The organism is Paenibacillus vortex V453, from assembly GCF_000193415.1.
GTDB lineage: Bacteria > Bacillota > Bacilli > Paenibacillales > Paenibacillaceae > Paenibacillus_AQ > Paenibacillus_AQ glucanolyticus.
Genome location: NZ_ADHJ01000001.1, coordinates 57,672 through 115,342, shown reverse-complemented (window position 1 = coordinate 115,342; position 57,671 = coordinate 57,672). Strand labels below are relative to the sequence as shown.

Annotated in this window: 44 protein-coding genes, 4 pseudogenes and 1 riboswitch (1 of these 49 only partly in view); of the genes and pseudogenes, 32 read left to right on the top strand and 16 right to left on the bottom strand. The window is 52.5% G+C overall.

Annotation, left to right across the window (positions count from 1 at the left end; genetic code table 11):
* On the top strand, positions 1 to 500 hold the final stretch of the coding sequence (locus tag PVOR_RS00495; protein ID WP_006207084.1) for a glycoside hydrolase family 127 protein. It extends 1,462 nt beyond the left edge of the window; 500 of the gene's 1,962 nt are visible here — the last part of the coding sequence; its start codon lies beyond the left edge, outside the window; the stop codon is at positions 498 to 500.
* An 87-nt stretch (positions 501 to 587) separates the two neighbouring features.
* On the opposite strand, the gene PVOR_RS00490 is transcribed toward PVOR_RS00495, so the two are convergent.
* Complete coding sequence (locus tag PVOR_RS00490) at positions 588 to 1,067, bottom strand: glutathione peroxidase (protein ID WP_006207083.1); 480 nt, start codon at positions 1,065 to 1,067, stop codon at positions 588 to 590.
* Between the two features lie 271 nt (positions 1,068 to 1,338).
* Between PVOR_RS00490 and PVOR_RS00485 the strand changes: the two genes are divergently transcribed.
* Together PVOR_RS00485 and PVOR_RS00480 are read left to right on the top strand one after the other, a co-directional pair.
* Entirely contained in the window at positions 1,339 to 2,247 is a 909-nt protein-coding gene (locus PVOR_RS00485) for an ABC transporter permease subunit (RefSeq protein ID WP_006207082.1), read from the top strand.
* An 18-nt stretch (positions 2,248 to 2,265) separates the two neighbouring features.
* Complete coding sequence (locus PVOR_RS00480) at positions 2,266 to 3,165, top strand: ABC transporter permease subunit (RefSeq protein WP_006207081.1); 900 nt, start codon at positions 2,266 to 2,268, stop codon at positions 3,163 to 3,165.
* A 132-nt stretch (positions 3,166 to 3,297) separates the two neighbouring features.
* Here PVOR_RS00480 and PVOR_RS00475 read toward each other — a convergent pair.
* Positions 3,298 to 4,768: pseudogene (locus PVOR_RS00475) on the bottom strand (alpha-amylase).
* 364 nt (positions 4,769 to 5,132) lie between these two features.
* On the bottom strand, positions 5,133 to 6,176 hold the full coding sequence (locus PVOR_RS00470; RefSeq protein ID WP_006207080.1) for a YeiH family protein: 1,044 nt from the start codon (positions 6,174 to 6,176) through the stop codon (positions 5,133 to 5,135).
* A gap of 159 nt (positions 6,177 to 6,335) precedes the next feature.
* Here PVOR_RS00470 and PVOR_RS00465 point away from each other — a divergent pair.
* Together PVOR_RS00465 and PVOR_RS00460 are read left to right on the top strand one after the other, a co-directional pair.
* Positions 6,336 to 7,233: pseudogene (locus tag PVOR_RS00465) on the top strand (LysR family transcriptional regulator).
* 165 nt (positions 7,234 to 7,398) lie between these two features.
* Positions 7,399 to 7,611: a DUF378 domain-containing protein gene (locus PVOR_RS00460; protein ID WP_006207079.1), complete on the top strand. Its 213-nt coding sequence runs from the start codon at positions 7,399 to 7,401 to the stop codon at positions 7,609 to 7,611.
* 474 nt (positions 7,612 to 8,085) lie between these two features.
* On the opposite strand, the gene PVOR_RS00455 is transcribed toward PVOR_RS00460, so the two are convergent.
* A complete protein-coding gene (locus tag PVOR_RS00455) occupies positions 8,086 to 9,123 on the bottom strand; it encodes a glycoside hydrolase family 18 protein (protein ID WP_006207078.1) in 1,038 nt (345 codons plus the stop codon).
* A 431-nt stretch (positions 9,124 to 9,554) separates the two neighbouring features.
* Here PVOR_RS00455 and PVOR_RS00445 point away from each other — a divergent pair, with 431 nt between their 5' ends.
* The 8 genes from PVOR_RS00445 (at position 9,555) to PVOR_RS00410 (ending at position 20,749) form a co-directional block, all read left to right on the top strand.
* Positions 9,555 to 10,526 carry an ABC transporter permease gene (locus PVOR_RS00445; RefSeq protein ID WP_006207076.1) on the top strand — a complete coding sequence of 324 codons (972 nt, stop codon included), beginning with the start codon at positions 9,555 to 9,557 and terminating at the stop codon, positions 10,524 to 10,526.
* A gap of 16 nt (positions 10,527 to 10,542) precedes the next feature.
* A complete protein-coding gene (locus PVOR_RS00440; RefSeq protein WP_006207075.1) occupies positions 10,543 to 11,451 on the top strand; it encodes a carbohydrate ABC transporter permease in 909 nt (302 codons plus the stop codon).
* Positions 11,452 to 11,491: 40 nt separating this feature from the next.
* Positions 11,492 to 13,099, top strand: coding sequence for an extracellular solute-binding protein (locus PVOR_RS00435; protein WP_006207074.1), 1,608 nt, complete (start codon positions 11,492 to 11,494; stop codon positions 13,097 to 13,099).
* Between the two features lie 131 nt (positions 13,100 to 13,230).
* Complete coding sequence (locus PVOR_RS00430) at positions 13,231 to 14,619, top strand: alpha-L-fucosidase (protein WP_006207073.1); 1,389 nt, start codon at positions 13,231 to 13,233, stop codon at positions 14,617 to 14,619.
* A 64-nt stretch (positions 14,620 to 14,683) separates the two neighbouring features.
* Complete coding sequence (locus tag PVOR_RS00425) at positions 14,684 to 15,970, top strand: alpha-L-fucosidase (RefSeq protein WP_006207072.1); 1,287 nt, start codon at positions 14,684 to 14,686, stop codon at positions 15,968 to 15,970.
* A 63-nt stretch (positions 15,971 to 16,033) separates the two neighbouring features.
* Entirely contained in the window at positions 16,034 to 17,056 is a 1,023-nt protein-coding gene (locus PVOR_RS00420; RefSeq protein WP_006207071.1) for a carbohydrate-binding family 9-like protein, read from the top strand.
* A gap of 7 nt (positions 17,057 to 17,063) precedes the next feature.
* Complete coding sequence (locus PVOR_RS00415) at positions 17,064 to 19,697, top strand: transglutaminase domain-containing protein (protein ID WP_006207070.1); 2,634 nt, start codon at positions 17,064 to 17,066, stop codon at positions 19,695 to 19,697.
* Between the two features lie 5 nt (positions 19,698 to 19,702).
* Complete coding sequence (locus PVOR_RS00410) at positions 19,703 to 20,749, top strand: glycoside hydrolase family 18 protein (RefSeq protein ID WP_006207069.1); 1,047 nt, start codon at positions 19,703 to 19,705, stop codon at positions 20,747 to 20,749.
* Between the two features lie 239 nt (positions 20,750 to 20,988).
* Here PVOR_RS00410 and PVOR_RS00405 read toward each other — a convergent pair.
* The 6 genes and pseudogenes from PVOR_RS00405 to PVOR_RS00380 all read right to left on the bottom strand — a co-directional run bounded on the left by PVOR_RS00405 (position 20,989) and on the right by PVOR_RS00380 (position 29,832).
* Positions 20,989 to 23,291: pseudogene (locus PVOR_RS00405) on the bottom strand (helix-turn-helix domain-containing protein).
* 325 nt (positions 23,292 to 23,616) lie between these two features.
* The gene (locus PVOR_RS00400) at positions 23,617 to 25,194 is read right to left on the bottom strand and encodes an amidase (protein ID WP_006207068.1); all 1,578 of its coding nucleotides are present in this window, start codon (positions 25,192 to 25,194) and stop codon (positions 23,617 to 23,619) included.
* A 371-nt stretch (positions 25,195 to 25,565) separates the two neighbouring features.
* A complete protein-coding gene (tatC, locus tag PVOR_RS00395; protein ID WP_082834270.1) occupies positions 25,566 to 26,339 on the bottom strand; it encodes a twin-arginine translocase subunit TatC in 774 nt (257 codons plus the stop codon).
* The gene (locus PVOR_RS00390; protein ID WP_006207066.1) at positions 26,296 to 26,517 is read right to left on the bottom strand and encodes a twin-arginine translocase TatA/TatE family subunit; all 222 of its coding nucleotides are present in this window, start codon (positions 26,515 to 26,517) and stop codon (positions 26,296 to 26,298) included. The genes tatC and PVOR_RS00390 overlap by 44 nt, the downstream gene beginning before the upstream one ends.
* Positions 26,518 to 26,542: 25 nt before the next feature.
* A complete protein-coding gene (locus tag PVOR_RS00385) occupies positions 26,543 to 28,171 on the bottom strand; it encodes a PhoX family protein (protein WP_006207065.1) in 1,629 nt (542 codons plus the stop codon).
* A gap of 809 nt (positions 28,172 to 28,980) precedes the next feature.
* A complete protein-coding gene (locus tag PVOR_RS00380) occupies positions 28,981 to 29,832 on the bottom strand; it encodes a lipoate--protein ligase family protein (RefSeq protein WP_006207063.1) in 852 nt (283 codons plus the stop codon).
* A gap of 396 nt (positions 29,833 to 30,228) precedes the next feature.
* Between PVOR_RS00380 and cysK the strand changes: the two genes are divergently transcribed.
* The gene (gene cysK / locus PVOR_RS00375; RefSeq protein ID WP_006207062.1) at positions 30,229 to 31,143 is read left to right on the top strand and encodes a cysteine synthase A; all 915 of its coding nucleotides are present in this window, start codon (positions 30,229 to 30,231) and stop codon (positions 31,141 to 31,143) included.
* Positions 31,144 to 31,992: 849 nt separating this feature from the next.
* Here cysK and PVOR_RS00370 read toward each other — a convergent pair.
* Together PVOR_RS00370 and PVOR_RS00365 are read right to left on the bottom strand one after the other, a co-directional pair.
* A complete protein-coding gene (locus PVOR_RS00370; RefSeq protein WP_040680058.1) occupies positions 31,993 to 32,568 on the bottom strand; it encodes an AAA family ATPase in 576 nt (191 codons plus the stop codon).
* A 102-nt stretch (positions 32,569 to 32,670) separates the two neighbouring features.
* The gene (locus tag PVOR_RS00365; RefSeq protein WP_006207060.1) at positions 32,671 to 33,819 is read right to left on the bottom strand and encodes an epoxide hydrolase family protein; all 1,149 of its coding nucleotides are present in this window, start codon (positions 33,817 to 33,819) and stop codon (positions 32,671 to 32,673) included.
* 189 nt (positions 33,820 to 34,008) lie between these two features.
* On the opposite strand from PVOR_RS00365, the gene PVOR_RS00360 reads away from it, so the two are divergent.
* The 5 genes from PVOR_RS00360 (at position 34,009) to PVOR_RS00340 (ending at position 37,456) form a co-directional block, all read left to right on the top strand.
* On the top strand, positions 34,009 to 34,566 hold the full coding sequence (locus PVOR_RS00360; protein ID WP_006207059.1) for a CGNR zinc finger domain-containing protein: 558 nt from the start codon (positions 34,009 to 34,011) through the stop codon (positions 34,564 to 34,566).
* A gap of 268 nt (positions 34,567 to 34,834) precedes the next feature.
* Entirely contained in the window at positions 34,835 to 35,266 is a 432-nt protein-coding gene (locus PVOR_RS00355; protein WP_006207058.1) for a YciI family protein, read from the top strand.
* A complete protein-coding gene (locus tag PVOR_RS00350) occupies positions 35,266 to 36,528 on the top strand; it encodes an RNA polymerase sigma factor (RefSeq protein WP_006207057.1) in 1,263 nt (420 codons plus the stop codon). Before PVOR_RS00355 ends, PVOR_RS00350 begins: the two co-directional genes overlap by 1 nt.
* Positions 36,529 to 36,649: 121 nt before the next feature.
* The gene (locus PVOR_RS00345) at positions 36,650 to 37,048 is read left to right on the top strand and encodes a VOC family protein (RefSeq protein WP_006207056.1); all 399 of its coding nucleotides are present in this window, start codon (positions 36,650 to 36,652) and stop codon (positions 37,046 to 37,048) included.
* A gap of 66 nt (positions 37,049 to 37,114) precedes the next feature.
* Positions 37,115 to 37,456: a DUF1801 domain-containing protein gene (locus PVOR_RS00340; protein ID WP_006207055.1), complete on the top strand. Its 342-nt coding sequence runs from the start codon at positions 37,115 to 37,117 to the stop codon at positions 37,454 to 37,456.
* 89 nt (positions 37,457 to 37,545) lie between these two features.
* Here PVOR_RS00340 and PVOR_RS29425 read toward each other — a convergent pair whose 3' ends face one another.
* Positions 37,546 to 37,677 carry a DUF4023 domain-containing protein gene (locus tag PVOR_RS29425; RefSeq protein ID WP_006207054.1) on the bottom strand — a complete coding sequence of 44 codons (132 nt, stop codon included), beginning with the start codon at positions 37,675 to 37,677 and terminating at the stop codon, positions 37,546 to 37,548.
* A gap of 138 nt (positions 37,678 to 37,815) precedes the next feature.
* On the opposite strand from PVOR_RS29425, the gene PVOR_RS00330 reads away from it, so the two are divergent.
* Positions 37,816 to 38,328 carry a hypothetical protein gene (locus PVOR_RS00330; protein ID WP_006207053.1) on the top strand — a complete coding sequence of 171 codons (513 nt, stop codon included), beginning with the start codon at positions 37,816 to 37,818 and terminating at the stop codon, positions 38,326 to 38,328.
* 162 nt (positions 38,329 to 38,490) lie between these two features.
* Here PVOR_RS00330 and PVOR_RS00325 read toward each other — a convergent pair whose 3' ends face one another.
* The gene (locus PVOR_RS00325; protein WP_006207052.1) at positions 38,491 to 38,796 is read right to left on the bottom strand and encodes an antibiotic biosynthesis monooxygenase; all 306 of its coding nucleotides are present in this window, start codon (positions 38,794 to 38,796) and stop codon (positions 38,491 to 38,493) included.
* A 152-nt stretch (positions 38,797 to 38,948) separates the two neighbouring features.
* On the bottom strand, positions 38,949 to 40,178 hold the full coding sequence (locus tag PVOR_RS00320) for a DUF418 domain-containing protein (protein ID WP_006207051.1): 1,230 nt from the start codon (positions 40,176 to 40,178) through the stop codon (positions 38,949 to 38,951).
* Positions 40,179 to 40,319: 141 nt separating this feature from the next.
* Between PVOR_RS00320 and PVOR_RS00315 the strand changes: the two genes are divergently transcribed.
* From PVOR_RS00315 to PVOR_RS00260, 12 genes and pseudogenes are all read left to right on the top strand, one after another.
* On the top strand, positions 40,320 to 41,036 hold the full coding sequence (locus PVOR_RS00315) for a response regulator transcription factor (protein WP_006207050.1): 717 nt from the start codon (positions 40,320 to 40,322) through the stop codon (positions 41,034 to 41,036).
* Positions 41,033 to 42,808 (top strand): sensor histidine kinase, encoded by a 1,776-nt coding sequence (locus PVOR_RS00310; RefSeq protein WP_006207049.1) that lies wholly within the window; start codon positions 41,033 to 41,035, stop codon positions 42,806 to 42,808. The genes PVOR_RS00315 and PVOR_RS00310 overlap by 4 nt, the downstream gene beginning before the upstream one ends.
* A gap of 63 nt (positions 42,809 to 42,871) precedes the next feature.
* A complete protein-coding gene (locus tag PVOR_RS00305; RefSeq protein ID WP_200860809.1) occupies positions 42,872 to 43,462 on the top strand; it encodes a TetR/AcrR family transcriptional regulator in 591 nt (196 codons plus the stop codon).
* A gap of 58 nt (positions 43,463 to 43,520) precedes the next feature.
* Positions 43,521 to 44,099, top strand: a complete 579-nt coding sequence (locus PVOR_RS00300) for an NAD(P)H-dependent oxidoreductase (RefSeq protein ID WP_006207047.1) — start codon at positions 43,521 to 43,523, stop codon at positions 44,097 to 44,099.
* A gap of 105 nt (positions 44,100 to 44,204) precedes the next feature.
* Positions 44,205 to 44,306, top strand: a riboswitch (purine riboswitch).
* A gap of 377 nt (positions 44,307 to 44,683) precedes the next feature.
* Positions 44,684 to 46,488: pseudogene (ade, locus tag PVOR_RS00295) on the top strand (adenine deaminase).
* Positions 46,489 to 46,776: 288 nt separating this feature from the next.
* Entirely contained in the window at positions 46,777 to 48,180 is a 1,404-nt protein-coding gene (locus tag PVOR_RS00290) for a cytochrome ubiquinol oxidase subunit I (RefSeq protein ID WP_006207046.1), read from the top strand.
* Positions 48,167 to 49,183, top strand: a complete 1,017-nt coding sequence (gene cydB / locus PVOR_RS00285) for a cytochrome d ubiquinol oxidase subunit II (RefSeq protein WP_006207045.1) — start codon at positions 48,167 to 48,169, stop codon at positions 49,181 to 49,183. Before PVOR_RS00290 ends, cydB begins: the two co-directional genes overlap by 14 nt.
* A complete protein-coding gene (gene cydD, locus PVOR_RS00280) occupies positions 49,183 to 50,958 on the top strand; it encodes a thiol reductant ABC exporter subunit CydD (RefSeq protein ID WP_006207044.1) in 1,776 nt (591 codons plus the stop codon). The genes cydB and cydD overlap by 1 nt, the downstream gene beginning before the upstream one ends.
* The gene (gene cydC, locus PVOR_RS00275) at positions 50,955 to 52,751 is read left to right on the top strand and encodes a thiol reductant ABC exporter subunit CydC (protein WP_006207043.1); all 1,797 of its coding nucleotides are present in this window, start codon (positions 50,955 to 50,957) and stop codon (positions 52,749 to 52,751) included. Before cydD ends, cydC begins: the two co-directional genes overlap by 4 nt.
* Positions 52,752 to 52,919: 168 nt before the next feature.
* Positions 52,920 to 53,948 carry a DUF2332 domain-containing protein gene (locus tag PVOR_RS00270; protein WP_006207042.1) on the top strand — a complete coding sequence of 343 codons (1,029 nt, stop codon included), beginning with the start codon at positions 52,920 to 52,922 and terminating at the stop codon, positions 53,946 to 53,948.
* Between the two features lie 300 nt (positions 53,949 to 54,248).
* On the top strand, positions 54,249 to 55,637 hold the full coding sequence (gene fumC, locus PVOR_RS00265) for a class II fumarate hydratase (protein WP_006207041.1): 1,389 nt from the start codon (positions 54,249 to 54,251) through the stop codon (positions 55,635 to 55,637).
* Positions 55,638 to 55,792: 155 nt separating this feature from the next.
* Complete coding sequence (locus tag PVOR_RS00260; protein WP_040680055.1) at positions 55,793 to 56,830, top strand: hypothetical protein; 1,038 nt, start codon at positions 55,793 to 55,795, stop codon at positions 56,828 to 56,830.
* Positions 56,831 to 56,931: 101 nt separating this feature from the next.
* Here PVOR_RS00260 and PVOR_RS00255 read toward each other — a convergent pair whose 3' ends face one another.
* Complete coding sequence (locus PVOR_RS00255) at positions 56,932 to 57,483, bottom strand: hypothetical protein (protein WP_006207039.1); 552 nt, start codon at positions 57,481 to 57,483, stop codon at positions 56,932 to 56,934.
* Positions 57,484 to 57,671 lie beyond the last annotated feature (188 nt).

The window sequence follows — 57,671 nt, the reverse complement described above, 5'->3', positions numbered from 1 at the left end:
CTCTCCGCATGCCGGATTGGTCCCGCGGCAAAGCAGATTTGCGCTTGAATGGGGAAGACGTGAGCATAGAGGATGTTATGAAAGACGGCTATGTCTACATCAAGAGAGTATGGGCGCCGGGAGATACCCTGGAGCTGGAGCTCTCCATGGAGATCCATCAAGTAAGGGCTAATCCGAATATACGGGCTAACGCCGGTAAAGCCGCAATCCAGCGTGGACCGTTGGTATACTGCCTGGAAAGCGTAGATCATGGAGCGCCGATGTCGTCCGTATCGCTAGCTCGCGAGCCTAAGCTGAGCTCACGGTTTGATCCCGATTTTCTCGGAGGGGCGGTTGTCATTGAAGGGGAAGGCTGGCGTGAAGAATCCGGTGACTGGGGCGATGATCTGTATCGAACTTCGCCAACGCCGCTGCGTCCCGCAGCGCTCAAAGCCATTCCGTATTATTTATGGGGCAATCGTGGCGAGAATGAGATGACGGTGTGGATGCATTTGCAGTAAATGAAGCCAAACAGCAGAAAGGGCTTGCTCAAGGTCGGTTGACCTCGCGCAAGCCCTTTTTTTATTCGAATGTATGCAGCTCCAGATTTATTTCAGCAGCTTCTTGATATCTTCTTCCATCTTCTCCGGGGTATCCGTTGGCGCAAAGCGTTTAACCACCTTGCCGCTGCGGTCCACCAGAAACTTGGTGAAGTTCCATTTGATTGCTTTAATGCCGAGCGCGCCGGGGGCTTCACTGGTCAGGTGTTTGTAGAGGGGATGAGCTTGCGAGCCGTTCACATCAATCTTGGAGAATAAAGGGAAGGTTACGCCATGATTGAGCTTGCAGGCTTCCTCGATCGCGGAATCCTCCTCCAGCTCCTGATTCATGAATTGGCTGCTGGGGAAGCCAAGCACGGCCAGTCCCTGATCACGGAATGTCTGATGCAGCTTCTCCAGACCGTCAAATTGAGGGGCAAAGCCGCATTTGGTTGCCGTGTTTACGATGAGCATCACCTCACCCTTGTAGGGCTCGAGTGTTTGGGACTCGCCGCGTATCGTTTTTACTTCATATTCATAAATGGACATCGCCGTAGAACCTCCTCTGATAGGATGTATATAGAAACAGAGTATATCCTTTTACCATGGATTGCAATTTAATAGAACCGTGATATCAGGTTATACATGCTATAAATATGACAGATCAAGGAGCGCAATACATGATGTGGAAAATATAAAGTAAAAATTTGTATTTTTATCTGGACGTATTTAGGAAATATGTGATAGTAGTAGAATAAGTAGTTAAGCAGATGAAGCAAGACAAGAGGGGTCTGCTGAGACTTTTGTTTGGGAGGACAATATGAGATTAAGAACACAAATGCTCAAAACGACGGTGACCAGTCTGCTCGCTTTTATGTTCATCGTCCTGATTGTGCTGGTTCCAAGGGATTTGAATCTGTCGCTGGACGGCAATTTAGTGGTGACCAATTATTCCTTTGATCTGGGCCAGTATGTTACGTACATCCGTGACTATTTTGCAAGCGCTATTCAGAACGGGACGCTCGGGGGAACGCGGTATATCGGCCAGTCCTCGGAAGCGGCTGCTTTTGAAGCTGTTGGCAAAAGCCTGCTGGTTATTGTATCCGCTTTACTGATAGGATTCGTGTTAGGTATTCTGAAGGGAGTTTTGGACTACAAATTGTCCAAGACCAAATTCAGCGTGCTGGGGCACTGGACGACATGGTTGTTCCAGTCCATTCCGGATTTTTTCCTGATGCTGATCGCCCAATGGGTGCTCATTAAGCATGTTCCGGCTATCCGTTATTTTGCGGTTGACGGCTGGGAGGCTTTCGTGCTGCCTTCGCTGCTTGTCTCAATTTACCCGATATTTTTTATTGCCCGGATCACGTCGGCTTCGCTGCTCGCACAGGAAGGCAAACTATACATACTGCTGGCTAAAGCCAAAGGGCTGAGTGACCGGAAGGTCGTCTACAAACATATGCTGCGAAACGGCATCGCAACCATCCTGACCCATCTTCCGGGTCTGCTGGTCTTCATCTTGTCGAACCTGCTCGTGGTGGAATATTACCGCAACTATCCGGGAGCGGCTTGGAGATTGTTTCAGGCGCTGGATTTCAATACGTTCAGCGGCACCGGCGGCAACTATGAGCCGGGTGTCATTATTTATATCGCATTTTCCTTCATGGTGCTGTTCATGATCGTTCAATGGATCAGTCATTCGGCACGCAAGTACTTTGATCCGCGATAAGAAACGAGGTGAGTTATCTTGAAGAATTTCCCTTTATGGATTGGCGGCATTCTGCTTGCTTTCTTTGTCTTTGTTATGCTGGCGGGGCCGTACATGCCCTTCATTGATAAGGATTTGAAGAATGAACCCTCCAGATGGGTCATGAAGGACGGCAAGCAGAAGCTGACCCTTCCGCCTTATAAACCTTCTTCGAAGAACTGGCTTGGATCGGATAAGAGGGGGGTCGATAACTTGAGCAAACTGGTTGTGACCGCCAAGGATACGATTCTGCTGGTGCTCGCGATTACGGCTGCCCGATATGCGATCGGGGTGCCCCTGGGACTGATCGCTCGTAAGAAAAAGGGCTTCACCCACCAGTTCATTACCTTCTGGAACCAGATGTGTTCCTATTTGCCGCCGGTCTTCGCATCCGCGCTGCTGCTTGCGCTTCCGTTCTTTCTCTTCTCCCAGCAGCGGATGGGCTGGGCCATACTGATTCTGGCCAGCGTTGAAGCCGGGCGGGTGGCCATCACGATTCAGCAGCAGGCCCACAAGATGGCAAGCGAGCCTTACATGGAAGCCGGAACCGCGTTAGGTCTTCGCACGAGGACGTTGACGAAGAATTACTATATCCCGGTCATGTTCCCCGAAGTTATCGTCAACTTCTGTTTGGATATGGGGAAGGTGATGCTCCTCCTCGGTCAGCTTGCGATTGTGAACATCTTCCTTGGTCACGAGTGGAAGGAAGTCAACTATTATGTCATGGAATTCGTGGAGACCGGGTACAACTGGGCGACGATTCTGTCCAAGAATCGAGCGGACATCTGGTTAGGAAAGTTCCAATTCGTTGTGTATCCGGCATTTGCCATGATGCTGCTGATCATAACGTTCAACCTGTTAGGCGAAGGCTTGCGCCGTCGTTTTCAGGTTAAGGGCTGATTAGAGCCCGGCCGTTAACGTCAAAAAAACCGGAAGAATGAAGGCTATCGCAAGGCGCTTCCCATGTGGAGCCATACCTGGCGGAGAGCCATTCTTCCGGTTTTTATAGTCTCTGTATAATGCGTCCGCTGTTTAAGCTTCTACGGGAAGCTCCGGATGAGCCCAGACAGATACACTGCCTCCGTTAACCGGAAACAGAGCGAACCCGTCCTCACCGATCGTGATCCGGTCCTTCCGGGTGCGAGTCAGATCCACCCATATCTCTCCGGCGCGATGCTCACCAACAAACATTCTCTTCTCCCCGGCATCCCCGTTAGCGATCACCACGGCACAGCCGGAATGCTCGATTTCCTCGATCCCCCGGCGGACCCAGCCAATCGTGTTCGGATGGTCAAAATAATCATCTTGCTCGCCATACGCCCGGTTCACCCTGGCATACAGCAGCGGGTCAATGGCCTCTCTCTTGCCGGGAATGGGCTTCTCGCCGCCGATCCCGTAATAATCTCCGTAGAAGACGGAAGGATAACCGTCCTTGCGCAGCAGAATCAGCGCATAAGCGCTCTGTTTAAACCAGTCCTCCACCCACGATTCCAATGATTCCTGCGGCTGTGAATCATGGTTGTCCACAAACGTAACGGCATTCATGGGGTGCGATGCGACGAGTGTATCGTCGAAGATCTTTCGCAGATCGAAGGAACGGCCGGCTTTGGAAGCAGCTTGGAGTTTGTAGTGGAGGGAAACATCAAACAGATCGATTTTGTAATCCACCGTATCCAGGAAATGCCGGCAGTCCTCAAGCTCGGGATTCCAGAACTCGCCCACGATGTAAAAATCCTCTCCGCGTTTTTTCTTCATGGCTGCGGCAAATTCTTTAATGAAATCATGGTTGATGTGTTTGATGGCATCAAGCCGGAACCCGCTGCATTGCAATGTATCCACGAGCCACTGGCCCCAGGCGGTCATTTCCTTGCGTACATCCGGATGACCGTAATCTATGTTGGCAAACATCAAGTAGTCGTAATTCCCGAATTCATTGTCCACCTTGTCGCTCCAGGATTTATTCTCGCCCACAATTCGGAATATGCCGGAGCGCTTGCTCTTATCATCATAGTCGGTTCCGTTAAAGTGATTGAAATTCCATTGGAACGAGGAATACTGATCACCGCGGCCAGGGAAGGTGAATTTGGTCCAGCCCTCGATCTCGAACGGCTTGGATATATCCTTCGTCCGATCCATCTCATCAACCTGGATAACCTGAAACCGCTCGGTTTCATCAGCACCCGCCTTATGGTTCATCACCAGATCCACATAGACGGCAATCCCGTGCTTGTGGCAGGCTGCAATGGCATCGGTTAGTTCCTGCTTGGTCCCGTATTTGGTGCGAACCGTTCCCTTCTGGTCAAACTCCCCCACGATCGTACAGGTCATACACCCCATACCCGTTATCCTCGGCGGAGGATGCTTTGGTCACGGGGGGAATCCAAACCGCATCGATTCCTGCCTTACTCAGCTCCGGTGCTGCGCTTTTGAGTCGATTCCAGTGCGAGCCATCGGCTGCAACATGCCATTCGAAGAATTGCATAATCGTATGATTTCGTTGCATACTTCCATCTCCTCTACAATGATAGCTCTGTATAAATACTGCGTGCTAAATCTCAAATACCCAAGAAAGCAGGGGAGCTAAACCTTTGTGCCCGATGAGTGGGTCCAGTTGCTTTAGTTTTACCCTAAAATGGAAGGAAAAAGACGGGGGTTCTTCATCGACAGAAGAGCAAGAAACGGACATGACACCGGAGCATTTTCTTCAAATATAAGGTTGCAGCTCTCTTATTCCAATAGTTCCCGCAATTCGGCATCCACACACCTCTTCGGCTTGGTTCATCTGTGCAAAAAAAACCATCCCCTGCGCATGAATATGCGTTAGGATGGTTTTTGGTTCGTACACAATGGCTGCCGATCCCGCTCACTCAAGCCATAGCATAGGTAAGCAGGATTAGCAGCGCAGTGGTGATGGACATGGCCAGCAGCGGCCGCCATGCGCTGCGCAGATCCTTCAAGTGGACATTCAGGCCAAGTCCCACCATCGCCATGGCAAGAAGGAAGGAAGCTGCCTGAGAAATCGTATCCTTGATCGGCAGAGGAATGATCGGTTGTCCGGTCCATTCCCAGCTTCCCAGTATACTCGCTGCAATGAAGCCGAGCAGGAACCAGGGGAACTCCATCTTCGTGTGGCTCTCGATGCGCCCGGTACGTTTCATCCAGAGCATGAGCACGACACTGAGCGGTACGAGCAGAAATACCCGTCCCAGCTTGGCAAGCAAGCTAATGGCCAGCGCGTCCTCACCCGCCGGAGCGGCTGCGAGGGCTACATGGGCAATCTCATGCAGACTTACTCCCGACCACACACCATACTGGGTGTCCGTCAGAGGAAGCAGCGGCTGAACGAGGGTGTAGCCAATGGCAACAATGGTTCCAAGAAAGGCGATAAGGCCCGCTCCAAGCGCCGTGTCCTTCTCCTTGGCCTTCACAATGGGGGACACGGCGGCAATGGCAGCCGCGCCGCAGACACCGGTTCCAATGCCGAGCAGAAGGGACAGGGACATGTCGGCTTTAAGCCATTTGGCAATTAGCAGCGTCAGCCCAATGGCTACAACAACACTGATCACATCCTTCAGCATCAGGCCCAGGCCTTGCTGGAACACGATGCCGATATTCAGCTTCAGGCCATACAGAATGATGGCCAGACGCAGCAGCCGCTTGGCTGTGAATTGAATGCCGATGCGCAGCCGCTCCGGGTAGCCGCGCAGTTGCCGGTATAAGGCGGCGATCAGAATCGCCCAGGCAAGCTGGCCTAGGTAGCCAAGACCCGGGATGCTTGCTAGTGCATAGCCCATGAGGGCAATGATAAAGGTGAAGGCAATGCCGCCTGCGGCGGCAGGCAGTGTATCATGTGTCCAACGAACCAGGCGATGGACGGTTGCTTGTGATTTGGAATAGGCTGGTTCAGTCATAAGGTCTAACCTCCGATTCGTTCGGTTGGTCTGAACCCATCGTATCCCATTCGGCTGGATAAGAAAAATAAATCATTATAATAGTCATCATAAGTAATCAGTTATGGTAATATCATCTCATATTGATGAGGGACGCAAGAGAAGCGAAGGAGGTCCAAGATGGATCAAGCACTAGAGGTATTTGTAACGGTCGTGGAGAAGGGGAACTTCACCCGTGCAGCCGAAGAACTGCTCATGACACAACCTGCGGTAAGCCAGTATGTCCAGGCATTGGAGCGGTCTGTTGGCACCAAGCTGCTGGACAGAACCAATAAATACGTCCGCCTCAATAAAGCCGGAGAAATTGTATACCATCACGCGAAGGAGATTCTGGGCCTGTACACGCGCATGAATTCACTTGTGGATGATTTGATGCACCGTGCTGGCGGGAACCTCTCCATTGGCTCCAGCTACACCTTCGGGGAGTATATGCTGCCGCATTTGATCGCATATATGAGAGAGCATTATCCGCTAATTCGCCCTACGATCACGATCGGGAATACGACCGAGGTGGCGGAGATGATTCTGCGCCATGAAGACGGATATCGGTATCGTTGAAGGGGATTATCATGATGAGAAGCTGCATATCGAGGCTTTTGCAGAGGATGAAATGGTGGTGATGGTTCCCCGCGACGGGCGGTATGATCATCTGCAGGAGCTGGCGCTTTCCGAGCTTGCCAATGAGACCTGGATTGTAAGAGAGGCCGGATCAGGCACGCGGGAGGCCACGGAGCGGATGTTTACCCGGTATGGTGTTCACCCTGAACATATCGTGGAGTTCGGAAGTACGCAGTTGATCAAGGAATCCGTAGAGGCAGGTCTCGGCGTTACCCTGCTGTCGCGATGGGTAGTGCGCAAAGAGGTTCAGCTCGGAACCCTGCATATGCTGGCACCCAACGGTAAGCCGGTAGCGCGGCAGTTCTCGTGGATTACGCAGAAGACACCCTATCATACAAAGGCGGTTGAGGTATTTCTGGAGCTGCTGCATCAGCGGCGCGGATTTCCGAAGGAAGTGTGAATATGCGTGAAATGATCGAAGAGAATGGACATCCCTGACAAGGGATGTTTTTTTGTTAGGACATGATTACAAATGAGATAAATGGTCAAAAATAAATACTAAAATCCATAGATAAGCTATTCATGATGAATTGATATGAAAATCGGGCGTAAGGAGGGTTAAACGATGAAAACATTTAATACCATTGCTTTGCTGTTATTGATCGTTGGGGGCATTAACTGGCTGCTTGTAGGCCTGTTTCAATACGATTTGGTAGCTGCATTGTTCGGTGGGCAGAGTTCTGCAGGCTCCCGTATCATCTATACGATTGTGGGTCTGTGTGCATTATACTCGATCCGCTTTTTCGGTGATGTTACGAATGATGATAGACGATCCTAGCTAGATAAGTCATGTTTCATAACATGTACATATCATAAGTCGGGATTTAATTCGATATTCGCATCTGGTAAAAAAGCTGCTCCGTTTCACGGGGCGGCTTTTTTTTCTGCCTTTATTCCGATATTGTCCATGGCTGCACAATCTCATGTCAGGTGCAAAATCAACATATATTCCTGGTTTTTCCCAGTGTTTATCAGTGTCTATATGGCCTATACTCCAAGTTAAAAACGACATATTTACGGAGCAGGGAAGGAACTCATAGAATAAAACCAAGTCATAACGATGCTTGAAGGAATGATAGCTGAATGATAGATAATATAACACATATTCTATCGGGATTTCTTCTTGCGCAAACAGAGAAAGGTCTGCTTCGCACATATAAACATGAACGAAGCAGACCGGAAGAACGATGGCATCAACCATACATGAGGAAGGGAGCGAGATAGCTGCAAAGCAGGCAAACCTTGATTTCGTTTAGGAATGAAATGCTCTGTACATGGCATCCAGCAGACTGTGTGTTGTATCGCAGCTATATTCCCAGAACATGATACCCGCCAGCCCCTGATCCTGAATGTATTTGCATTTATGGGTTAACGATTCCGGATCATCGTATGTAATGAAGCTGCTGCCATCGAACAAATAAGGGGCTTTGGCTTCATCATCCCAGAACCGCTTGAACTGAGGGTTATTGAAATAGTCGGCCGTGAGCTGGGTGTAAGTCGGACCATAGCCACCCGAGGATGGAGCGATCTGGAGATAACCGTTGTTTACATCCGGCACGTCCTTCCATCTTCTGGAGTAGAATGCGGCACCGATCACGATTTTCTCTCGCGGCACGCCCGCTAGGGTGAACATGCGTACGGAAGCATCCGCACTAATTCGAAACAGATCGCCAGTAGAGGTATAGAGGTTGGCATGATGGCCCGTTAATGTATGGAACCCGCCGCGCATGTCGTAGGTCATGAGCTGGATGAAGTCAAGATAAGGGTGGATGTCGCTTATTTCGGTACCCTCAATATAATACTGATCGGCTCCGGCAGCGATGGTGAGCAGATAGCGATGATTCCTCCCCTGTCCGTAGTGATCGAGCGCTTCCCGCAGCTCCTTCAGCAGCACGGTAAAGTTCCCCTTGTCGTTAGGCGATGCAGTCGTTCCGGCTATTGAGTAGCAGGGATATTCCCAGTCCAGGTCGATGCCGTCAAAAGGAAACTCCTGCAGCAGAGCTATCGCTGATTCGCACACGCTTTGTCTTCCCGCTGCCGTGGATGCAGCTTCCGAGAATCCGTCTGAGCCCCAGCCGCCAACGGATAACAGGATCGTGAGCTTGGGATTGATGGATTTCAGGCGCTGGATTTCGTGAACGGTATCCGTGTCAGCATACGTAATCTTGTCTTCTTGGATATGAGCGAAAGCAACGTTTAGATGAGTGAGCCGCTGGGCATCCTCGGCAGTGATCTGGGATAAGACCTTGCGCCCTGCATAACCGGCCAGAATCCAGGATGATGTCTGCATACGTGAATACCTCGTTTCGTGAAGAATATGTGGGTTTTGTCTTTACGGTTTATTTTTCCAACTTACGTTCAGATCTGGCATCTGTCAAGCTCATGCACGATGCTGTAATGACAACTTCAGGTGGGAAAAGGGTCAAATTCTACATGTTTTACTTCTCCGAAATGACAATGGCAAGTTGGGGTCAAAAGCCTAAAATCCCGTGATGACAGCACTTTCCGGGTCTTAAGGTGACAATTGAAAACGACATATTTACGGATGAGCCCGCGGTTCATACACTTGGGATGTAAGCGTTAACAATTTTCCGAAGCGAAGCAGAGCCGCACGATATCGAGGTGTGGTCAGTGGCCTCATTCCTTACATGTAAACAGGAGTGTTATTCGCTTTTCCTGCAAAGACGGCCTGATTTTCATTAGAAAAGGAGGGAGCAACCGATGCAGCCAGATGGGAAGTCCGCCTTGTCGCCAGACCTATCGGTGAACACGATTCCGAATCGCAAGAAAAATACGTTATGGAGGAGGATGATTCGAAACTGGGAGTTGTATCTGTTTATCGCGCCAGCATTTTTGTACTTTGTGATTTTCCATTACGGGCCGATGTACGGCATACAAATCGCATTTAAGAACTTTATCCCTACATTAGGGGTTACGGGCAGTCCGTGGGTTGGATTCGATCATTTCGTACGCTTCTTCAATTCATATTATTTCTGGGATCTGCTGTGGAATACCCTCAGCATCAGCTTGTACGAGCTGGCTATAGGCTTTCCGCTGCCCATTATTCTGGCCTTGGCCTTCAATGAGGTAAGGGATTCCTTCTTCAAGCGCACCGTGCAGACCGTAACGTATGCGCCGCATTTTATTTCCGTTGTGGTCATGTCCGGTATGATTATTACCTTCTTGTCTCCATCGTCAGGGATGATTGTCAATCTGGTGGAGGGCCTTGGATTTCAAGCGCCTCAATTTCTAACAGATCCTGCATGGTTCAAGACCGTGTATGTGCTGTCCGGTGTCTGGCAGAGTACAGGGTGGGGCACCATTATATACCTTGCTGCCCTGTCGGGGGTGGACCCGCAGCTGCATGAAGCCGCTGTGGTGGACGGTGCAAGCCGGTTCAAACGGATTCTTCATATTAACATCCCGGCCATTATTCCTACGATCACCATTTTGTTAATTCTGAACATGGGCAGCATTCTCGGCGTCGGCTTCGAGAAAATCCTGCTGCTGCAAAATCCGCTGAACATGGGCTCGTCCGATGTCATCTCGACATTCGTCTACCGTTCCGGTCTGGTTGATGCGCAGTACAGTTTCTCCACAGCTGTCGGATTGTTCAACTCGGTAGTGAATGCGATTCTGCTGATCGCGGTGAATCAAATTGCACGCCGCACCAGTGAAAACAGTCTGTGGTAGAAGGAGGGGAAAACACATGTCATCCGCGGTTAAGGAAAGCAGAAGCGACAAATTGTTCCTGGTATGCAACTACATCTATCTGACGATAGCGCTCGTCATTGTGCTGTACCCGCTGCTATACATCGTCAGCGCCTCAATCAGTGATCCCAAGTATGTCAGCTCCGGCGAAATGTGGCTTATTCCAAAAGGGATTACGTTTGACGGTTATGCCCGGGTGTTTGAGAACGCCAACATCTGGATCGGTTATAAAAATACGATTATTTATACGGTGGTAGGCACCATCGTCAACCTCATTGTCACCCTGCCGGCAGCGTATGCGCTGAGCCGCTCGGACTTCGTAGGACGGGGCTTCTTCATGGCGTTGTTCCTGGTAACGATGTTCTTCGGCGGAGGGCTCGTCCCGAGCTATCTGCTGGTTAAGGATCTTGGCATGGTAAACAGCATGTGGGCACTCATTCTGCCAGGCGCCGCATCTATCTGGAATATTATCGTATCCCGCACGTTCTTCCAGTCCACCATTCCGAAGGAGCTGCAGGAAGCGGCCCATATCGACGGGTGTACTAACTTCCGGCTGTTCATCCGAATTGTGCTTCCGCTCTCCATGCCTATCATTGCTGTCATGGCACTCTTCTACGGAGTCGGACACTGGAACAGTTACTTTAGCGCCATGATCTATCTGAATGATTCAGCGAAGTACCCGCTGCAGCTCTTCCTGCGCCAGATCCTGGTGCTTCAGGAGATGGCAGCGCAGGGCGGCGGAGCCATTGATGCCTCTTCAGCGACGGCGATGAATACCAAAGCGGAAATCGCTGCGCTGGTCAAATATGCCGTCATTATTGTTGCGACCGTTCCGGTCATTGCGATTTATCCGTTCCTTCAGCGTTACTTTGTGCAGGGTGTTATGATTGGTTCCGTCAAGGGCTGATCTTAAACCATAATCCACACTAAAAAGGGGAGTTGTTGTCATGAAAAAGCTTCGCAAGGCTTCATCGATTGTACTCTGCCTCACCTTATCAGCAGCATTGCTTGCAGCCTGTGGTTCACCCAAAGAAGAGGGAGGTTCCTCGACTTCCGGTACGGCCAGTACCGAAGGGGTCAAAAAAGAGGGGTTCCCGATCGTTGACAAACCGCTGACGTTAAAGGTTATGTCCCAGGATGCGGGCGTAGCCGACTGGAACACAATGCCGGTCCTTCAAGAGATGGAGAAATTGTCGGGTATCAAGCTGGAATATCAGTTATCGCCAATCGACAGTTTTGAAACGAAGAAGAATCTGGTGTTCGCAAGCGGCGATTTGCCAGATATGTTCTACGCTGCGGATCTCAAGCCGGCTGAGCAGGTGACTTACGGCAGCCAGGGCATTCTGATCCCGCTGGAGAAATACATTGACGAAGGATATGCCCCGAATATCAAAAAGATTCTCGACGAGCATCCGGATGTCCGCAAATCCTTTACGACGCCTGACGGACATATGTATGCGCTGCCGTTCATCGATACGGCCGCCGTGTGGTACAGAGGTCCGATGTGGTATAACGGCGAGTTCCTGAAGGCGCTTAATGTGGAAGAGCCTAAGACTACGGAGGAATTGTATACGTATCTGAAGCGTGTGAAGGAAGAGGATCCTAACGGCAACGGTCAACCAGATGAAATTCCGCTTACTTCGGTAAAACTCGATGATCTTCGAATGTTTTTCTTCGGCTTCTGGGGAATGTACAACGAAGGAATCTATGCCGATAAAGACGGAAAAGTGCATTATCCTTACCAGGAAGAAGGCTACAAAGGCTATCTGACGTTCATGAACCGCTTGTGGAAGGAAGACCTGCTGGATCATGAGACCTTCTCGCAAACCGGCGATCAGAAAAAAGCAAAAGGCGAAAGCAACAAGCTTGCGCTCTTCAATGACTACCATCCGTACTTTACGCTCGGCGGCGAGCCTAGCACGGATCACCCGCTGATGACACCTGTGAAGAGTGAGATCGCAGACTCTCCTGTATACGGCAAGCACCCGGGTATGTCGGCCCGCGGCACCTTTGCGATTACCAGCAGCAACCCGTCCCCGGAGGCGACGATGCGCTGGATCGATTATCTGTACAGCTATGAAGGTGCGACCCTGTTCAATCAAGGTCCTGAAGGCGTGCTGTGGAAATTCAAAGACAAGGAAAACCGGGTGAAAGAGTGGCTTCCTGTCCCTGGTGGTGGAGACCGTGAGGAATACCGCGGCAAAATCACACCGAACTACGGCATTTTGACTCCGGGCATTAACGATCCGGATGTCGCGAAGGGTCTTCGCACCGAATTTGATGAGTGGATTGACCAGCAGAACCAAGAGAAGCTGGTGCCAATCGGAAAGGCTCCATTCCCTAACGTTTATTTGACAAATGAAGAGCAAAGCGAAGCAACCGCTCTATTGTCTGACCTGGATACGTATGTCAAGCAGATGGAAGCGAAATTCGTGACCGGTCAGGAACCGATGGAGAACTGGGATAAATATATAACGCAGATCAAGAAGATGGGCAGTGACCGTATCGTCGAGCTGTATCAAGGGGCATACGACCGCTGGAACACCGGAAAATAAGAAAATAGATCCAAAATAAAAGCCAACTCATCCCGGTCCCTCCAGGCCGGGGGTTGGCTGTTGTTTTTAACGGGCAAGCCCTCATCATCTTGTTAAGGCCATAATCACAAATCAGATATCGGAGGTACACCATGTCGGAGAATAAGCTGGTAGAGGAAGAAGAGCAAGCGGTAGTAGAGCAGGGCGTACACAATTTCAGCAGTGAGGATAAGTGGGTGAAGCCGGAGGATCCGCTGCTTCTGGAACGCCTGGAGTGGTTCAAGGACCAGAAGCTTGGGCTGATGATGCACTGGGGACCGTATTCCCAGCTGGGTCTCGTTGAATCTTGGGCGCTGAGCGACAAGGATGCGGATTGGTCGCGTGACGGCATCGACTGGGATATCGATGCGGAGGAGCTCAAGCGGCAGTATTTTGACCTGAACAAGACCTTCAATCCGCTTCGCTTTCAGCCTGAGCTGTGGGCTGATCTTGCCGCGGATAACGGCTTCAAATATTTGAACTTTACCACCAAGCACCATGATGGATTCTGCATGTGGGATACGCATACGACCGACTATCGTGTCACGGGTCCGGATTGTCCGTTCCATACGCATAAACACGCCGATATCACCAAGGAGCTGTTCAACGCCTTCCGTGCGAAGGGACTCGGCATCTCTGCATATTTCTCCAAGGCCGACTGGCATACGCCATACTACTGGGCGCCGGGGATGGAGGCAGGCAGCTTCACGTCCAGGGGCCCCAGCTATAACCCGCAGGAATACCCGTGGCTGTGGGAGCAGTTTGTCCAGTTTACGCACGAGCAGATTATGGAGCTGATGACCCGTTACGGCCGCATTGATGTGCTGTGGCTGGATGCAGGCTGGGTGAACGACTACCGGGATCAAAATATCCGATTAGGCGAGGCAGTGGACAAGGCGCGCAAAATTCAGCCTTGGCTCCTCTCGGCAGACCGTACGGTTGGCGGACCTTACGAGAATCTGATTACGCCGGAGCAGACGCTGCCTGAACGCGCTCTTCATGTGCCATGGGAGAGCTGCATCACGATGGGAACCTCCTTCTCCTTCCGCTATGAGGATCGTTATAAATCGGTGCGTCAGCTCATCCATCTGCTAGTCGAGATTGTGGCCAAGGGCGGTAATCTGGCGCTCAATGTGGGCCCGCAGCCGGATGGAAGACTGTCCGAAACGGCGATTTCACGCATGAAGGGTATGGGAGCCTGGCTAAAGGTCTATGGGGAGGCGATTTACGGAACGCGTATTTGCGAGCCGTACTCCTCCGGTGCCGTTCAGTTTACCCAAAAAGGCGATACCACCTATGCCATCTACCTGTATCGCAGCGAGCAGGAGTCGGTTCCCGAGGAACTGCATATTCCGTTGCAGTCGCCATTTGGCTGCATTGATCTGGTAGGGGGTCAGGAGGCATTGGATTACCGTCGCACGGAGAATGGCATTGCCGTCCGTCTTCCGGAACAGGAGCGACAGGGTCTGGCGCCGATCGCGCATGTATTGCGGTTTCGTTAAGGAGCGGGAACAACAGCATTACGGATTTTTCACATACAAGGACTTCGGAGAGGTGTGAACAGATATGCAGAAATGGTTCCAGGACGCCAAGCTGGGGATATTCATTCACTACGGCATCTATGCCGTGGACGGGGTTTCGGAATCGTGGTCCTTCTACAATGGACGGATTTCGTACGAAGAATACATGAAACAGCTGGACGGCTTTACGGCATCGAGATTCAATGCGGAGAAGTGGGCGGACTTGATTGAGAAATCCGGTGCCCGATATGCCGTGCTGACAACGAAGCACCATGACGGTGTTGCACTGTGGGATACGCAGTACAGTGACCTCAATGTGGTGAAGCGGACTCCGGCCAATCGGGACATCGTGCGGGAGTATGCGGAAGCGATCAGGGAGAAGGGGATTTACCTGGGTATGTATTTCTCCCTGATCGATTGGTCGCATCCGGATTATCCGAGTGTGTTCGAAGGAGGCAGGGTGCCGGAGGATCTCAGCGGCGTCAACCCGCATTCAAGTCCCGTGGACGGCGTTCAGGATCAGGAGAAGTGGAAGAAATTTCTGGAGTTCAACAACAACCAGCTGCGGGAGATTCTGACGAATTACGGAAAGGTGGATCTGCTGTGGTTCGACGGCGACTGGGAACGGAGCGCCGAACAGTGGAATCTGCCGGAGTTCAAGCATTACCTGCAATCCTTTAACCCGGACATTATCATCAACTCCCGTCTTCAAGGCTATGGCGATTATAAGACGCCGGAGCAGGGCATACCGATCACGAGACCGGAGGGGCCATGGGAATTCTGCACCACGATCAACACATCCTGGGGCTATGTGCCAACGGACCATAAATATAAATCGTTACACCAGATCATTCGGATGTTCTGTGACTGCATTTCGATGGGCGGCAATATGCTGCTGGATATCGGTCCGCGCGAAGACGGCACCATCGATAAGAGGCAGGAGGATATTCTGCTTGGGCTGGGAGCATGGATTCGGACCCATGAAGAGGCCGTGTTCGGAACGGGAGAAGGCATCATGTCCCGCTATTATCTGGGAGGCAGCACCGTATCCGAGGACAGAAAGACATTGTACCTGTTTGTGTATGACAATCCGAAAGAGAGTGTGTGCATCAAGGGGCTCTGCAACAAGATCAGGAAGATTACCGTGCTGCATTCAGGGAAAGAGCTTGCTCATGAGATTCACGGGGGCGTGCCCTGGTTCAACATTCCGGGAACGACCTGGATCAGGATGACCCCGGAAGACACGCATGAGCAGGTGACGGTGCTGAAGCTGGAATTGGAGGAGGAGCTGGAGATGTACGGCGGCTCAGGAGCCGTTGTGACTCATAACTAATCATACGGGGAGGGCCAAGCGCCGAGGGGTGCAGGGTCTCCCTTACGAAGCGGAGAGAGCGACATGAACCAAAGTGGAGTGCCAGAGCCGAGGATTGAGTATGCTCCGAAGCATTATATATGCCAGCGTGCGGGGCAGCCGCTGGTGCTGGACGGCCGGGTGGATAAGGCATTCTGGGCTTCGGCCGATTGGACTGAGGAATTCGTTGATATCGAAGGGGATCTTCGTCCTTTGCCTGGTAAGCAGACACGGGTAAAAATGCTGTGGGATGACAACTATTTCTACTTTGCTGCCGAGCTGATCGAAGATCAGATATGGGCTACCTTGACGGAGCGCGATTCCGTTATTTTCTACGATAATGACTTTGAGATTTTCATCGACCCGGACGGGGACACCCACCAATATTATGAATTCGAGATCAATGCGCTCAACACGGTGTGGGACCTGCTGCTGGTGAAGCCGTATCGGGACGGCGGGCCTCCGGTCAACGGCTGGGATATCAGCGGTCTCAAGACGGCGGTGTTTATCGACGGGGAGCTGAACCGTCCTGACGCCGATAACCGGAAATGGAGTCTGGAAGTGGCGATTCCCTGGACCAGTCTTAAGGAGTGTGCCGAAGGCGGGTGCCCGCCTGCTCCGGGAGAGTTCTGGCGCGTCAACTTCTCGCGGGTGGAATGGCAGGCTGAGGTGCAGGACGGTGAGTACCGCAAGGTGCTGAACCCGGAGACGGGGAAGCCTTATCCGGAGGACAACTGGGTCTGGTCGCCTATGGGCATTATCAATATGCATTATCCGGAGCTGTGGGGATATGTCGTATTCGCGGACAGCGAGGGGCCCCGGTCGTTTACGCTTCCGGATGACGAACGGATCAAGTGGGAGCTTCGCAGGCTCTACTACCGCGAACGTAATTATTATGAAGCCCATGGCGAATTTACACAGGATGTGAAGCTGCTCATGGGTGAGGATTCATGGAGCATCGAGCCTGTCATTGAAACGACTCGCAGCCTGTTCCAGATTAGTGCGCCTTCCTCGGATGGAACAGCCCTAATCTGTGTACGGGAAGACGGAAAGTTATGGAGGGAGTGAACGGAGGATGACCAGCCAAACCTTGGTGTTCTCAATGGATTCGCAGATGCTCGAGCGGATCGAGCAAAAATTCCGGGAGAAGGTCGTGTTTGCGGAAGGCCGCAAAGATAAGCTGTTCCATGTTTTTGGGCAGGAATTAACGGAAGAAGAGACTTGGGCCTTAAAATATTTGTTTGCCTACATGCCGGTGAACGATTTGGCCGACTATGACGGAGAGTTGTTCCTCAGCCATGTGCGCAGAACGCTGGACACCCGCAAGCGCGTCCCTTGGGGAGACCGCGTGCCGGATCACTTGTTCCTGCATTTTGTGCTTCCCTACCGGGTCAATACGGAGAATATTGAGGATTACCGCGGTATTCTCTACAACGAATTGGCAGAACGGACAGCCAAGTTATCCATGGCAGATGCCATTCTCGAAACCAATTACTGGTGCCACGAGAAGGCAACTTACATCGGCAGCGATCTGCGTACGATATCGCCGCTGACCTTGATCCGCAATGCGCGCGGGCGCTGCGGCGAGGAGTCCACACTGGCGGTGGCCGCTCTTCGAAGCATTGGCATACCTGCGCGTCAGGTCTATACGCCGCGCTGGGCCCATTGCGATAGCAACCATGCCTGGGTGGAGGCATGGGCGGACGGCCAGTGGTATTACATCGGGGCATGCGAACCGGAAGCCCGCCTGAATCAAGGCTGGTTTAGTCCGCCGGCCCGCAGGGCGATGCTGATCAATACGAGGATTTTTGCCGATTATCCGGGACCGGAGGATGTCACGCTCTCCGAGAAAGGATATACGGAGATTAATTTGCTGGAGAACTATGCACCGGCCCGCACCCTTTACGTGAGCGTGAAGGATCGGCAGGGAGCGCCCGTATCCGGCGCAAGTGTCCGCTTTGAGCTGTACAATATGGCGGAATTTTATCCCATTGCCGAAATCAAGACCGATGAGCAAGGGGAGGCTGCCTTTAAGACAGGTTATGGCGATCTCTTGATTCGTGCGGTCAGCGGCGGCCGGTGGAATGAAACCCTCTTTAAGGCTCAGGACGGCGAGTGTGTTGAGCTTGTGCTGGACTCATCAGAGCAGCCGGCAGGGATTGTGGATTTCGATATGGTCCCTCCCCCGGAAGGAGAGGGGGAAGCGGCGATTGCGTTACCGGAGGAGAAGATCCGGGATCACAATCGCCGTCTTGAGGAAGGGGCTAAGACCCGGAGCGAATATGAGCGTACATTCCCGAGTGAGGAAGAGGCTTTCGCACTGGCTCATAAGACTGAACTGTCTCCGGAGCGGGTGTGGGATATTCTGCGGAAGGCACGGGGCAACAGCCGCGAAGTCGCAGCTTTTCTGGAGGGGCGCTCCAGTGAATACGGCGAGTGGCCGCTGCGGCTGCTGGAGTCGCTGAACGAGAAGGATTTGATCGATACCTGTCGGCAGACGCTGGATGATCATCTGATTGGCGCACTCTCGCAGCGCGGACAATGGGCAGAGGAAACGTTCGCGAAGTACATCCTGTGCCCGCGGGTTTCCTATGAAATGGTGGTTCCTTACCGAAGCTTGTTTCAGAATGCCTATTCAGCGGGCGAGGCGGCGGCATTCAGGGAGGAGCCTTCGAAGCTTGCCCGCCTTCTGGAACAGGGCTATACGCATTATGAGGATCTTCCCAACTTGAAGGGCAAAGGAAATCCGGCAGGGACCTACAGTCTGATGAAGGGGGATCTGCAGTCGCTTGATATTCTGTTTGTGGCTGTATGCCGCAGCTTGGGCATTCCGGCCCGATTGCATCCGAGCGAGCAGAAGCCGCAGTACTTGGTCGACGGAGGCTGGGAAGATGCCGTGTTCAGTCTCGGCTCGCCTCGCATTCAGGAGAGCTCCGGTTGGGGAATGCTGCAGCTCCTCAGAGATTCCGAGGCTCCACAGGATGCGCCGGCCGCATCCTATGCCGAGAACTTCTCGTTGGCCCGCCTGGAAGATGGCGTGTATAAAACGCTGGTTTATCCGTATGGCAGCACCGATGTCTACGATGAGCCATACGAGGTTGAACCGGGAGCCTATCGCTTGACTACAGGCATCCGTCTGAAGGATGGAACCGCAAGCGTGCGCTTCCTTTACTTTACCGTGCGTGCCGGGGACACCACGGAGGTTGTGCTGACTTATCGGGAGACGGTGGTCGATATCCCCGTGCTGGGCAAACTGGCAACAGGCAGTGTACTGACCCGTCTGGATGGATCAGAGGTCGTACTGGAGGATCTTCTGGAATCGGCGGGTTCCATTGCTGCCTGGATTGAACCGGAGCGGGAGCCGACCAAACATCTGATTCGCGAGCTGAGCGAGCTGGCTGAATCGTTCGATCAGCTGGGAATGCCGATCGTGCTGGTGATCGGAGATGCGGAATGGAACGTTTCCTTCGACCCTGCGGGTTATCCGAGGCTGCCGGTACGCACGGTTTTTGTGCGGGATTCCAGTTATGCCTCCTTGTCCGGTTTCATTCCGAAGCCCGCGGCTCACGAAGCTGGCTATCCTCATCTGTTCGTGCTGGATAGCCGGGATCAAATCCGTTATACGGCTTCCGGGTACAAGATCGGTACCGGGAAGGAAGCTCTGCAGATTGCAGCGGCGATATCTCAATTTTCGAATGGATCGGAGTGAAGAGTATGACGAACTATATTGCTGCAGGTTATGCCGTCGATGCTGTTCTTCCCGACATGGCGCATGAGGATCTGTTGAGGTTAACCCACCTGAACGTCGCCTTCGGCCACGTCAAGCATGATGAGATCACGACCGAGCATTTGAAGAACGGCGAGGTTGTCCGGAACATCAAGCGGGATCACCCGCATCTTACGGTGCTGCTGTCCGTTGGAGGCTGGAGCGCCGGCGGTTTCTCCGAAGCCGCCTCCACCGAGACAGGCAGGAACAGCATGGCCGCATCGGCCGTCCGGGTGCTGGAAGAATACCCTTTTGACGGGATCGATCTGGACTGGGAGTATCCTTGTTACGGTGAAGCCGGCATCGCCTCGAGTCCGGATGACAAACGGAATTTCACCTTGCTTCTCAAGGCGATTCGGGAGGCACTGGATGCCAAGGGATCCGGGGATAGCCGCCATTATCTGCTTACAATCGCGGCAGGTGCAGACCAATACTACCTGGACGGTACAGAGATGGACGAGGTGCAGCGCTACCTCGACTTTGTCCAGTTGATGACCTATGATATGCGCGGCGGTTTTCAGGTTCTGACCGGTCATCATACGAATCTGTACACGCCAACCGGCGATCTGTTCCGAATCAGTACAGATGCGTCTGTGAACCTGTTCGCTCGCGCGGGCGTCCCGAAGGAGAAGATGGTGATCGGTGCCGCATTTTACTCGCGGATCTGGACTGAGGTTCCGGATCGAAACCAGGGACTTCACCAAATGGCTGGCAGCACAGGCGGCTACGGTCCGGCCTTTGCCGAGCTGGACGCGAATTACATCAACAAGAACGGCTACGTTCGATATTGGGACGAGGAAGCCTGTGCGCCGTACCTGTTTAACGGGTCCAGCCTGATTTCTTATGATGATGAAGAATCGATCCGGTGCAAATGCGATTATGTGAAGGAGCAAGGCCTGGCCGGGATCATGTTCTGGGAATACGGCTGCGACCCGACTCGCCGCCTGCTGGATGCAATGCATCAAGGACTTCAAGGCATCCCTGCTGCAAAATAGAAGGGGCTTGGCGTACGACGTAGTTTGGCTGGCTCGAAAAGTGACCGTTAAAAATATACGAAAACCTCCCCTTAACTGTACGGTTAAGAGGAGGTTTTTGATTTATTCGGCGAATCGCTTACCCGATGGGATCTTCGTCGCTGTCGTTCGAAGCCGTTACCCGATGCGCTCTTCGTCGCTGTCGTTCGAAGCTGTTATCAGATGCACTCTCCATCGCGGTCGGCCGAACCCGTTACCCATCACCCGATACACTCCTCTTCGTCATCATCCGAGGAATCGTCCGAGCCGTTGGGACTGTGCATCTTGCGGTATTGTCCGGGCGTATAACCCGTCTCTTTCTTGAATTTACGGATGAAGTTCGGTGTATCCAGGTAACCGACACGCGTGATGATATCCTTTAACGGGTCGGTGGTATGCAGCAGCAGCCGGATGACCTCATCCATCCGTTTCTGCCAGATGTATTGAGTGAAATTCATGCCGATTTTCTCTTTAAAGGAGCGGCTGAAATACGATGAAGAGATGGTAAATTTGGATGAGATCGTGCCCAGGCTGAGGTCGTAATCCGTGAAATTGGCATCGATATAAGCAACGATTTCGTCCATCAACGAGCTTTCTTCCGTCTCGCTCTTCGCCTCGACATGGGCGCAGATTTCGGCGGCCAGGCCTGCCAGTTTCTTCTCCAGATCCTCCAGCGAGTCGTAGGAGGTAACCCTTGGAAGCTGATGAACCACATGATGGATGCCAAGCTCCGAGGCCGTTTTTAGCATCGTATTCAGAATATCGAAGCAGATGCAGCGGAGCAGCGGTACGGAAGGCTATTTCCGTCTTTCAGGTTATTCAGCGCGGTGGATACCATCTGAACCGCCACATCGTAACTGCCCTGTTTCAAGCTCTGAACCAGCTTCAGCAGTACATCCTTGGGAACCCAGAAGGAGGAATCCTGTGTGCCGGAACCGGAAAGGGCGTTGAAGAAGGTGCTGCTGCCCTGTCCGTGCAGCATGGACGACTCCAGAGCGGTCGACGCCTCGATGTAGGACTGATTCAGCTGCTCGGGATAACTGTAGCGGTTGCCTATCCCGATTGCGGGTGCAGCGCCGGTATGCTCTGCCGCCATCGATTGCAGTGCTTCGACGATGGGCTCCATACGGGCATTCAGACTGGCTTCATGCCCGGTTTCGGCATCAAACCCGACAATAAGTGCCAGTTGATCTGGCTGTGGCAGCTCCACACCATAGGCATAGGCGGAAAACTCCGGCAGTTCCACATCGTTCATCAGCTGCATGACAGGTCTCCGCTCAGGGTTATCCCCGATGGGGAAGGCATGCGTTTCCCAGCCCATGGTCACCACAAAATAATGGGACCTGCTGAAGCGGATGCCGAGCTTCTCCGTAAACTCTGAGGGGAATTCTCCGGTATGACCATGCTTCAGCAGCATGAGCAGTATATGATTGCGAGCGTAGGGCTCCTGAAGATCCACGCGCTGGCTGTAATCGTGCAGCGTTTTCTTGATCCATTCCAGCTCGTTGCTGGATGTGGATGGTTCCGGGTTGTTCTTCAGTCGGATGAACTCCATCAGGTCTGATATCGGATGGTATTGTCGCCGGGCCAGCATAATGGCCAGAATGGTGCCCATCACCACCACGAAGGAGAACACCAGAATAATAAAGGTGCGAATATGGACGATCCGGCTGAAAAACTGGTTGCTCGGCATCGCGGTTACATAAGTCCAGCCAGCTTCAGATTTGACGGATACCACCGAATGCGGTTCTTGATTTAGTGAGAGGCTGTGCGTGCCGGGCTCAAGCGCAAACAACGCATTGACTTCCTCTTCGGTAATGGTTTCCCCTTTGTAATTGGCGGCCAGCACCTGCCCGTAATTATCGAAGATATAAGTCATCCCATGGTAGTCGCTGAGAATGGAATCAATCAATCCGGTGAGGTTGGATTCGTGAATCAAGTACATGACGGTTCCGTGGGCGGGCGTGTTGTTAGGTGCAATCGGTACAAGGTAGGCCAGCATGGAATTCTGGATTTTGGTGCCTTGCACGACCTGCTCCGCCGGGCGCATGGTGGGGAATTGCACGTTATTCAGATCGCGGACCATGTCCGCTTCGTTCCAGGTATTGAATTTGTAGCGGCCTGTGAATACATCCAGGTTCTCGAAGCCCTGAGAGGAGTAGATGCTATCATCTCCGCGGAAGAACAGGAATAGTTCATCGATAATGGAACTGTTGGCTTTGTATTTGACCAGGGCTCCAATCGATTCCCGGCTGTAGTAGGGATGGTGGGTCCAATACCGCGTTAACTGCTCGTCATAGGCAATGCGAAAGGCGATGTCCTGCAATTCTTTCATGCGGTCATCAATGACGGTTTTTGCCTGGGTCAGCTGATTGACATTGGTTTGTTCGATCTCTGATCGGAGGGTATTGACGGCATTATGATAAATAATGATGGTTAATATAACAAGAGGTATAAGGAAAATGGAGATATAGGACAGCGTATATTTAAGCAGAAGCTTGGACTTGAAGTGATTCCATTTCATATCTGCAACCCCCCGTATTTTAAACAGCAGCAGCGATAGCGCTCTCATAAAGACAGCGAAGCTATTGCCATAGTGCCAAGCCGCTAGATGTTCCTACTAAAAATACTAGGAGAACTTCTCTAATAAATCAATGGATCAATGCTAAATTTCAGAGGAATCATGCCAAAAGTCTCAGACCAGGTACGGATGCACATACAGAAGCAGCTAAGGGTGGAATCCGAGGACATCTGTCAGACATATCAGCTTGTTTATCCTGTTGATTGCCAAAAAAACCGGAGCCGTCCATGGCTCCGGTTGGTCTGTATAAGCTTGATATAGACAGCGATTAAGGTTTTGCGAGAAGCGTTGGTGCAACGCGGTGCTTCGTTGCCTGTTCATAGTCGTAGGCCATTCCGAGCAGATCGGCCTCGCTCCACATTTTGCCGACAAAAGCGATGGCAAACGGGGAGCCGCTCTTATAATATCCTGCAGGTACTGTAACCAGAGGAACCCCCGCAATGTTAATCTCGGGAACGGTGGTATCCGCGATTTTGTCTTCGCTGTGAAGAAGCGGCGTTTCTTTGTACATTTGAGGAAATACGAGTGCGTCCAAGCGATGTTGATCCATTACACCGTTAAAAATATGAAGATACTTTGTTCTGGCCTCTGTGAATTTGGATAAATCGGGAATGGCATCTGGATTTTTCAGGGCTTCCTCGTATTTAGCGAGTGCCGAAGGGGTCTCGCCGGTCTTCTTGATCAGTTCGTGAACTGATTTAATTGCTGCATTTGGCCCTAAACGCTTTAGATACTGTTCCATGTCATACACGATCGATTCAATGCCAATGGAGCCGGCCGATTTGGCGAATTCGGCAAATTCCGTATCGGCAAATGGATCGGTAACCACGATGGCCCCCTGGCTCTCCAGCTCCTTCACGGCACGGTCATACAGCTGCTGCGTTTCCGCTGTCAGTTCCTCGCCGAGCCATCCCGGTCCATAGAGACCGATGCGCTTGTTCTTGAGCGCGAGCGAGTTAAGCTTGGATGTGTAGCCTTTGCGGGGGATGTTGCCGATCGAGGCCACGGTCTTGGCATCTTCGGCCGTGTAGCCGGCAATGACGTCCAGCATCACGGCTGCATCATGGACCGTTCGGGCATGCGGACCGACAACGTCCCTGGTGCTTCCGGCGAGAGGAACAACTCCGGCATTTGGTACCAATCCGAAGGTTGGCTTGATGCCAACCAGCGCTTGGGCCGCCGCCGGATTCTGGATCGATCCGCCGGTTTCCTCCGCAATGCCGAGCACGGCAAAATTGCCCGAGATGGACATGGCTGTGCCGGAACTGCTGGCGCCCGGCACCAGCTTCCGGTCTACGGCATTATAGGTGTCGCCAGCCCAGCTGGAGCTGGCGCGCGTGCCGTCGGAGCTGAATGCCGGGATATTGGTCTTGCCCAATATAATCGCACCGGCTGCTTTCAGCCGGGCAACGACAGGGGCATCCTTCTCCGGAATCAGCTCGATCCCTCCGAGCTCTTTGCTGAGCGGAGCCCAGCCGAAGGTGGACGGAAAGCCGGCGACGTCAACGGCTTCCTTAATGACAATCGGAACACCGGCAAGGGGGCCGAGCTTCTCGCCAGCCGTCCGGCGGCGGTCAATCTCGCGAGCTTCCTGGAGCGCATTGACATTCATCATGGTAAACGCATTGTAATTGGATTCATAGATGTTGATGCGGTCAAGGTATGCCTTCACGATCTCTTCGGTCTTGAACGCTCCTGCGGCGTAACCCTGCTCTAGTTCCTTCAATGTAATTTCCTCATAGGTAAACCGCTCGGCCGCCGCCGCGGTAATGTTGTTCATCACCAATCCAAGCAGAAGTGTCATGGTCATCGCGCGTTTGAACAGCTTGGTTTGTTTTCTTAACATCAATGGCTTCCCCCATTCGCAGTTTTTTTCGCATCTCCCGTTCGATCGTAGGTGACTCGGAAAAATGGAACATATCGCATATGTTATTATTCATAACATATGTTAATGATCCAGACTCTCGCCACTCGTTTTCACCTCCTGTATCTAACATAATAATGACAATAAAGTAGATAATTCCTTTATTACTAAGTAAAGCTAATGCAATTTCTTGAAGGTGTCAATCATTTTAGAGCAAATTCAGTATAAATTATGTAAGATAATCTTACATTTGGTTCATAAAAAAGAACCCGTGAATATGACACCCTATTCGCATAGGCGTCTGTTCACGGGTTATAAAAGGTTCCGTCCTATTTCGGGGGAAACGAACGGTTTTAGGATATGCTGCCTTCCGCTTGCGACAGCAGCTGCTGCTTCCGGTAGATGAGTTTGGAGATAGAAACGCTGATCTCGTACAGCAGGAACAGCGGAACGATCACAATCAGGTCGGACATGATATCCGGCGGTGTGATGGTGACAGCTACGATACAGAGCAGGAAGTAGGCCGATTTACGTATTTTGGCCAGACGATGCGGATTCACGATGCCAAGCTTTGTCAGAAATACGACGATTGCGGGCATTTCGAACAGGAATCCGAACGGAACGGTCATATGAATCATGAACGTAAAATACTTTTGCGCCGTGTACATGGTCTGGAATTGTCCCTCGGCCATCCGCTGCATGAACTGGAGCACCATGGGAAAGAGCACAAAGTATCCAAAGCATATGCCTGCAATAAATAACAGGCTGATTACGGGAATGAGCTGCATGGCAGAGCGGTGTGTCCCATCAGGCAATGCCGGCTGCACGAACCGCCATATTTGATAAGCGGCAATCGGAAGTGTAACGGTAACGGCAACCACACCGGCAATGATCATATACACCCACATTACCTCGGAGGGACCAAGCAGAACGAGCTGCTCGTCCATGCCTCGTACCAGCCAATGGTAGATCTTCTCAACATAGATGAAGGCGGCCGTCATCGCTACGAGAAACGCAATCAGCGTGCGGATCAGGCGCTTCCGCATTTCTTCCAGATGCTCGACCGCGCTCTGGTCGTTTGGATCAGCTGTGCTGCTTACTGGCTGCTGCAGTAGTTTGCGTAGCATCGTCTTTCTTCTCATTCTCATCGTCTCCGTTCATCAAGTTGCGGGTTGCGCCCTTGAATTCACTTAGAGTTCGCCCGAAAGCGCGACCGAGCTCGGGAAGTTTGGAGGGACCGAATATAATGAGTGCAATAATCAAAATGAGAACCAGGCCACCGATTCCGATATTTCCAAACGGCATGATGTTAACCCCTTTCTATGCTGGATTATGATTCTAATTTGAATCCGCTAATCGCCACGACGGCACAGCGCGCCATGTTCTCGCCGGAGCGGTGAGGCCATGTGCTGCTTGGCTTGCTGAGGTCCTCCGTATTCTCACCTGGGTGTTGAACGGACAGGAAGAGCGTCTGCTCATCGGGTGTGAAGAAGGGACCGGTAAGCTCCGACTCTACCGGACCAGAAGCAAATTGCAGCGCAGCTCCTTGATCCGGTCCGCTTGTTGGAATGACGAACAGTCCGTTATTCATAAAGGGTTTGTGAACACCTTTGTTCTGGCTGCTGCTGGAGATGTCCGTCACGACCCACAGATCGCCGTTCGAGTCGAAGGCCAGGTTGTCTGGTGAGCTGAAGCCGGATTGGCGTCCGCCCGCAGCAAAGATTTCAAAGTCGAATTCCATGGCCGCCAAATCGTTGCCCGCTTCAAAAATGCGCGTGATATGGCCGTGGATATTGCCGTGATTGTCGTTGTTTGTATGGCAGATAAACACCGTGTTATCAAACGGAGAAATTTCGATGTCTTCCGGACGGTCTGTCGGCGTTCCACCAACAAAACGCGCAGCTTCCTGACAGTAAGTCACGACGTCGCCTTGGGACTTGAATTTGGCTTGTGCCTCTTTGTCCTCTGCAATGGCTTTTGTTACAGCTTCCAGAGTGACCGGCTGCCATTTGCCCGACTTCAGGTTGGCAACATACAGGGTTCCCTCTTCCAGAAGTGCGGAGTTGGCGCGGCCTTTGCTTTTGTCATATTTGTTCTTGCTGATAAATTTATAGACACAGGCATCCTTCTTGTCGTCGCCCATATAGACAACGATCCGGCCGTCTGCGGCAAGGCCCATGGCCGTATTTTCATGATTGAATCTGCCGAGAGCGGTGTGTTTTTTCAAGAAGGATTTGTCGAACGGATCGACCTCAACGACCCAACCGTAATGGGTATCCGGCAGCTTCGAGACCGCTGCGGTTTCCTCAAAATTCTCTTCACAAGACAAAACCGTGTTCCAGAGCGTTACGCCGCCGGAGCAGTTGGCAAATGTGCCTGTTGCGGTTGTGGCGCCTTTCAAGGCTGGAATGCCTTTGGCAGGGCCGGTAATATCGAATTTAGTGAAGCCGTTGATGCGGCGGGCATGGGTGGAGGTGGTGTCCATTTTCCATACACCCTTCTCGTCGCGGTATACTTCGATCACTGACATGCCTTGGTAATACAGGTTTTTATGGATTTGATCCGCGGACATTTTACCGTCCTTCACCGGTCCGATCGAGAATATGGTCGAGTACTCGTGATTGTTGACCAGCAGGCCGCGGACATTGGAGCCCTTAATCGGGAAGAAGGCGTTGTAGTCACAGCCGGAGCCGAATTTTTCGCCAGCGGGATTAATCACATCGTCGAAAGCTGCAATGACATCGTATTTAAAATTTTTAGGCAGGACGAGCTGATCTGCTTTGGTTGGCTCGATAGGCTCGAAATAGCCGCTGACCCGATTCGTTTTGAATCCGAACAGATGATTTGCGGTTCCGGACATAGCGGAAGCCTTGCCTTCTAATACGCCCAAGCCAGCGGATGCGGCTGCCAATGCGGTTGCGCCGGTACCCAGATAAGACAGAAACGTTTTGCGGTCCATTGTTTTACTCAAGCTTATCCACCCCTAATATAAATTGCCATCAGGACAAGTGTATAGGGGAAGTGTTAAGAGAGTATCATCCATTATTGGTGCAATTGTAAAAATAAAGTAATCTGAGGGGGTGTTATACCTTAAAGGGGGTCAGAACAGGTTGTTAGCGTCGCCTCCGTACATTTCTGGATTTACGGGATTTGGGGATAGTGCCAGGGGGAGTCTTTCGGATCCAGCGGATGAAGGATTGCATGGCAGGATTGAGCTGCAGAGCTGATATCGTAGTTAGCTCCAGATCAATGAGCTGTTTGTTTGTAAAAAGATGATGAATGTGTCTGTGACATGGGATACACAGCAGGGCCGTAGGAAGTTTAACGCCGCCATATTCCTTGGGTGTCAGATGGTGAATCGTTGTTTCTACACCTGACCTGCCGCAGCATTCACACCGATCTTCCGATGGGTCCACCGGATATTCACCTCACCTTTAGGTTGCGGGAACCTTGATACTAATGGCATACCCCAGATGGGGGTGCCATTATACCTTTCCGCGGCTCCTGTTGATGGGCCATTCAGTGGCTTGCCCCGAACGGTGCTCTCACAGCGGGCGGGGCGGTGTGGGATGGAGGAGATGAACCGCACGCAACGCAGGCGGTTACATGGAGCCAATTGATTAGCGACCACACGCGGCAAGCAGCTACTAATATCGGTAACTACGTGAGCCGGGTCAACAAGCACTATCATCCCCAAGCATTAGCGACTGCGTGCATGTCACCGCATGAATCCGCCAGCCACATGCAGCGGCATTCCCACCCTTATATCTACTTGTTGTTATATCGCTGCCGCATCTGGTCAGCCATCATCCGGATTTCCTCGGTTGTTGGCATAACGAATCTGGAGGCGACTCCTGTTAAATCTTTGTCCGACTGCCCATTGCGGATAACCTCTCTTACTGCTGTTATAAACTGCTGTACCGCTGCTGCGCCGCTCCCGATATTTGTCAGTTCCTCGAGACTGGCCGTGCTGGTAGTTTCTACGATAGGGTACTGCTTCGGATCTGCTGTTTCCGCTGCAATATCATAGAAAGAACGAACGAGGCGGGCGCGTTCGCTGCCTGAGCCTTGGGCGATGATAAAAGCTTGAATGATAAAAGCTTTTCGCTGCCTGCGCTGGGCTATGCCGCAAAATTTAAGACCTCGAATGCTCAAATCGAATGTCCCCGGGCAGAATGCTCCGGCAATCTCGCCGGTATCGACCCTTTGCCCGGTGCTGTGCAGCGCTTCCCGGATCAGCTCCACCATGATCTCAAAGTCCTGATGAAAATCAGGCGCAGGTCCCTTGGATGCAAACGGAAGAATAAGGGACAGGTTTACAACCCCGGAGTCCAAGGGAACCGCAGCCCCGCCTGAATGACGGACGGCGGTATCATAGCCGAGTGAGCGAAGCAGGGCTTCCCCCTGTGCAGCTTGGGGCAGTCTGCTGTCGCGCACACCCATGACAAAAGCGCGCGGATGCCGCCATATATGGCAGATCGCGGGTCCGCCCTCTCCGGTCAGTCTGCATAGGAGCTCGTCCAGCGCAAAATGGCACAGCACGTCCTGCTGTGTTAAATCATCGGTTCGGTCGAGCAGCAGTATGGGTTGATCTTCAGGTAGTAACAGCGGGATATTCACGCTTTTCTTGCGCCTCCTTTATGAGTCCAGATATAAGTTTATAGATTCATGAATGGATTTGAAGGTAGGGGATTTAAGGAGAATGAAACCTTGTTCTTGTAGAAGAAGTACCTTAGCATAGGGTTTGTCTTCTTCATGTAGATCGAAGGGAATTTTCCTTAAAACAGCATACCATAAAGTCATGGTGGAGCGGCGAGCCATGCTCTTGCCGAGCCAAAGATTTTGCAGCGAGCAAAGGACGTAACACCTGGTGCGTTGTCATCCTGACAGAGTTTGGCGGCATGCTGAGCTTCATTGACAATAGGGGAGGAACTTGCATATAATCCGAGTAAGTTTATTGTCTTTGTTAGAGATTTGGTGGGGAGTTCCTTCACTTCATATATAAAGGAGAACGTCATGGAGATTTATAATAGCATTGTTGATATGATCGGTCAGACGCCAATGGTAAAACTTCAGCGGCTGGCGTCTGCAGAGGCCGCCGATGTTTATGTAAAGCTGGAGAGATTCAATCCTTCGGGAAGTGTGAAGGACCGCGCAGCCTACAATCTAATTCATACCGCGGAGGAGCAGGGCCTGCTCCAGCCGGGCGGCACGATCATAGAGCCGACCAGCGGTAACACGGGCATTGGCCTGGCGATGATTGCGGCAGCTAAGGGCTACCGGGCCATATTGATTATGCCGGATAACATGTCCAAGGAGCGGATTAACATATTAAAGGCATACGGGGCGGAGGTCGTGCTGACGCCGAGCAGCGAGCGTATGCCGGGCTCAATTGCCAAAGCGCTTGAGCTTAGAGAGCGGATTCCGGGAAGTTTCATCCCGCAGCAGTTCGAGAATGCCGCTAACCCGGACATTCACCGGGTGACTACAGCACCGGAAATATTGGAGCAGATGGAGGGGCGGCTGGATGCTTTTGTTGCGACTGCCGGAACGGGCGGTACGGTAACCGGAACCGGAGAGGAGCTGCGAAAGTCTCTGCCGAGCCTGCATATCGCGGTGGTCGAGCCGAAGGGCTCGCCCGTGCTTTCCGGCGGACAACCGGGGCCGCACAAGCTGGTTGGCACAAGTCCGGGCTTCGTGCCGAAGATTCTGAACACGAGTGTGTATGACGAGATCATACAGATCGCTGACGAGGATGCGCTGCAAACCGTTCGGGATTTGGCACGCAAGGAAGGAATTCTGGTCGGACCGTCCTCCGGCGCTTCGGTATTCGCAGCCCTTCGCGTGGCAGAACGGCTGGGGGAAGGGAAGCGAGTCGTCTGCATTGCGCCGGATACGGGAGAACGGTATTTGAGTATGGATATTTTCTGAATGATGAACAAGCTGCCCAGGAGCTGCAGAGTACGGAGATGCTCAACCAGTTAGCGGCTGAGTTCGGAACTCCTGAATCGGTGAAACGGAGGCTGGGCGGTGACACAAGCTAGGAAGCAATTACGCTCCCAGCATACGGAAGCCGGTAAGCCTTTGTTGCGGGCGGGGTGCATGATTGCCCTGGTTTGAATCTCTAATGGACCCAGCGGACGTTATTTACCGTAAAAACGCACAATCCCAAATGTAACGGACACCACAGTCGTTATAAAGAGTTTTCCCTGTTCAAACACCTGTGATATTACGAATTAAGGTACCTCAGGTCCGTTGCGATTTTAAAAGGAGCTTTTTACCTCCAATAGCGTCAACTGTGTCTGTTAGCAGTAGAGGACCTCCGTTAGGAGGTCCTCTTGTGTCTTCTTGTGTCTGCCCATGATCAACTCCCACGCTCTCGAGAGCCGACGTACTGCCCATGATCAACGGCCACGCTCTCGAGAGCCGAAGTGCTGCCCATCATCAACTCCCATGCTCCCGAGAGCCGAAGTACTGCCCATCAACGGCCATACTCTCGAGAGCCGAAGTACTGCCCATCAACGGCCATGCTCTCGAGAGCCGAAGTACTGCCTATTAGCAACGGTCATGCTCTCGATATGCCTGCTATTCTGCCCTCACCAATGACCATGTTCTCGAGAGGGCCAAAGCTACCGCCACTAACGACCACGTTCTTGAAGGGCCGCCTGCCCTGATGCTTCTCTATGTCACGCACAATTCCAAATCGGTACTTTGCGTTCCGATAGTAGGCATGGTTCCGTTAAGCTATGCCTGCTATGCTGCCCATTTCATCCGCATCTTCTAAGTTCCGTTTTCTAACTTGATCTCTGCGACCGGGTTGTTTCCTCCGGTTGGAGGTGACCACAGCTCCAGCTGCTGCATGAGCTGTTTATGGTTTTTCACAATGAGCACTCTATCGGGATAGCTCCTAAGCGTGTGCTGGATCCGGTGCCTGCCCTCGCGCTGAAAAGACGCGCTCCATTTGAACATGTTCAGGAGCATGATCCAGACGGGTTTATAGTGCGCCTGTTCCAGTCCAAGCCGCTGTTTGATGAATCTGGTGATGATCCGGTAGGTTCTTGTGGAGTAGGGAGGATTCAGGAAAACGATGAGATCCGCCTGCTGGAAACTGGGGCTGACCCATTCAAGATGGGCGCCTTCAATGATCCAGCGTTCCGTCTTCACGATGTCCAGCAGCAGCGCATCCCGGTCCGCCTCGCTCCTTCGGATATCGTCCGGGTTGGCTCGCTCCCAGACCACATTGTCGAGCTCGTAATAGGGGATGCCATGCCGGGCGGAGAGCCCTCTGGCAAGCGTCGTTTTGCCGCTGCCGACCGAGCCGATGATATGTATTCGATTCGGAATCAAACTGTTCATGGAGATCACCGCATTCAAGAGAATTAGTAGCTAATCCTTTCTGCACCGAGACAGCAATCTCCTGTTTCTAACATTCGAGGGAGTTACCGTACCTCGTGAGAATTACCTTAGCGCATCGAAGAACGCCACGATTTGCTGGGCAACCGATGCGGGTTGTTCAGCCGCAATAAAGTGCCCGCCCGAATTCAGATCCTTCCAGCGGATCACATTCGGAAATATTCGCTCCACGTATTCTCTCGGCGGACGCTCGTTTCGCTGTGCATTTAAGGTGACCGCATGCGGTACAGGCGAGGTTTCTCCCGGTCCCGGCCATCTCGTATGCGTGCCTTCATAATAGTAGCGGTTCGAGGCATTGATGGTCTCGGACACCCAATAGATGGAGACGTTGGAGATGAGCAGCTCTTTGCTGAAATGCTGCAATACGTTGTTATCTTCGGGGGATGTCCAATAATGCCATTTTTCAAGAATGAAAGCGGCCAGTGCCACAGGAGAATCATGCAGGCCGTAGGCTGCCGTTTGCGGTTTTGTACCTAGAATATGGGCGTAGCCGCCTTCTTCACGGTACCATTGCTGCTGATATTGGAGGAACGCCCTCTCCTCATCCGAAAGCGGGGAAGTCGAGTCCACGCAGGGGCTCGGGTTGCCGGGGGATGTGGTGTGATAACCGATGAACCGGTCGGGATGGTCAAGACACATGAGCCCAAGAATGCTGGCTCCGATATCATATCCATGGGCACCGAATCGCTCATAACCGAGCCCCGTCATTAATTTCATAAGCAGTTCTCCTGCCTGTCGGTCCTCAAAGCCTGGACGCAAGGGAATACCCGAGAAGCCGTGACCCGGCAGGGAAGGAATGATGAGGTCGAAGGAAATATCCGCACGACCCCCGATTGGCCCAGGATTCGTAAGGCAAGGGATCAGCTCCAGCATTTCATAGAAGGAGCTGGGCCATCCGTGGGCGATGAGGAGCGGGACGCGGTTGTCACCGCTGCCCTTAATATGTATATAGTGAATGTCTACCCCATCGATTTCAGCGACATAACTCGGATAAGCATGAATGGAGCGACGGAAGGCTTCCCAATCGAACTCATGCCTCCAGTAAGCGATTATATCCTTCATGAAATCAAGCGGGATTCCGTAATTCCAGCGGCCACCCGGGATTTCGTCAGGCCACCGGGTCATATCAAGGCGTTGGTACAGGTCATCAATCGCAGCGGGTTCAATTGGATAAGAAAAGGGTCTGATCTTCATTCACTTCACCTCTTAGGAAGATTGGAGTCTGCTATACTGATAACAACATACTTGCAGTGGATAGATATAAACAGGTAACAGGGAGTTCAACAACACGTGATGACTGTTAAAATAAAATTAATGGTTAGCTAACCGATAAATTCATTTTACTGGTTTGTCATGAAAACATCAATAGGAGGTTTGTTTGTTGTGGGAGCAGAATTGGAGCAGCTGGAAATCATAGCAGACTATATTAATACCCATGATAGACGGATGAGATATGAGGGCGATCCGGGCGTGGAGATTCTTGAAGGCGTAAATGACCTACGATCCTGGCTCTTGGAGTATGGCTTTATTCATGATTTGGACAGCGTAACCGAAGTGGATTTGACGTTGGCTCGTGAACTGCGCAGCAGCTTAAGGGCAGCCATTCCATATAACCCGCATGATCCTAAGGATGACGATTTCCAGACGTTGAATCGTATCGCGGGCCAATTCCGTTTCTTCTATCGTTTCGGTGAAATGTCCGATGTGATGGAGTCCGTGGAGGAACAGGGAAAGGGAGGTTTGGCACGGTTGTTGATTCTGGTGTTCCGACTTCGTGAAAACAATCTGTGGAGCAGATTGAGGGTGTGCACGGCGGCGGATTGCCAGTGGGTATTCGTCGACCGTTCCCGGCCGGGGACGGGCAAATGGTGCTCGATGAAAGCCTGCGGCAATCGCGCGAAGAATAAAACGTACCGGGAACGAGCCAAGTCCATGGGATGAATGCATTACAGGAATTCGTGAAGAATCATAGCCTTACAAAGGCCAATCAAGCGATGTACTTGGTTGGTCTTTTTTTCATGGAATCGAATCACGTAAACAGGAATATGTGATCCCATAACGAAATGGTTGTTACTTAATTATTTTTGTTGCTGCTTATTATTTAGGAAGAATGAAGATTTATGAAATGCATGTCGATTAGGCAATTCTCCATTCGTTGTATAAGTATAGAACGGGAATGCAAGGTTCCTATAACAGGAGGGAATATACCATGAGATTTATGATGATTGTAAGGGCAACCGAGGATTCGGAGGCAGGTGTGCTGCCAAGTGCAGAGCAATTGGATGCCATGATGAGGTACAACATGGAGCTGGCCAGAGCCGGTGTGCTGCTTGCTGCGGACGGACTGCATCCAAGCTCCGGTGCCATCCGGATTTCCTATCCGGAGCCTGGAGGCAAGGCGAAGATTACCGACGGGCCTTTTACGGAAGCCAAGGAATTGATTGCGGGTTATACCTTGATTGAAGTGAAGACGAGGGAAGAAGCGATTGAATGGGCCAAGCGCATGCCGGACCCTCACGGCTTCGGTGCAGGCCAGATCGAGCTCCGGCAGGTGTTTGAACCCACGGATCTGACGCAGGATCCACAAGCCCAGGCCAAACAATATGAGATGCGCGAACATATCCAAAGGCAGAATCCCTAATGCCGGCTGCAGATACACATCGTGCGATCGAGGCGATATGGAGAATCGAATCCTCCAAGATTATCGCCTATCTCACGCGAATGGTTCGTGATATCGGTCTCGCCGAGGATCTGGCGCAAGATGCGTTGATCACTGCGCTCGAGCGATGGCCAAAGGAAGGAATACCGGATAATCCTGGCGGATGGCTGATGACCGCCGCGAAGCGAAAAGCACTTGATGTGCTGCGCCGAAATAAAGTGCGCGATCAGAAGTACGCATTATTGGGCCGCGAGCTGGATGTCCGGATGGATTCGGACATGGAGGTACCGGAGCCGGGGGAAGTGAATGACGATCTGCTGCGGCTCATCTTTATGACCTGTCATCCGGTTCTTTCCCCCGAAGCCCGTGTGGCGCTAACACTCCGCCTGCTTGGCGGATTAACGACAGTGGAGATCGCCCATGCTTATCTTGTCCCTGAAGCTACGATAGCGCAGCGCATTGTTCGTGCCAAGCGGACGCTGTCGGCAACGAGGGTCGCGTTTGAAATTCCGCAAGGAACGGAGCTCAAACCGAGATTGTCATCGGTGCTTGAGGTCATTTATCTCATGTTTAATGAAGGCTATGCAGCATCGTCCGGCAGTCAGTGGATTCGCCCGCTGTTGTGTCAGGAAGCGCTTCGGATCGGGCGGGTGCTGGCTGAGATTGCCCCACTGGAGCCCGAGGTGCACGGGTTGGTTGCGTTAATGGAATTTCAATCTTCCCGATTCAAATCCCGCGTCAATACGGGCGGTCAGCCTGTTCTGCTCCTGGACCAGAATCGGGCGTTATGGGATTATCTATTGATCCGCCGAGGCTTTGCCGCTCTCGATCGAATCGAGCAACTGGGAGGCATGACGGGACCTTATGCCCTTCAGGCCGCAATCTCCGCATGTCATGCCGGAGCGGCCAGTGCCGCAGAGACGAATTGGATTCGCATCTCCGCGCTATATGAAGCGTTAGCCCAGGTTTCTCCCTCCCCTATTGTGGAATTAAACCGTGCCGTTGCCCTCTCCATGGCTTTCGGTCCGGAGATTGGGCTTGAGATCGTGGATGCTCTGCAATCCGTGCCTGCCTTGAAGGGATATCACCTGCTCCCGAGCGTAAGGGGAGACCTGCTCTTTAAGCTGGGACGGCTCGAAGAAGCCTGTGCCGAGTTCAAACGGGCAGCATCGCTGACGGACAATCAGAGGGAACGGGAGCTGCTGCTCGATCGAGCGGCGGAATGCTTGACTGGTGAACCTTGAAAATGAGCGCAAAAAAAGATCTGAAATTTTTTTGATAAATATTTAAAAATGTGTCGATTACGCCGAATCCTGTTCGTCATCTATATGTAAAACCATTAAACGAATAGAGAGGAAGACGAACATGCAAGCACAGATGGTACCGTTTATTATTTCCGAGGATGCAAGAGGACAGGCGGATTTTTACATACAGGCGTTGGGAGGAGAAATCGGCATACTGACTACTTTCGGGAGCATGCCGGGCATGCCGGAAGCCCATCAGGATAAGGTCATGCACATGTCGTTGACCCTGGCTGGCGGCAATCGACTCATTCTGACGGATGCTTTTCAGGAGACTCCCAAGGGCTCGAATATGGGGCTGGCTTTAACGTTTAGTCATGAGGAGGACGCCCGCGCCGCCTATCGTAATCTCAGCCAAGGGGGTACAGAGAAGTATCCTTTTGAGCTGCAGCCATGGGGGGCTTATTACGGAGAAGTCATTGATCGATACGGCATGACCTGGCAGATGGTTTTTCAGGGCTGATCATCAACAATGAGAATTGAATGAATAATAGGTTGGACACTATGATACGAAAGGGAGTTAAATCAGATGAATCAAGAAGTGACGGACTACATTGCGGCAGTGAATGATTCTTGGAAGGTTGAGGTCAGTGAGCGGCTTCGGGAACTCGTGCACAGCACAATCCCGGGCGTTGCGGAACGGCTTCAATATAAAAAGCCCCATTTTCTGAAAAATGGGAAATATGCGGCGGTGATCAGCATCTCCAAGACGGCCGTGAGCTTTACGATATTTAATGCGACGGGCCTGGATTGGCCGCAGCCGCTATTCGAAGGTCCGCCTGAGCGGAAAACGATCAAAATCACGGCTGGGCAGCAGGTGGATTATGATGCGTTGGCATCTTTACTGAAGCAGGCATCGGAAGGTTTGTAATCCATATGTAATAGGGGAGACGGTGGTCATGAGATCCCGAAGAACCTGATCAAATAACCGCGATCCGTATGGATCGCGGTAAGTTCATTTTATTTCTTGGTGCTGTGTTGTTTGCCCGGGAGCTTGTCGCTAGGCGTACCTTTGCCGTGATTCTCTTTGTTGTGGCGGGCTTTTTCCGCGTTCTCGTTCATTTTTTTCACAAAATCATGCGTGCTTTCCATGGGATGTCAGCTCCTTTGATTCTGAATGTATGGCATTTTGCCTGATCGTGCTTAATATAACCATTTTGTTGTTATTGTATTTTATAATGTGGTTATAGGAGTTTAAGTCTGCCTCTCTTTGCAGAAGGAGGAATACATATGTTGTTCAAGTACGGATTCATCTCGGTGCTGTTGGCAGCCGCCTGTTTGCTCGTGATCGCGGGCTGCAAAGGCTCAATCCAGGATACAGCTGACGACGAAATCAGCCTGGTATCCGTTCCATCGTTAATCGGTCTGAAATCGGCGGAGGTTGATGCCATCCAGGTTTTTTTTGGGGACGGCACGCGTTTGACCCTGGATAAGGAGGAGGAGCTTGATCAGATCATGCAATGGGTGAATTCGCTTCAAGCCTATAAAATAGAAGGAGCTCGGGGCCCGGGGTTCCTGTATGCCATGGACATGGTGCAGGGGAATCAGAAACTTCGACTTGCCAATGAATTCGAGGTGGAGGGTCAGTGGTACGCGCTCTCAGGGCCGGAACAAGAGTTGCTGAGTCGTTATCTGATCGAGCAAGGGCGGGCGCACAATCCGGAGTTGCTGCCGGGGATCACCATGGAAACGCCAGAGGCATCCGGATACAACTACATGGATTACGCGCAGAGCGTTAAGTGAGAATGCCACGCTTCATGAACAGATCATCCTATTTCTCAAGTCGCTCCATTCCACCCCCCATCATAAAAAAAGATTCAGCCCGGCTAAACGCCCCCTGGCTGAATCTTGGATATGAAGCGGTACTTCGAGCCCGGTGCTATAAAGCGCCAGGGCATTGTTCCATTACTTGGTATGGCTGATCAGCAGCTCATATTTGTTCAAGGATGCGCCCAAAATATTCTCGTTGCGGCCCTGACCATGGGATTGCCGGAATGACTCGCTGGATGTCCAGCGTTTGAATGCTTCCTCATCCTCCCACACCGTGGAGACCTTCAATTCCTCAGCCTCTGCGCCTTCCTTGGCCTCATGCCATAATTCCATCCGCACGAAACCTTCAATCTCCTGCACACCCTTCGCTTCGGCGAATCGCTGCGCAATCTCTTTACCGAAGCCCGGTTTGACCTTAATCGAGTTTGTAACAACCAGCATATGCGTGATTCCTCCTTCGGTTGATGACCGGAAAAATTCCAGAAATGTCTAGCACCTTGCATGTATGTCCATTATACATGAAGGAACCGACTGATTTCATCTCGGGCTTGGGAGGAACCGGCTTCTGCATGCAAAAGAAGCATACGGAACGCTTAAGTAGCCGGAGGGCCATCCCCCGGAAACTCTGCTGCAGGTACGGCTGCAACCGGAGCTGCTTCCTTGGGTTTAGCCCTTCCGCTCCAAGACCAGTAGGTGCCCATGCGGAGCAGTCTCTCCACCGGACCGCTGCGGAACCTTTTTAGCCAGAGCAGGCTGCCCGCTGCCAGCACGCTATAGATCAGAACCGCCAGCAGCGTTCCTTGCAGCACGCCCAGCTTGCCGAACCATCCCAGCCCGAATCCGTAAAAGATCAATACGCATACAACACTCTGCGACAGATAATTGGTCAGCGACATGCGTCCCACCGCTTCAAAAGCCCGAATTACAATGGATTGCTGAGACGAGAACGCGTACAGGGAGGCGAAGAGGTACAGATAACCCAGCGCCAGCAGAGGACCGCCAAGCATGGTGAACACGCCGCTCCAGCTATGGGTTGCGCCGAGCATGACGGCTGCAGTTTTTAATCCAAGCCCGACCGGAACGAGCAGAGCCCATCTAAGATACAGCTTGATTTCCATGGAAGGATGGAGAAAGCGTCCGCGTTTCGCGGCCACCATGCCAAACAGGAACATCGGTGCACTCATCAGCGGAGCAATCAAGATGACCAGCAGCATCAACCAGTCGGGCAGATCGATGGGCATCTCCTCCGTTGATCTGAAATTCAGAATTTCGCTGTAAGTGCCGCTGCCGTAGACTTCAATCGACTGCTTCACATAACTCTCCATGCGCTCTGTTTCACCTGCAACCGGCTCGACGGAGCCGTATCCAAAGAGGGATACCAGTGTGAGCAGGAGAACACCCCAGATCATAATGGTTTTGACCTTTCTTTTCACGAACAGCACAAGGAAGAGACCGATCGCTCCGTAAAACAGCAGAATGTCGCCTTCCCATATGAATATTGAATGCAGCAGACCCAGAACGATTAACAGAACCGATCTGCGGAAGAAACTTCGACCGTACTTGAGCCCTTTGTTGATCAGGCTTTCCCTCATTTTGATCATGCTGTAGCCGAACAGAAACGTAAAGATCGGCATAAAGCTGCCCTCGACGAATACTTTCAGCATGTCATGGCTGATCTGATCCAGCGTGGAAGGCTGGAAGTAATGCAGCTCGTCTTTGCCGAACATGCCGTACTGAAAAATAAGCATATTGGCCATCAGAATACCGAGCAAGCTTAATCCGCGAATGGCATCGACCGCCGTTGAACGTTTGTTTGAATTCATGTATGTCACCTCTAACCCCAAGTATAAAACTTGAACATAAATAACGCGGAAACGGCTTCCTAACTTTTTCTTAACACTTCCAGCATTTGTTTAACTCCTGTTAAGGTTGCTGTGCTAGCATAAATAGCGGGTGAGGATAAAATGGATACACGAATTTTAATTGTTGATGATGAACCTTCCATCGTAAAAATGCTGCAGATGGTGCTGCGCAAGGAAGGCTTTAACCGCATATATACAGCTTCAAGCTGCAAGGAAGCCCTGAGCGAGATCGCCGCTCATGGAGCGGATATCGTGCTGCTGGATGTCATGCTGCCCGACGGCACGGGGTTTGATCTTTGTCCGCAAATCCGTTCGTATGGCAGTCCGCACATTCTGTTTCTGACGGCCAAAGCGTCCGATCTGGATGTGCTGACAGGCTTTGCAATGGGCGGGGACGATTATGTCACCAAGCCGTTTAATCCGCTGGAGATTGCCGCAAGGATCAAAGCGCGTCTGCGCCGGGGCGGCTTCGGGATGATGCCATCGGCCGAGCAGCCGGTTATTCAGCGTGCATGGGACTTCGGCCGGTTCAGGGTCGATGAATCCGCTGGCGAGCTGACGGTGCTGGGAGAGCCTGTGCCTTGTCCGGCACAGGTCTTTCAGCTGCTGCTTTATTTTTGCAAGCACCCGGGGGTAGTGTTCTCGAAGTCCCAGCTGTATGAAGCCGTATGGGGCATCGATGGCATAGGTGAGGACAACACCGTTATGGTGCATATCCGGCGCATTCGGGAACGAATCGAGGAGGACCCCAGCAACCCGCAGTATTTGCTGACGGTTCGCGGACTCGGTTACAAGCTGGTTAAGGAGAAAGGGCGATGAGACTGCGCAGAAGACTGGCCTTTCATTTTACATACCAACTGATTGCGTTCTCAGCATTTATGTTCTGCTTTCTCATCGTTCTCTTATTCTTCCTGATCAAGCATATCAGTGATGAAGAGATGAGGCGCAACTTCCCGACCGGCGTCTTGAACAGCATTGTAACGGAGACGGTGACGGAGAACGGGAAGGTTCTGCTGGATGACCATTGGAAGCAGCTGCTCCAGGACAAAGAGATGTGGCTGCAGGTGGTGGATATGAAAGGGAATGTGATTCACGCCACCAATACCGCGCCGGATGTTCCCTCGGAATACTCGGTTAGCAGCCTGCTTGAGATCAAGGAGAAGCGGCGTCTTGGGGAGTACACAATGGACTGGCAGATGGATCTGACATACAAGGACCCGCTGCTGTATCTAGCAGGGCGAATTGACGAGAGCTCGGATCATCTTCGGGAATGGTATGCACGGTATCAAGCGGGCGGCAGGGTGGACCCGGCGTATGCAGCTGAATTAAAGCACGACTTGGTAAGTCTGGGCGGATATCTGCATGTCATTGACCGGGATGGCCAGATTGTGCAAGCGATTGGAAAGGAAAGCGAGTATAAGGCAAGCTACCATCCGCTGGAGATCATTACGATGCAGGAGCAGCCCGGTACTTACTCCACGCATATTGCGGTTTATCGCGACCCGGCTACCGGCAGCACCTGGGTGTACCATACACCGCAGGATGAGACGCTGGAGAAGCAGCCTATTATGAATGAGCTGATCCGTGTGGCGCTGTGGACCTTGCTGTGTGTACTGATCTTGTCGCTGGCGGTAGCGATTTGGCATGGATACCGGTACAGTCGGCCATTGCTGCTGTTTACCGGATGGTTTGAGCGCATGGGGAGCGGAGCTTATGAGGAAGTGCTGACGCCCAAGGACCGGAAGCGCGTATTTCGCAAGAACGGGAAGCTGCGCATGCGCTTCAAGCTGTATAAGGAAGTGATTCACTCCTTCTACAGGATGGCCGAGAAGCTTGCCGAAACCGAACGGGAGCGCGAGCGGCTGGACCGGAATCGGGAAGAATGGATGTCGGGAATATCGCATGATTTGCGTACGCCGCTGTCCTCGATCCAGGGATATGGTTATATGCTGGAGAACGCGCCGCAGGACTGGAGTCAGGAGGAGCTGCGTGAGATGGGAACCGTCATTCGGGAAAAGGGCGATTACATGCTGGAGTTGATCGATGACTTCTCGCTTGTCTTTCGTCTTAAGAGCGAGATCCGGCCGCAGGAACTGGCACGGCTTGATCTGAATGAACTGGTGCGGCGCTGCGTGCTTAAATACGTGAATGATGTAACGCTGGATGCGAATTTTTCCTATATCGGAGGCGAAGAGCCGCTGCTCATTGATGGCAATGCCAAATGGCTGAAGCGGTTGATGGATAACCTGCTTACGAATGCCGTGAAGCACAATCCCGAGGGAGTTCATGTTGAAGTACGGGTAGAGAGACGTCCCGGCGGCGCGGCGATCGTGGTCGCGGATCAAGGCGTAGGGATGGACGAAGAGACTCGCCGCAACCTGTTTGAACGCTACTACCGGGGGACAAACACCGAGGAGAGTATGGATGGCTCAGGGCTTGGAATGAGCATTGCCAAAGCGATTGTCGAAGCACATCGAGGCCGGGTGGGCCTGTGGTCGGAAGTAGGCTGCGGAACAACCATCACTGTTCTATTGCCTGAGGTTTCCGTGCAAGGCGATGCGGATTGCACGGCACATGGTAAGGATGATTGACGTCATCACACGATTTTTTTCATTCCCATTGCAATTTGGTTAGTGTTCACTTATGATATGATTATGAAAAAGAAACCGCATTTCGATAGCAAGAAGAAGGAAATATTGCAGGCGGCCATGAAACTCTTTGCCGAGAAGGGCGTTGACGGGGTATCGGTAAAGGAGATCGGCGCGGCAGCCGGTGTGACGGATGCAGCGATCTATAAGCATTTTACGAATAAGGATGCCGTTGCTGCGGAGGCATTCGAGGAATACTGCGGCAGTTACACACGTTTGGTGGATGATTACGCTTCCCAGACCGGACTGTTCGCAGAGAGATTGTCCGCCTTGGTCACCCGTGTATTGGAGTCTTATGACGAGGATAAATACGGCTTGCTGCTGTTGTCCCAGCATCACGAGCTGTTTACGGAGGTGCTCAAGAGCAGGGGGCGTCAGCCGCTCGATGCATTATGCGATCTGCTCGATCAAGCGGTGTTGCAGCGGGATATTCCGCCGCAGAATATACGCTTAACCGCGGTGTTGATCATCGGTGCATTCAATCAGCTGGCCGTTTCAACGATGCAAGGGGAGCTTGAGGAACCGCTCTCGGCGCTGGCGCCTGAGGTGACGGCACATCTACTGGCTTTGACAGGTTTAGGGAAGGGTCCGGCGTGACCTTTTCTTTTTACCTTAAGGTTAGTGTTTATTAACCAAACTAACAGGGGGAACGTGTATGAAAAAGATTTTGATTATTCAGGGCAATCCGGTTGAGAACAGTTATGGGAGTCATTTGGCCAAGGGATATGCGCAGGGGGCAGTCGAATCAGGGGCAGAGGTGCGTGAGCTGGTGCTTGCAGAGATGGATTTTGATCTGAGCCTGACCGGCGGCTATAAGGGGAATCAAGCTCTGGAGCCCGATCTGCAAGAAGCGCAGAAGCTCATCGCATGGGCGGATCATCTGGTATTTGTGTATCCGAACTGGTGGGGCGGCATGCCGGCACTGCTGAAGGGGTTTATCGACCGAGTCTTTTTGCCGGGCTTTGCGTTTAAGTACCGCCGGAACTCTCCATTGCCGGAGCAGCTGCTCAAAGGGAAAACCGCCCGATTGATTGTCACGATGGATTCGCCCTACGTTTACTATCGCTTCTATCTGGGTCAGCCCGGGCATCAAATGATGAAGCATTCCATTCTGAAGTTCTGCGGCGTGAGCTCGGTTCGTGCCACGAACATCACGCAGCTTCGCAAAATGCCTGAGAGCGCAAAAAAGCAATGGCTTGAGCGCGTACAGAACATGGGGAGGAAACTGGCGTAGAGGCCGTTGCCGCCGATGTGCAGTTCTTTCCAAACACTTGACTTCTCGGGCAAGAAGATTATAATTCATACAACAAATGAAACAAAAGAGAATTGAAGGGTAAACAGGATCAAAATCAAATCTTAATGTATATGCCGGGGAATAGGGCCCAGGCGTTTCTACCAGGTTACCGTAAATGACTTGACTACATGAAGGATGAGAGCCAGAGTCCAGCGCCCGGCTTCGAATGGAATGGAGAGGCGGGCGGTAAGATCACCTTGGAATCCGGGTACCGGCAGGTTTTAACGGATGGGGTGTTGTGCAGACTATTAGCAATGCATTGCTGATGCACCGGGCTTCTCTTCCTCTATGGATATAGTTAGTTCAGGCAACCCGGGCAGATACGCTGTCCGGGTTGTTTTACGTGCTTGCGCGTAGAATTGATTTTGTACTTTTACCGTTTCATCATAAGAAAAACGTCTATCGACGTACTTTCACAGATGACAGATCGAAGTTAGAAGAAGTCTTTATTGCAATATCAGGAAGTCACAAGCTTTGAAGTTTATACTTTCTGATATCTAAAAAAAGGGGAGCGTGCATTCATCATGAGTTCAAGCAAGAGACAGAAACGATACGAGGTCAGCCGGGAGCTGGGGAAAGTGGCGTTAGGACAGGCACCGGCCGACCTGGTTATCAAGAACGGCACGCTGGTCAATGTGTTTACAGGCGAGCTTCAGGAGCAGGTGGACGTGGCGATGGCATTCGGACGCATACGCTTATATCGGCAGCGCCAATCATACGATACGGGGAAGGGACCCGGGTCATCGAGGCGAATGGCCGTTACATCTCGCCGGGTCTGCTTGACGGCCATATGCATGTGGAGAGCACGATGCTGACCGTGACCGAGTTTGCGAAAGCGGCCATCGTTAGCGGAACCACCGGGATCTATATGGACCCTCATGAGATCGCCAATGTATTCGGTATGGAAGGTGTGCGGTGGATGCACGAGGAAGGACAGCAGCTGCCGCTTAAGGTATTCACCACCATCCCTTCCTGCGTGCCGGCGACGTTTGATCTGGAGGATGCCGGAGCCCAGCTTGGCGTGGAAGATATCGAAGAAGGGCTGACCTGGCCTGGAGTTGCCGGGCTTGGCGAAGTCATGAACTTCCCGGGCGTGGTATATGGCGATCCGACGATGAGCGGTGAGATCGAAGCCACGCTGCGTGCCGGCAAGACGGTGACGGGACATTTTCCCGCAGAGGACGACCGGATGCTTCAGGCGTATCTGGCAACCGGGGTAAGCTCCGATCATGAAACGGTGACGAGAGAGCAGGCGCTAGAGAAGGTTCGCCTCGGGATGCACCTGATGATCCGTGAAGGATCGGCTTGGCAGGACGTGAAGGAAGTCATCAAGGTGGTGACGGAAGACAAGGTGCGTACGGACAATATCTCCTTGGTGACGGATGACGTGTATCCGCAGACGCTGCTGAGGCTTGGCCATATGAACCATGTGGTGCGCCGTGCGATCGAAGAGGGTGTGGATCCGGTGACGGCCATCCAGATGGGCACGATCAACGTGGCTCGGTACTTCGGGATGGATCTCGAACTCGGGAGCATCTCGCCAGGTAAAACGGCAGACATTCTGCTGCTTGATGATCTGAACAGCATGGTGCCGTCGATTGTAATTACTGATGGTGAGGTGGTTGCGGAGAACGGCCAAGTTGTGAAGCTATTCCCTGTATACCAATACCCGGAAAAAGCGTTCCATTCGGTTCGCCTGCAGCGTCCGTTGACAGCGGAGGATTTCCTGCTCCGCAGCAAATGGGATACCGCACGCACGGAAGTCAACGTGGTGCGGGTCATCGAGAACAGTGCCCGCACAGCCAAAATGACAGCGGTGCTCCCCGTGCAGCAGGGCATCATTCAGCCTGATCTTAACCAGGACGTGGTTCAGCTTGCGTGCATCGAGCGCCATGGCGCAACCGGACAAATCTCGCTTGGCTTTGCGAGCGGCTTCGGATTGAAATCCGGTGCGGTCGCTTCCACGGTGGCGCATGACAGCCATAATCTGCTGGTAATGGGCACGAGTGCCGAGGATATGGCGCTAGCGGCGAATGAGCTGGCAGCTTGCGGCGGCGGGATGATCGTGGTGCGTGACGGTCAGGTGCTCGCGAAGGTGGCCATGCCCATTGCCGGCTTGCTGGCGGATCGTCCAGTGGAGATCGTAGCGGAAGAAGTTGCTGCACTGGAGGAAGCCTGGAAGGAGCTGGGGTGCTTCATCCATGCGCCGTTCATGACCTTCTCCCTGATCGCGCTGCCGGTGATTCCGGAAATCCGCATTACCAATCGCGGCATCGCGGACGTGACGGAGTTCAAGCTCATCGAGACGGAGATTCGCGCGATTCAATAAGGTGGCGGCATACATTAAAGCAGGTTGGCCTACATGGCGAACCTGCTTTTTTTGGTGCGTAAATACCGGGCTTGACCTGTGAGGGGATGCGGCAAGTCATGCTCCAATGGATAAACCTCACATAATTCCATTCGCACTTAGTGATTTTCGTCACAAATTTATAACTTTTTGCCCCTAATCCTTCCTAATATTGTGATATTGATCACAATCCTTTCTGCCGCAGTCTGCGAAAATACAAAAAGAATCAAATTTAAAGTGATCACGTGAGCTAAAGGAAGGGGTATCTTTATGGATCCGGTTATGCTGGCGCGAATTCAGTTCGCATCGACAACCATTTTTCACTTTATTTTCGTACCGTTGTCTATCGGATTAGCGTTTTTGATTGCCATCATGGAGACGATGTATGTTGTCAAAGGCCAGGAAGTATACAAGAAAATGGCCAAGTTCTGGGGGAAGCTGTTCCTGATTAATTTTGCGGTCGGGGTAGTGACAGGAATTCTGCAGGAGTTCCAGTTCGGCATGAACTGGTCGGATTATTCGCGATTTGTTGGGGATGTGTTTGGCGCGCCGCTTGCCATCGAGGCCTTGTTGGCCTTTTTCCTCGAGTCAACATTTATCGGGTTATGGATATTCGGCTGGGACCGGTTATCGAAGAAGGTCCATCTGCTCAGCATCTGGCTGGTGTCCTTCGGCACCCTGATGTCGGCCTTCTGGATTCTGGCGGCCAATTCGTTCATGCAGCGTCCCGTTGGGTTCGAGATGAATAATGGACGAGCGGAGATGAATGATTTCCTGGCATTGATCACCAATGGGCAGCTGCTGGTAGAATTCCCGCACACGATCTTTGGGGCACTGGCCACCGGGGCGTTCCTGGTAGCAGGCGTGAGTGCCTACAAGCTGATGAAGAAGCAGGATCTGGATTTCTTCAAAAAATCATTCCACATCGCCATCGTGGTGGGGCTCACCACCTCCATTCTGGTTGCGGTCTTCGGTCACCAGCAGGCGCAGTATCTGGTGGATACGCAGCCGATGAAGATGGCTGCTGCCGAGAGCCTGTGGGAGACGAGTGACGATCCTGCGGCTTGGACGGTCATTGCGTCCATCGATCCGGAGAAGCAGGAGAACAAGATGGAGCTTAAAATTCCGTATTTGCTTAGCTTTCTGTCTTATAGCAAATTCTCCGGCGAAGTGATCGGAATGAAGGAGCTGCAAGCCCAGTACGAGCAGCAATACGGTCCCGGCGATTATATACCTCCGGTGCGGACCACCTTCTGGAGCTTCCGGATTATGGTGGCCGCAGGCAGCGTGATGATTCTGCTCGGATTGTACGGAGCCTGGCTGATGCTGCGCAAGAAGGTCGAGCACGCTGGCAGATGGTTCCTGAGATTGATGCTGTTTGGCATTTCATTGCCGTTCATCGCCAACACGTCGGGGTGGATCATGACGGAGATCGGCCGGCAACCGTGGACGGTGTTCGGACTGATCACCACGGAGAATAGTATATCTCCGAACGTAAGTGCAGGCTCCATCCTGTTCTCGCTCATTACGTTTACAGCCATCTATGCGGTGCTCGCTGCCGTTATGGCGTACTTGTTTATTAAAGTCATTAAGAAAGGGCCGTATGCGGCGGAGGAAGAAGACCGCCACGCAAGCGATCCGTTTAATAAGGAGGGCTACCATGCTGTCTCTTAATGAACTGTGGTTTGTGCTCGTTGCCGTGTTGTTTATCGGGTTTTTCTTCTTAGAGGGCTTTGATTTCGGAGTCGGGATGTCCACACAGCTGCTCGCCAAAAGCGACACCCAGCGCCGGGTGCTGATCAACTCGATCGGCCCGTTCTGGGATGCCAATGAGGTCTGGCTGCTGACAGCGGGCGGCGCGATGTTCGCCGCCTTCCCGAACTGGTATGCCACGCTGTTCAGCGGATTCTATATTCCGCTTGTCTTTCTTCTGTTGGCCTTGATTGGACGGGGAGTGGCCTTTGAATTCCGCGGCAAGGTAGGCGACGTTCGCTGGAAAAGAGTGTGGGACGGTGCAATCTTCATCGGCAGCGTGCTTCCTCCGTTCCTCCTGGGTGTTGTTTTTGCCTGCCTCATTCAGGGGCTTCCGATTAATGAAGAGATGCAGATGTATGCCGGATTCTTCGATGTCGTGAATGCCTATACCGTTGTTGGCGGGCTGACGATGGTGATGCTCTGTCTGCTGCATGGGTTAATGTTTACGACGCTGCGCACCATAGGGGATCTTCAGGAGCGTGCGCGCCGCATGGCCCGGAGATTGCTGCTCCCGGTGGCGGCACTGTTCGTGGCATTCGGGGTCATGACCTATTTCATGACGGATATCTTCGAGAAGCGTGGTGCGGTGTTAACCGTGCTGCTCGTGCTGGCTCTGCTTGCATTCCTGCTGGGCGGGTATTTCATGAACGTCAAGCGGGACGGCTGGGCTTTCGGAATGACCGGGGCCGTCATTGCTCTGCTGGTTACATCCGTGTTCGTGGGCTTGTTCCCTCGCGTGATGGTCAGCTCCATCCATTCGGCGTTTGATCTGACTATCTATAATGCGGCCTCCGGACCGTATTCCTTAAAAATCATGACCATTGTGGCTGTATCGCTGCTGCCATTCGTATTGGGATATCAAATTTGGAGTTACTTCGTTTTCCACAAACGGGTACATGAGAAGGAGCATCTGGAGTACTGATGGGAAAAGATCTGCTGGGATACAAGGGCGCCAAGATCGTATTCTTCCTTGTCGCCGTATGTACCCTGACACAGAGCATGGCCATCCTCCTGCAAGCCAAATGGCTGGCGGAAGCCATATCCGCCCTGTTCGCGGGATCCACGCTGCAGGAGCAGGGGGAGACCATTGCCTTGTTCCTGCTTGCTTTTCTGGCACGCCACGGCATTTTCACCGTGCAGCAAGGAATTGCACAGCGTTTTGCCGAGGAGACGGGCACGAGCCTGAGGAAGCAGCTTCTGGAGGAGCTGTTTCGGAACGGGCCGTCCTTTGTCCGGTCGGAAGGAACAGGCCATGTGGTTACGCTTGTGCTGGAGGGCATCGGCAAGTTCCGCAAATATGCGGAGCTGACCATACCTCGCATGATGGGGGTGGGCATTACCCCTGCGCTGGTATGGCTGTACGTATTCATGACGGACCGGATCTCGGGCATTATTCTGCTGGTGACCATGCCGATCCTGATCGTGTTTCTCATCCTCGTGGGACTTGCCGCGAGAAAGCAGACCGAGCAGCAGCTGGATTCCTACCAGATGCTGTCCAATTATTTCGTGGATTCGCTGCGGGGTTTGACCACTCTGAAGTTTCTGGGACAGAGCCGCAAGCACAGCGGGAGCATAGGGCAGGTCAGCGAGGGATATAGGGCTGCGACCATGCGGACCTTGCGCGTTGCGTTTCTGTCTTCCTTTGCACTGGATTTCTTCACGATGCTGTCGGTAGCGTCCGTAGCGGTAAACCTGGGCCTGCGTCTCATTAACGGCAGCCTTGAGCTGCTGCCTGCACTCCTCATCCTGATCCTGGCACCGGAGTATTTTCTTCCGGTGCGCATGGTCGGGGCTGACTTCCATGCAACGCTGGACGGCAAGCAGGCAGGGGAAGCGATGCAATCCATCATCCGGGTGGCCCGGAAAGAGCGCTTGGAGGCCCAAACCGGTGCAACATTTAAAATTAAAGATAATATCCCGGCACGTACTGGCTCCACGCCGCGGTTCCAATGGGAGAAGAGCAGCGTACTGGAGCTGTCCTGCATCGGACTGCAGTATGCAGGGGCGGGTCCTGCCTCCTTGGAGGACGTCAGCTTCCGAATATCGGGTCAAGGCCGGATCGGCATCGTCGGAGAGAGCGGGGCGGGTAAATCCACGCTGATCGAACTATTAGGCGGGTTTATGACGCCTACATCCGGTGAGATGAAGCTGAGCGGCGTGAAGCTGGGGCATTCCAGCCGGGACGAGTGGCGAAGTGAGGTCACCTATATGCCGCAGCAGCCGTATTTATTCAGCGCCAGCTTGGAGGACAATGTGCGCTTCTATGCGCCGGACGCTTCAAGGGCTCAGGTTGAAGCGGCTGTTGAAGCGGCCGGCCTGGCCGATCTGGTGAACAGCCTGCCTGGCGGTCTGGCCGAGATGATCGGCGGGGGCGGGCGGACTTTAAGCGGCGGTCAGGCACAGCGCGTTGCCCTTGCCCGAGCGCTCCTCGGCGGTCGGCAGGTTCTTCTGCTCGATGAGCCGACGGCACATCTGGATATTGAGACCGAATACGAGCTGAAGGAGACGATGGTGTCCCTTTTTCAGGATAAATGGGTATTTCTTGCAACGCACAGGCTGCACTGGATGCGGGATATGGATTACATCATCGTTCTGCATCAGGGACGCATAGCCGAAACAGGAACCCATGACGAGCTTATGGCAAGACGGGGCGTATACCATGGATTGATTACATCGCAGATGGAGGGAGTACAATGAAGCAGGAATCGTGGTTTCGGCCTTATGTGACGGCAAACTTCTGGCGTTTTCTGCTGATTGTCGTACTGGGTGTGCTCACCATCCTGTTTGCGGGGATGCTGATGTTCACATCCGGGTATTTGATCTCCAAATCGGCGCTCCGTCCGGAAAACATCCTGATGGTGTATGTGCCGACGGTAGGGGTTCGCACCTTCGGCATCGGACGCGCGGTTGTCCATTACGTGGAGCGGCTGGTGGGCCATGACACCATTCTTCGCATCCTGTCCCAAATGCGTCTGCGGCTGTATCGCATCCTGGAGCCGCAAGCCCTCCGCTTATCCTCCCGATACCGCACCGGGGATCTGCTGGGCGCGCTCTCTGATGATATCGAGTATTTGCAGGATGTATACATCCGAACGGTCTTCCCATCCATCGTTGCGCTTGTGTTGTATGCTGGAATCATTCTGGCCGTCGGTCAGTTCGACCCGGCATTCGCCCTGCTGCTTGCGCTGTATGTTGCGGTGCTGATTCTGGTGCTGCCGCTGATATCCCTGCTGCTCACCAAACGGAAGAACCGGGAGATGAAGCAGGCACGGAACAACCTGTACCAGAAGCTGACCGATGCGGTGCTGGGCATCCATGAATGGTATGTCAGCGGCAGACAGACAGAATTCCTGGCGGGTTATGAGGCGGATGAAGCCGAGGTAGACCGGACGGACAGATCGCTGAAGCGATGGTCGCGCCTTCGGGGCTGGATCGGCCAATGCATCGTTGCCGTAACGGTGGTGTCGATGGTGTATTGGTCAGGACGGCAGTACGCGGATGGATCCATGGATGTTACGCTGATTGCGGCTTTTGTGCTGGTTGTGTTCCCGTTAATGGACGCATTCCTGCCCGTATCCGAAGCCGTGGAACGGATTCCGCAGTATGGCCAATCGGTGGCGAGGCTTAAGGGCATCGAAAGCGCCGATGAATCCGATGAGAAGCAGGCACCGCTGCAGCTGCTGAATAACGAAGAGACCGAGGCGGTTATACGCGGCGGTGTTCATGTGAAGGCGGATGGCATCATGTTCAGCTATGATAGGGCAGCCGCTGGCTCATTTGCCTTGGAGCCTGTCGGTGCGGGAGAGGCAGGACACACCTTAACCGAGGTATCGCTGGACATTCCCCCTAGGGCCAAAGTGGCCGTTATCGGCCGTTCAGGTGCCGGGAAGTCCACCCTGCTGCAGCTGATTCAGGGGGTGCTGGCGCCATCGTCGGGAAGTCTTACCCTGGGTGGTGTGGAGGCGGCGCGGTTTGGCGACGAGATCTCTTCCGTTATTGCCGTACTGAATCAGAGCCCGCACTTGTTCGATACGACACTTGCGAACAACATTCGGCTTGGCCGGCCGGAAGCCACGGAGGAAGAGATACGCGATGCTGCTGCCATGGCGCGGCTGGAGCCGCTGGTGGCTTCTCTCCCGGGTGGACTCGACACCCGCATGCAGGAAGCAGGTCAGCGATTCTCTGGCGGTGAACGCCAACGCGTGGCTTTAGCCCGAATCCTGCTGCAGGACACGCCCATTGTTATTTTGGACGAACCTACGGTCGGACTGGATCCCATAACCGAGCGGGAGCTCCTGTCCACCATCTTCTCCAGCCTGCAGAACCGGACATTGATCTGGGTGACCCATCATCTGGTGGGCGTGGAGCAGATGGATGAGATCATATTCATGGAACACGGCCGAATCGCCATGCGTGGCACGCATGATGAACTGATGCGGCACTATCCGCGATATCAACAATTGTACCGGCTGGATTCTCCGGAACTATAGAAGGTCCATGGGAAGAACCGCCCCTTTTTTCACAGGGGCGGTTCTTTTTGTTCCCATCTTATTTTTCTTATAAGTCTGATAAAAGATCGGAATCCCCGTTCCTTCTGGAAAGATGTAACATAGTTGTAGCCGATATAAAGGGTTAATTCTCTATTAGGGGTGTGGCGTATGGTGGATTTAGAGCGGTTAACCAGCGTGTTCTGTCATTTTGCTGAACGGGAATGTCAGGGCTCCAGCGATTTATATGAGTATTTGGCGAGGCATATCGCTGATGATGAAGAGGTGCTGCGGGTGGCCTCGTTTGTTCCGTCAGGTCAGCCGGTACCCAATATGCTGTTCGGGGCTGTTCAATATTTGCTGCTCCAAGGCGAGGGGGCCGAGCTGAGGTCGTATTATCCCGGCCTGGTAGAGCAGCCGCAAGCGATGAATTCGTGTTACCCCCATTTTCGCTCGTTTGTGCTGAAGCACGAAGGGGTACTCATCGAGATTCTGGAGAGCAAGCGGGTTCAGACGAATGAAGTCCGCCGCTGTGCTTACTTGTATCCGGCGTTCTGCTCGATCTACGACAAAGTCCGCAAGCCGCTTGCCTTGGTAGAGCTTGGCTGCAGTGCCGGATTGCAGCTGTTATGGGATCAATACAGCTATTCCTATGGTGATGGAGCGAGTTATGGTCATAACGGCTCAAAGGTTCGCATGACTTCAGAGATCAGGGGGGATCGCCTGCCGCTTCTGCTGCCTTCCAGCCCTCCGGTGGTCTACCGGATGGGGATTGATCTGCATGTGAACGATGTACGTAACGCGGAGGATTTCTTGTGGCTGCGTGCCTTAATCTGGCCGGGCTATCATGATCGGGTGACGATGCTGGAGCAGGCTGTGGAGGTGCTCAAACATCAATCGGGGATACAGTTTCGGGAAGGGGACGGGACTGAACTGCTGCCTGAAATTGTGAAGGGCATCCCGGAGGAGGCCGTTATCTGCGTATTTCACACGCATGTGGCCAATCAGATTCCGGAGACGTCCAAACGCCGCTTGCTGCAGCATCTGAGCGAGATCGGGAAGACGCGTGATATTGTACATGTCTACAACAATATGTGGGATGGCAATCTCCATGCCGATTATATTCTTGGGGGCGTGCTAAGCGAGTATACGATCGCGCGGACGGATGGGCATGCACGCTGGTTCGAGTGGTTGTTATAAAGCGCATGAATCTATATTTTTTCTTGGGCAAGTCTGTGTCATAATAGGAGAGATGGAATATAAAGCGTTTACGTTATTTCATGGAGCGGAAGACAGCGCGGCTTCAACGACAAGTGGCGGAAGCTTGCCCATGAAGTCTGGTTTCCAGGTTGTTTTTGACAAGAGCCATCATGTTATCTTAGAGAACTTGGAAATGAGGGCAAGACGGAGTTCAATCTGCCGATTTCGAGAGTGAGGACAGGCAATAAGCTCCCGTTCCATGGATAGCCTAAACTAAAGATGCCAAAGGAGGAAGTTGGGATGGATTACCGTATTGAGAAGGATACCTTAGGTGAGGTTAGAGTGCCTGCGGACAAGCTGTGGGCGGCACAGACGCAGCGCAGCTCCGAGAATTTCCGGATTGGAACCGAAACGATGCCGAAGGAGATTATTTCGGCGTTTGCAATATTGAAGAAAAGCGCGGCGATTGTGAATGGCAAGCTGGGCAAGCTGGACGCGGACAAAGTGGATGCCATTACGACCGCAGCCGATGAGATTGTGGCCGGCAAGTGGGATGCGCATTTCCCGTTGGTCGTTTGGCAGACAGGCAGCGGCACGCAGTCCAATATGAATGTGAACGAGGTCATTGCGAATCGGGCCAACCAGCTGCTGGAGCAAAAGGGCAGCGCCCTGCGTGTTCATCCCAACGATGACGTCAATAAATCCCAAAGCTCCAATGATACCTTCCCGACGGCGATGCATATGGCATCCGTTGTCGCTGTAGAAGAGCATGTACTGCCTGCGCTTCGCCGCTTGAAGAAAACACTTGAGAAGAAAAGCGAGGAGTACAAAGACCTGATCAAAATCGGCCGCACGCATCTTCAGGATGCCACCCCGCTGACGCTTGGACAGGAGATCAGCGGATGGCATCGGATGCTGGAGAAATGTGAATTGATGCTGTCCTCATCCGTAGAACCGATGCGCGAGCTGGCGATTGGCGGCACGGCCGTTGGTACCGGGATTAATGCCCATCCGAAATTCGGAGAAATGACGGCAGCCGAAATCAGCATGCAGATCGGAAAAAGCTACACCTCTGCCAGCAACAAGTTCCATTCGCTGACAAGCCATGATGAGATTGTATTTGCACACGGGGCGCTGAAGGCACTGGCTGCCGATTTGATGAAGATTGCCAACGACGTACGCTGGCTGGCAAGCGGTCCTCGTTCCGGCATCGGCGAGCTGACCATTCCTGCCAATGAGCCTGGCAGCTCCATTATGCCGGGCAAAGTGAATCCGACCCAGAGTGAAGCACTCACGATGGTGGTCTGCCAAGTGATGGGCAATGATGCAACCATCGGCTTTGCGGCAAGCCAGGGTAATTTTGAGCTGAACGTATTCAAGCCGGTTATCATCTATAACTTCCTGCAGTCCGTACGTCTGCTGGCAGATGCCATGGATTCGTTCGACCAGAACTGTGCGATCGGCATTGAAGCCAACCTGGATGTCATCCGGGGGAACATGGAACGGTCGCTGATGCTGGTGACGGCGCTGAATCCGCATATCGGATATGAGAATGCAGCAGCCATTGCAAAACAAGCGCACAAAGAAGGCACAACGCTCCGTGAAGCGGCTCTGGCCAGCGGACTGTTAAGCGCGGAGGATTTCGACCGGATTGTCCGTCCGGAAGAAATGATTCATCCGAAGGAATAGGCGCCGAGCTTTCGCGAGGCATCTGTTTGACTACGAGCCCATTTCACTGCGGTGAAGTGGGCTTATTGTTTATCCATCGGCCGAAGGCGGTTATAATTAGGGTGTCAGATTTTACAATCATACATAAATCATGGGGATAAAGGATGGATGATAACTTGAGGAAACATCAGTGGTTTGCAGCATTGCTCTCCCTGATCTGCACCGGGCTCGGGATGTTTTATATCGGGACACCGGGCATGATCATCGGCGGGGTGCTGCTTATGGCGCTTCAGGGAGCGGCTCTTTATATTTTTTTCATCACATTAGGTTTCTTGGGCTTGATTATTGGCCCGCTGGTCATTGTCCTTCATATTGTAGGACTCATTATACCCATCGTTTACTTCAACTACCGATCGCCGAAGAAACCGATGTTCGACGAGAAGCGGCGGCGCCAGCTCTCCTCACCTTGGAAAATCATCCTGAGGACGTTAATCGGACTGGCCCTGTTCGCCGGGTCCATATATGGCGGGTACACCTGGGGATCTTCCCCTTTCATGAAGACGGCAGCGGAGAAACGGGTGGTTCAGGAAGCGGCTGAGTCTTATCTGGAACAGAAGTACAGCGAGCCCTTCAAGGTAACGGAAGTAAGTTATACCTGGGCTGTCAGTTCGTATAATCTTAGAGCCCATTCTGAGCAGGCGCCTGATCTGGAGTTTACCCTAAACAGTGATGATGGCAGCCCGCCTACCCTATCGAATGATACTTATCTGAACTTGCTCTGGGGGAAGCAGCTTGAAGAGCAATTGAAGCCACTGCTGGACGAGCTGTATCCAAACCAGGCTTTTGCGCAAGCCTACGTATTCTCGGATTCCGAGACGCTTGAGCGCAATTATAACAGTCTTGGCCAGGAGGCGGATGGGGCAGTTCGTCAGAATGTAAGTTTAATCGTATTTGCGGATCTCACCGCAGCTAATCTTCCAGAGGAGCAGGAGCGTGTGCTGGAGCTGATACGAAAGCTGCCTTCCGTGACCGTAAAGGGGGAAACGGACCTTCAGATCAATTACTATCCTTCGGATTTGAATACGCCCGATACTGCGAAGAAGATAGGGCAGGATTTTGATTACATGAGAGGGTTTCCGAGTACCCATTTTTTCAGAGAGTTCGATATTTCGAAAATGGCGTCTGCGGATGATATCGAGATCAGAGAGATGTAATCAAGATGACGGAGTTCAGCTCTTCTTATGATAAGAAGCCTGGCAGAGTCTATGACTCGGCTTGGCTTCTTTTTTTGATTGTGTGAGTCATCATCGTACCGTTAGTTCCTGGACAGATCAATTACGTGTTCTTTCTTTGTTCGTGAAATGGTCAGTTTCAGGTTGAAGGCCTTGGCCATGTCGCGTACAGGGACGTACAGGGTGTTTTTTGTGAAAACAGGTCCTTCGTATTTGCTCTCATCCAGCTTGCAAGAGTCCGATGCTTCCGGGCACAGCAGCTCCGGTTCATAGATGTTGATGTCATTGACACTCATCTCTTGGGTTGCCTTCCGCACGATCGTATACCCCCGGCTTGCGTTGCCCCATACCGATATGTGGGGAGCGCTTGGAGCCTTCAGATCATATTGATGGAAGTGGTCCAGTTCCACTTGCAGAGAATAGGAAATCTCGTACCCGAGTGCCTCAGCTAACCCTTGGAGAGGAACATAGGCCTTGCCTTGGCGAATATATACGTCATTCATGAGTGTGCCTGCTACGTTTACGGAATAGCTCGGAGCGGCGGCGTCAACGTCCGCTTGCTCGCTGCTCCAGATGAGCGAAGTTGCTAACAGGACGCTTGTGAGGGCAAATAGAGATATTTTTCTGAATGTCACGGCAGTGATAACCTCCTTGAATACGGGATGAATTCAGGCATTCGGTAAGCTGCCAGTATAGGGCAGCCAGCTCCTACTATAATAGACGCTCCTTCTGGCTGATTGGTTAGCTGTCATATCGGAAAAAATGGTATGTTTGTAAGGTATGCTTGTTTTATTCTGCGAAGGAGAAGATGAGAGAGGATGCT

Bases quoted from the DNA above. Each gene is read 5' to 3' on its own strand.
- PVOR_RS00485 (WP_006207082.1), top strand. From the start codon at position 1,339: ATGAGATTAAGAACACAAATGCTCAAAACGACGGTGACCAGTCTGCTC.
- PVOR_RS29425 (WP_006207054.1), bottom strand. From the start codon at position 37,677: ATGGAAAGCACGCATGATTTTGTGAAAAAAATGAACGAGAACGCGGAA.
- cysK (WP_006207062.1), top strand. From the start codon at position 30,229: ATGGAGATTTATAATAGCATTGTTGATATGATCGGTCAGACGCCAATG.
- PVOR_RS00420 (WP_006207071.1), top strand. From the start codon at position 16,034: ATGAACCAAAGTGGAGTGCCAGAGCCGAGGATTGAGTATGCTCCGAAG.
- PVOR_RS00325 (WP_006207052.1), bottom strand. From the start codon at position 38,796: ATGCTGGTTGTTACAAACTCGATTAAGGTCAAACCGGGCTTCGGTAAA.
- PVOR_RS00365 (WP_006207060.1), bottom strand. From the start codon at position 33,819: ATGAAGATCAGACCCTTTTCTTATCCAATTGAACCCGCTGCGATTGAT.
- PVOR_RS00315 (WP_006207050.1), top strand. From the start codon at position 40,320: ATGGATACACGAATTTTAATTGTTGATGATGAACCTTCCATCGTAAAA.
- PVOR_RS00300 (WP_006207047.1), top strand. From the start codon at position 43,521: ATGAAAAAGATTTTGATTATTCAGGGCAATCCGGTTGAGAACAGTTAT.
- PVOR_RS00355 (WP_006207058.1), top strand. From the start codon at position 34,835: ATGAGATTTATGATGATTGTAAGGGCAACCGAGGATTCGGAGGCAGGT.
- PVOR_RS00425 (WP_006207072.1), top strand. From the start codon at position 14,684: ATGCAGAAATGGTTCCAGGACGCCAAGCTGGGGATATTCATTCACTAC.
- PVOR_RS00385 (WP_006207065.1), bottom strand. From the start codon at position 28,171: ATGGACCGCAAAACGTTTCTGTCTTATCTGGGTACCGGCGCAACCGCA.
- PVOR_RS00350 (WP_006207057.1), top strand. From the start codon at position 35,266: ATGCCGGCTGCAGATACACATCGTGCGATCGAGGCGATATGGAGAATC.
- PVOR_RS00410 (WP_006207069.1), top strand. From the start codon at position 19,703: ATGACGAACTATATTGCTGCAGGTTATGCCGTCGATGCTGTTCTTCCC.
- PVOR_RS00435 (WP_006207074.1), top strand. From the start codon at position 11,492: ATGAAAAAGCTTCGCAAGGCTTCATCGATTGTACTCTGCCTCACCTTA.
- PVOR_RS00270 (WP_006207042.1), top strand. From the start codon at position 52,920: ATGGTGGATTTAGAGCGGTTAACCAGCGTGTTCTGTCATTTTGCTGAA.
- fumC (WP_006207041.1), top strand. From the start codon at position 54,249: ATGGATTACCGTATTGAGAAGGATACCTTAGGTGAGGTTAGAGTGCCT.
- cydB (WP_006207045.1), top strand. From the start codon at position 48,167: ATGCTGTCTCTTAATGAACTGTGGTTTGTGCTCGTTGCCGTGTTGTTT.
- PVOR_RS00340 (WP_006207055.1), top strand. From the start codon at position 37,115: ATGAATCAAGAAGTGACGGACTACATTGCGGCAGTGAATGATTCTTGG.
- PVOR_RS00310 (WP_006207049.1), top strand. From the start codon at position 41,033: ATGAGACTGCGCAGAAGACTGGCCTTTCATTTTACATACCAACTGATT.
- PVOR_RS00305 (WP_200860809.1), top strand. From the start codon at position 42,872: ATGAAAAAGAAACCGCATTTCGATAGCAAGAAGAAGGAAATATTGCAG.
- PVOR_RS00330 (WP_006207053.1), top strand. From the start codon at position 37,816: ATGTTGTTCAAGTACGGATTCATCTCGGTGCTGTTGGCAGCCGCCTGT.
- PVOR_RS00345 (WP_006207056.1), top strand. From the start codon at position 36,650: ATGCAAGCACAGATGGTACCGTTTATTATTTCCGAGGATGCAAGAGGA.
- cydC (WP_006207043.1), top strand. From the start codon at position 50,955: ATGAAGCAGGAATCGTGGTTTCGGCCTTATGTGACGGCAAACTTCTGG.
- PVOR_RS00445 (WP_006207076.1), top strand. From the start codon at position 9,555: ATGCAGCCAGATGGGAAGTCCGCCTTGTCGCCAGACCTATCGGTGAAC.
- PVOR_RS00400 (WP_006207068.1), bottom strand. From the start codon at position 25,194: ATGTTAAGAAAACAAACCAAGCTGTTCAAACGCGCGATGACCATGACA.
- PVOR_RS00455 (WP_006207078.1), bottom strand. From the start codon at position 9,123: ATGCAGACATCATCCTGGATTCTGGCCGGTTATGCAGGGCGCAAGGTC.
- tatC (WP_082834270.1), bottom strand. From the start codon at position 26,339: ATGCTACGCAAACTACTGCAGCAGCCAGTAAGCAGCACAGCTGATCCA.
- PVOR_RS00440 (WP_006207075.1), top strand. From the start codon at position 10,543: ATGTCATCCGCGGTTAAGGAAAGCAGAAGCGACAAATTGTTCCTGGTA.
- PVOR_RS00430 (WP_006207073.1), top strand. From the start codon at position 13,231: ATGTCGGAGAATAAGCTGGTAGAGGAAGAAGAGCAAGCGGTAGTAGAG.
- PVOR_RS00470 (WP_006207080.1), bottom strand. From the start codon at position 6,176: ATGACTGAACCAGCCTATTCCAAATCACAAGCAACCGTCCATCGCCTG.
- PVOR_RS00320 (WP_006207051.1), bottom strand. From the start codon at position 40,178: ATGAATTCAAACAAACGTTCAACGGCGGTCGATGCCATTCGCGGATTA.
- PVOR_RS00370 (WP_040680058.1), bottom strand. From the start codon at position 32,568: ATGAACAGTTTGATTCCGAATCGAATACATATCATCGGCTCGGTCGGC.
- PVOR_RS00490 (WP_006207083.1), bottom strand. From the start codon at position 1,067: ATGTCCATTTATGAATATGAAGTAAAAACGATACGCGGCGAGTCCCAA.
- PVOR_RS00390 (WP_006207066.1), bottom strand. From the start codon at position 26,517: ATGCCGTTTGGAAATATCGGAATCGGTGGCCTGGTTCTCATTTTGATT.
- cydD (WP_006207044.1), top strand. From the start codon at position 49,183: ATGGGAAAAGATCTGCTGGGATACAAGGGCGCCAAGATCGTATTCTTC.
- PVOR_RS00415 (WP_006207070.1), top strand. From the start codon at position 17,064: ATGACCAGCCAAACCTTGGTGTTCTCAATGGATTCGCAGATGCTCGAG.
- PVOR_RS00290 (WP_006207046.1), top strand. From the start codon at position 46,777: ATGGATCCGGTTATGCTGGCGCGAATTCAGTTCGCATCGACAACCATT.
- PVOR_RS00460 (WP_006207079.1), top strand. From the start codon at position 7,399: ATGAAAACATTTAATACCATTGCTTTGCTGTTATTGATCGTTGGGGGC.